Source organism: Streptomyces sp. BK239 (assembly GCF_004217285.1).
Taxonomy (GTDB): Bacteria; Actinomycetota; Actinomycetes; order Streptomycetales; family Streptomycetaceae; genus Streptomyces.
This window is the reverse complement of record NZ_SHKS01000009.1, coordinates 172,599-229,161: the sequence shown is the minus strand read 5'-3', so window position 1 is coordinate 229,161 and position 56,563 is coordinate 172,599. Positions and strand designations below refer to the sequence as shown.

Here is a 56,563-nt window from a genome sequence, read left to right as displayed (position 1 = left end):
ATCCGGGAGCGGTGCGCAGGGCTCGCGGTGCCGTCCGGGGCCAGTTGCGCGGCTGGGGCCTCGACAGCCTCGGCGATCTCGCCGCCCTGCTGGTCAGCGAGCTGGTGACCAACGCGCTGCGGCACGCCACCGGCCCCATCGGCGTCCGGCTGATCCGCCCGGCCGGACTGGACGGGGTCCTGCTGGTGGAGGTCTCCGACCCGCTGCCCGATCCGCCGCACGAGCGCGTCGCCGGGCTGGACGACGAGGGCGGCCGGGGGCTTCAGCTGGTCGCCTCCTCCTCGCGCCGTTGGGGCACCCGCCCCGGAGGCATCGGCAAGACGGTGTGGTTCGAACTGGCTGTACCCGGTTGAGCCGGAAGCCCACGGGAGTGGGGCCGCGTCTGGAAGGCTGGGGCTCCGGAGGTCCGCGCGCCGTGCCTGTCGCGCCGGCGCCCGCCCGTGCGTCGCGCCCCGGCCCGCGGCTCCCGGACGCCTCGCCGGCGACCCGTGCCGGAAGGTGCGGTTCGACCACGGGTCCGCTGGTTAGAAGACTGGCAGTGTTGTCACGGAACGGTCCGGAAAACAGCGGGACCGAGCTGTGATCGTGAACACCGTGCCGCGCGGCGCCGTAGTGCTGGATACTGCGGGCAGCCGCCCCCGGTGACCGGTGCCGGGCGCGGTGAGCTGGAGGGGACGGTTCGCGTGAGCGAGATACCAGCGAAGGCCACGGAGTCCGAGGACCCGTCGGACGGCGCGAGGGCGAAGGCCGCGGGTGAACTCGCCGCCGGCGTCGGTCGCGACGCCGGGCGGGACGCCGGACACGTCGACGTGACCGACGGCGACGGTGACGGCGAAGGCGAGGGCCGCGGCCGGGAACGCCGCGGCGAGAACGGCGGCCGGAGCGGAAACACCGGCACAAACGGAAACACCGGAACAAACGGAAACCCCGGCGCCGACGGAAACCCCGGCGCCGACGGAAACGCCGGCATCGACCGAAACCCCGGCCGCGACGACCACACCCACCGCGACGAACCCGCCGCTCGCACCCCGTTCGGCCACGACGGCCTCGGCGGTCTCGGCGCACTCGGCGGTGAGGCACAGCCCGGGGACGCCATGTGGCAGAGCAGCCCGCCCGGCTCGATCTACGACTACATCAAGGCCGCCTCGTTCTCGATCGGCCCCGACGGACTCGTCGACCAGTGGAGCCTGCGCGCCGAGCAGATCTTCGGCATCCCCGCCGGGCGGGCCGTCGGCATGGACCCCATCGACGCGTTCATCGACCCCGACCTGCGCGAACACGGCCAGCGCAAGATGGCCGAGATCCTCGACGGCCGCGAGTGGACCGGCGTCGTCCCCTTCCGGATGCCCGACACCGACGACGGCCGGCGCGGCGAGGAAGGACTCGCCGAGGTGTACGTCATGCCGACGCGCACCCAGGAGGGCGAGAAGGCCGCCGTCTGCATAGTCGTCGACGTCCGCACCCTGCGCAGCATCGAGACCGACCTCGCCGCCTCGCAGGCGATTTTCGGCCAATCGCCCTTCGGTTTCCTGCTGATCGACCCCGACCTGCGGGTCCGGCGCGCCAACCACCGCTTCGCCTCCCTCTTCGGCGGCACCCCCGACGACCACCGCGGCAAGGGCGTCCACGACTACCTGCCCCGCTCCGAGGCCGAGCGGGTCAGCGCGATCCTGCGCCGGGTGCTGCAGACCGGCGACTCCATCACGGACATGCACGTCACCGGGTTCGTGCCGGACTCCGAAGAGCGCCGCCACTGGTCCATCAATCTCTACCGCGTGCACAGCGGTTCGGGCCGGCCGATCGGCATCGCCTGGCTCGGCACCGACATCACCGCCCGCCGCGAGGCCGCCCGCGAGGCCGCCGCCGCCCGGCGCAATCTCGCCCTTCTCAACGACGCGGGGGCCCGCATAGGGAACTCGCTCGACCTGGAGACGACCGCGCGCGAACTCCTCGACGTGGTCGTGCCCGGCTTCTGCGACCTGGCCACCGTCGACCTCTACCAGGGCCTCCTGGTCGGCGACGAGGCCCCGCACGGCCTGGCCGACGGCAGCGCCGAACTGCGCCGCGTCGCCTTCGCGTCCGCCGTCTCCGACGCCCCGTTCGCCGCCGGCGGCACCCCCGTCGCCGTCGGCGCGGTCCACCACTACCCCTTCAACTCCCAGTGCGCGGACGCCCTGCGCACCGCACGCCCGCAGTACATCCCCGGCGAGGAGGGCGGGGCGGTGCAGTCCACGCTCGCCGTCCCGATGGTCGCGCACGACACCGTCGTGGGACTCGCGCAGTTCTCGCGGACCAAGGGCAGCGAGCCGTTCGGGGACCGCGACCGGGACCTGGCGGTGGAGCTCGCGGCCCGGGCGGCGGTGTGCATCGACAACGCGCGCCTGTACCGCCGGGAGCACGAGCGGGCGTTGATACTGCAACGGTCCCTGCTGCCGCCCGGCGACCCGGTCGCCTCCGGACTGGACATCGCCTGCCGCTACCTGCCGGGCAGCGTCTCCACCGGCCGCCCCAGCGAGGTCGGCGGCGACTGGTTCGACGTCATCGAACTGCCCGGCCACCGTACGGCGTTGGTGGTCGGCGACGTGATGGGGCGCGGGCTGCGCGCCGCGGTCGCCATGGGCGAACTCCGCACCGCCGTCCGCACGCTGGCGCTGCTCGACCTCGAACCGGCGGAAGTGCTCTCGGCGTTGGACGAGATCGCACGCGGCCTCGGCACCCCCGGCGGGGTCCAGCAGGCGACGCGCGCGGCCCGCCGGCCCCGCGAGGCCGACCTGTCCGAGGTGTACCTCGCGACCTGCGTCTACGCGGTCTACGACTCCGTCACCCGCCGGTGCACCTTCGCCAACGCGGGTCATCTCCCGCCGGTGCTGGTGGAACCCGGCGAGGCGGCGCTGATGCTCGACGTGCCGCCGGGCATGCCGCTCGGCGTCGGGGGCGAGCCCTTCGAGGAGGTGGAGGTCGACCTGCCCGAGGGCGCGCTGCTCGCGCTCTACACGGACGGCCTTGTCGAGTCCCGCGACCATCCGCTCGACGAGGGGCTCCAGGCGTTCGTCGGCGCGCTCACCGACCCGTCCAGGCCGCTGGAGGACGTCTGCGACCACGTCCTCAACACCCTCGACACCCACCACGGCGAGGACGACATCGCCCTGCTGATGGCACGTGTCCAGGGCCTGCCCGTCGACTCGGTCGGCGACTGGACCCTGCCCCGCGAGCCGCGCAGTGTGGGCCGGGCCCGCGAGCACGCGCGCACCCAACTGCTGGCATGGGGTCTCGAACAGCTCGTGGACACCACGGAGTTGCTGGTCAGCGAGCTGGTGACGAACGCGCTGCGGTACGGCGAGGGCGAGATCCGACTACGGCTGCTGCTCGACCGCACCCTCGTCTGCGAGGTCTGGGACGCCGGTCTGGTCCAGCCGCGCCGCCGTCGCGCCCGCGACACCGACGAGGGCGGCCGGGGCCTCCAGCTGGTGGGCCTGCTCTCCGCGGCCTGGGGTTCCCGGCGCACCCCGCGCGGCAAGACCGTCTGGTTCGAACTCCCCCTCCCCGACGGGGAGACGACGCTCACGGACCCCGCGGAGGCGCTGCTCAGCCTGTTCTGACCCGCGGTCCCGCGTGATCGCAACCGGAACACCCGTTCCCCTCGTCCTCTTCGGCAACGTCGGCCACACGACTCCGGCCGCACCGCCGGGCAGCACGTCGTGCGCCAGAAGGGGGACTCAAGATGGGCAACTCGCCGCAGACCGACGAGCCCGCGGCCGAGAAGCGACCGGAGGAAGAGGCACGACCGTCCGAGGAGCCGGCACAGCCCACCGAGGAAACCCGACGCGCCGAACCGGCGCCGAGCAAGCGCCGTCGCCTGCTCCGCCGCCTGGCCCTCGCCGTCCCCCTGATCCTCCTCGTCCCGCTCCTCACCGCCCTCACCGTCCTGCGCGTGAACTACATGGGCGACCCGGCCGACGGCACGTTCACCCGGGGCAAGGACGCACTCTGGCTCGGCCACGCCTGGGTCGACGGCCGTAAGAAGGACGCCGACGTCACCGCCCTCGCCGCCCGGCTGAAGCGCACCGGCATCCGCGACCTCTACGTCCACGCGGGCCCCCTGGAGCACGACGGCACACTGCCCGCGTCGGCGTACCCGAACGCCCGCTGGTTCCTGGCCGCCGTGCACCGCGAGATGCCCGGGATCAGGGTCCAGGCCTGGCTGGGCGACGTCCTCGCCAGTGAGGGGTCCGGCGGCATGCGGCTGGAGAGCGCCCCGACCCGGGCCGCCGTGGTGCGGTCGACCCGCGAGATCCTCGCCGCAGGCTTCGAGGGCGCCCACTTCGACCTGGAGCCCCTGCACTCCGACGACGCCGACTACCTCACCCTCCTCGACGCCCTGCACGCCGTCACCGCGGCCCGGGGCGTCCCGCTCTCCGTCGCCGCCCACCAGATCGACCCGCTGCCGGGCCTGCACACCGCCCGGGGCACGCTCACCGGCCACCCGAAGTGGTGGTCGCAGCGGTTCTTCGGCCAGGTCGCCCGCCGCGTGGACCAGATCGCGCTGATGTCGTACGACACCATGCAGCCGCTGGAGAGCACGTACGGCGGCTATGTCGCCCAGCAGACCTCCCTGGCCCTGGAGGTCACCCCGCAGACCACCGACCTGCTGATGGGCCTGCCCTTCTACCACCAGAAGGGGTTCGGCCACTGGGAGCACGCGGAGACCGTCGCCGGCGCCGTCCGCGGCGTACGCCTCGGCCTGTCCCGCACGGACGCGGACCGGCGCAACTTCGGCGTCGCCGCCTACGTCGACTTCGCCGCACAGGAGGAGGACTGGCAGGCCTACCAGGACGGCTGGGTGCGCTAGCTCCCCGGGGAGCGTCAGCTCCGCCGGCGGATCTTGTCGCCCAGCCACACCAGCGGGTCGTACTTGCGGTCGACGGCACGCTCCTTCAGGGGGATCAGGGCGTTGTCGGTGATCTTGATGCCTTCGGGGCAGACCTCCGTGCAGCACTTGGTGATGTTGCAGTAGCCGAGACCGTGGGCGTCCTGGGCGGTCTTCTTGCGGTCGAGGCCGCTCTCCTCGGCCGCGTCCAGCGGGTGCATGTCCAGCTCCGCGATCCGCATCAGGAAGCGGGGCCCCGCGAAGACCGGCTTGTTCTCCTCGTGGTCGCGGACCACATGGCAGGTGTCCTGGCACAGGAAGCACTCGATGCACTTGCGGAACTCCTGCGACCGGTCCACGTCCTCCTGGAACATGCGGTACTCGCCGGGAGCCACCCCCTCCGGCGGCACGAAGGACGGGATCTCCCTGGCCTTGCGGTAGTTGAAGCCGACGTCGGTGACCAGGTCGCGGACGACCGGGAAGGCACGCAGCGGTGTGACGGTGATCGTCTCGTCCCGGCCGAAGACCGACATGCGGGTCATGCACATGAGCCGGGGCCGCCCGTTGACCTCGGCCGAGCAGGAACCGCACTTGCCCGCCTTACAGTTCCAGCGCACGGCGAGGTCGGGGGCCTGGGTGGCCTGGAGGCGGTGCACGATGTCGAGGACCACCTCGCCCTCGTTGACCTCGACCTCGAAGTCCTTCAGGCCGCCGCCCTCGACGTCGCCGCGCCACACTCTGAAGTGGGCCTGGTAGCCGCTCATCGGTACAGCTCCTCTTCGGCGAAGTACTTGACCAGCTCCTCCTTCTCGAAGAGGGCGAGCAGGTCGGGGCGGACGGGGTCGGTGGTCTCCCGTGACAGGACGATCTTCCCGCGGGACGGGTCGGCGGCGCCCTCCGGTCCGGCGGCCGGTTCGGCGGGCCGGCACAGCAGATTGACGTTGCGCCAGGCGCGTTCCATCGCCGGGTGGTCCTCGCGGGTGTGGCCGCCGCGCGACTCGGTGCGTTCCAGCGCGGCCCGCGCCACGCACTCGCTCACCAGCAGCATGTTCCTGAGGTCCAGGGCGAGGTGCCAGCCCGGGTTGAACTGGCGGTGGCCCTCGACGCCGGCCCGCCGGGCCCGTACCCGCAGCTCCGCCAGTTTCTCCAGGGCCTGCTCCATCTCGCCCTGCCGGCGGATGATGCCGACCAGGTCGTTCATCGTCTGCTGGAGTTCCTGGTGGAGGGTGTACGGGTTCTCCGCGGGCGCCCCCGAGGGCTCCTCGGCGGAGAAGGGGCGCAGAGCCTCCGCGGCGGCCAGGTCGACCTGTGTGTCGTCGACCGGGGGCCGCCCGGCGGCGAGGCCCGCCGCGTACTCGGCGGCGTGCAGTCCCGCCCGGCGGCCGAACACCAGCAGGTCGGAGAGGGAGTTGCCGCCGAGCCGGTTGGAGCCGTGCATCCCGCCGGCCACCTCACCGGCCGCGTACAGCCCGGGCACCCCGCGCGCGGCGGCCGTGTCGGAGTCGACGGCGATGCCGCCCATCACGTAGTGGCAGGTCGGGCCGACCTCCATCGCCTCCGCGGTGATGTCGACGTCGGCGAGCTCCTTGAACTGGTGGTACATCGACGGGAGCCGCCGTTTGACGACCTCGGCGGGCATCCGTGTGGACACGTCGAGGAAGACGCCCCCGTGCGGGGAGCCCCGGCCCGCCTTCACCTCGGCGTTGATGGCGCGGGCGACCTCGTCGCGGGGGAGCAGTTCGGGGGGCCGCCGGTTGTGGTCGGGGTCGTCGTACCAGCGGTCGGCCTCGTCCTCGGACTGGGCGTACTTCTCCTTGAACACGTCCGGGATGTAGTCGAACATGAACCGCCGGCCCTCGGAGTTCCTGAGCACCCCGCCGTCGCCGCGCACGGACTCGGTGACGAGGATGCCCTTCACCGACGGCGGCCAGACCATGCCCGTCGGATGGAACTGCACGAATTCCATGTTCAACAGGGGCGCGCCCGCGAGCAGGGCGAGCGCGTGGCCGTCGCCGGTGTACTCCCAGGAGTTCGACGTCACCTTGAATGACTTGCCGATGCCGCCGGTCGCGATCACGACGGCAGGGGCTTCGAGGACGAGGAAACGGCCGGTCTCACGCTCGTAGGCGAAGACCCCGCTGACGCGTGAGCCGTCCTTGAGGATCCGGGTGACCGTGCACTCCTGGAAGACCTTGAGGCGCAACTCGTGGTCGCCGGTCTCCTTGAAGTCCTCCTGCTGGAGGGCGACGATCTTCTGCTGGAGGGTGCGGATCAGCTCCAGTCCGGTGCGGTCGCCGACGTGCGCCAGGCGCGGGTACTCATGGCCGCCGAAGTTGCGCTGGGAGATCCGGCCGTCCGCGGTGCGGTCGAACAGGGCGCCCCAGGTCTCCAGCTCCCACACCCGCTGCGGCGCCTCCCGCGCGTGCAGCTCGGCCATCCGCCACTGGTTGAGGAACTTGCCCCCGCGCATGGTGTCGCGGAAGTGCACCTGCCAGGTGTCGTGCTCGTTGGCGTTGGCCATGGCCGCCGCGATGCCGCCCTCGGCCATCACGGTGTGCGCCTTGCCGAACAGCGACTTGCAGATCACGGCCGTGCGCGCGCCCCGCTCACGCGCCTCGATGGCGGCGCGCAGACCGGCGCCGCCGGCCCCGACCACGACGACGTCCCACTCCTGCCGGTCGACCACGGACATCACAAAGCCCCACTCGTCTAGAAGAAGCGCGGATCGGCGAAGGCGCCCGAGGCGACCAGGTACACGTAGAAGTCGGCGAGCGCGACGCTGACCAGCGACGCCCAGGCCAGCTGCATGTGGCGGGCGTTCAGCCTCCCCGCCCACTGCCACAGCTGGTAGCGCACGGGATGCCTGGAGAAGTGCCTGAGCTTGCCGCCCACGATGTGCCGGCAGGAGTGGCAGGAGAGCGTGTACGCCCAGATCAGCACGATGTTGACCAGGAAGACGAGGGTGCCCAGGCCCATGTGGCCCCACGCGTAGTGCTCGTCGCGGAAGGCGAGCACGGTGTCGTAGGTGAGGATGCCCGCGACGGGGAGCGCCGCGTAGAAGAAGTAGCGGTGGACGTTCTGCAGGATCAGCGGGAAGCGGGTCTCGCCGGTGTACCGGCGGTGCGGTTCGGCGACCGCGCAGGCCGGCGGGGAGGCCCAGAAGCCCCGGTAGTACGCCTTGCGGTAGTAGTAGCAGGTCAGCCGGAAGCCCAGCGGGAAGATCAGGATGATGATCGCGGGCGAGACGCCCCACCAGCTTCCGAAGATCTCCCAGTTCGGGCCCGCGTGCATCGGCTCACAGCGCTCGGCCAGACAGGGCGAGTAGAACGGCGAGACGTACGGCGCCGCGTAGTAGTGGGCGTCGGAGAAGGCCCGCCAGGTCGAGTACACGATGAAGGCGAACAGCCCGGCGGCGGTGACGGCGGGGGCCAGCCACCAGCGGTCGGTGCGCAGATGGGGGGCGGTGATGGCGGCGCGCGTCGGGGTGCGCACACCGCTCGGGGGGCGGGGTTCCGTGCCTGTGGCCAACGTAAGGACGCACCTTTCGGGGATCGGTTCGTCTCCGGAGCGCGGCAGCCGGCGTCGGGCCCGGAACGGCCCCGCCGGGTCGGATCAGGGCGCGTGCCGGCGCGCGCCGAAGCCCTCGTCGTCGGTGTCCACCCACAGGCTGTCGTCGTAGGGGGTGTCGGAGATGGTGACCAGCGGGGGCCTGTCCGCCGCGGCGGGCGACGCGGCCGCCGCGCGCAGCAGGGCGACGCTCTCCCGCAGATGGTCGGCGTCGGCGCGGACGCGGCGCATCTCCAGCCCGCCGCTGCCGAGCTGCTGCTCCAGACGGCCCACCGAGCGGGACAGGTCGTCGAGGCAGCGCTGTACCGATGTCAGATCGTCGTGCACGGACATGACGTGACCTCACTTCCGCGGGCCCGCGGGCCCTGGACGGCGACGCTCATGCGCCAGCGAGTGTTGCGCGTCACACGGGTGATGTGAAGGCGTGTGCGGCGATTGGCGGATTGTGCGCCTCGCCGCACGCCCGTACGCGCTCTGTGTGCGCCGGGAGCGCGCCTTGCTCCGCACGGGTGGGCTTGCGCCCCCGCGCCGCCGTGTCGTCCCCGGCTGAGGAAGCCTTTCCTCTTCAGTGGGCCGTAGATCTGATCAACTCCAAAATACCGCCGAATGTGAACATAACGCACGCGTGTCACGGGCGGCAGCGGCTCCCGGAGGTACCGGATATGTCCTATGACGGCGTCGGCCCCCGCGCGGTCATGCGCTCGGTCGCCTTCCTCACCGCGGGCGTCCTCGCGGTCACCACGCTGACCGCCTGCGGCTCCGAGGACCCGGCCGGAAAGCCGCTCGCCGCGCAGGACATCGCCGCGGCCGCCCGCTCCAAGGTCGCCGACGGCGGCACACTGCGCTGGGCGGTCGACACCGTGCCGGAGACCTTCAACGCCTTCCAGGCGGACGCCGACGCCACCACCTCCCGGGTCGCCCAGGCCGTCCTGCCGTCGATGTTCCGGCTCGACGCCGACGGACGGCCGCGGCTGAACACCGACTACCTGGAGTCCGCCGAGGTCGTCGACACCGAGCCCAGACAGGTCGTCCTCTACCGGCTCGCCCAGCAGGCCGTGTGGAGCGACGGCCGGGAGATCGGCGCCGCCGACTTCGCCGCCCAGTGGCGCGCCCTGTCCGGGAAGGACAGCGCCTACTGGACCGCCCGCAACGCCGGCTACGACCGGATCGAGAAGGTCGAACGCGGCAAGAACGACCTGGAGGTCAGGGTCACCTTCAGCCGCGCCTACGCCGACTGGCGCTCGCTGTTCACCCCGCTCTACCCGAAGGACGTCATGGGCACCCCCGACTCCTTCAACGACGGGGCGCGCGGCAAGCTCAAGGTGACCGCCGGGCCCTTCGGCATCGAGCAGGTGGACCGCCCCGGCGGCCGCATCCTGCTGACCCGCAACCCGCGCTGGTGGGGCGAGCCCGCGAAGCTCTCCGAGATCGCGCTGACGGCCGTGCCGCGCGAGCGGCGCGCCGACGCCCTCGCCGCCGGCTCCGTCGACCTCGCCGAGATCGACCCGGCCGCCGCCCGCCGCGTCGACGAGGCCGCCCGGGGCGCGGCGGGACCGCTGACCACCACCGGCTCGGGACGCACCGCGGCGAAGGCGCCGAACCCCCCGGCACGGGGCGACGCGGCGGACGCGACGCTGGGCGAGTACGAGGTGCGCAAGTCGCTGGAGCCCGCCTACACCCAGCTCGCCCTGAACGGCGCCGACGGCCCGCTCGCCGACGAACGGGTGCGCCGAGCGGTGGCCCGGGCGCTGGACCGGGCGGATCTGGCGAAGGCGGTCCTCGACCCGCTGGGCCTGCCCGCCGTGCCCGTCGGCAGCCACCTCGCGCTGTCCGGGCAGGAGGCGTACGCCGACGGCAGCGGCGCCCTCGGCGGGCAGGACGCCAAGGAGGCGCGGGCCCTGCTCGCGGACGCCGGCTGGGTGCCGGGCGGCCCGGTGAAGGAGGAGAAGAAGGCCGAGAAGGCGGCCGGCTCCGAGGGCGGCAAGGCCGGCGCGCGCTCCTCGCAGAAGGAGTCCGCGGGCGGCGACGACGGCACGTACATCGTCGGCGAGGACGACAAGGCGGGCCGGGAACAGGGGCAGGGGCACCTGCGCGGCACCGCGGCCGGCGAGGAGGGCGGACGGCAGCTCGCCCAGGACGGCAAGCAGTACGTCAACAAGCACGGCGCGCCCGGCGCGTACGCCCCCCGGGGCACGGCCGCCCCGGCCGGTGCGGCGCACGGCGGCCTGGCCAAGGACGGCAAGGCGCTCACCCTGCGGTTCGTGCTGCCGTCCGGGCCGGGCTCGGCACCCCTGCACACCGTCGCCGGGCGGATCGTGTCCATGCTGGAGAAGGTCGGCATCAGGACCGAGGTCACCAAGGTCGCCGACGACAGCTACTTCAAGGACCACATCGCCTCCGGCCAGTACGACCTCGCCCTGTACTCCTGGCCGGCCTCGGCGTTCCCGGCCACCGACGCCCGGCCGATCTACGCCAAGCCGGTCCCGGCCGCCGACGGGTCGCTCACCGTCGAGCAGAACTACACCCGGGTCGGCACCGACCAGGTGGACCAGCTGTTCGACCAGGCGGTCTCCACCCTCGACGAGGAGGAGCGGCGGTCCCTGATCCGCAAGGCCGACTCCCGGATCTGGGCGGCCGCCGGATCGATTCCCCTCTACCAGCGCCCCCAGCTCACGGCGGTGCGCAAGAACCTCGCCAACGCCGGGGCGTTCGGTTTCCAGACCCCCGTCTACGAGGACATGGGCTTCCTGAAGAAGGGCGCCGCGGGTCCGGCGAACCCGTCGGCGAAGTGACCCCCGTGGCCCTGCGGAGAACGCCCCCCGCCGGGCCACGTACCATGGGGTGAGGCCGTGGCATGTCAAGCCCGGCAGGGCCCGCGTAACACAGACGTACGTGCAGGCCTTCCTCACACTCCGGGAGAACGCCGCTTTATGGCCGTGTCCGCAACACGTCACGACATCCGCAACGTAGCCATCGTCGCCCACGTCGACCACGGCAAGACGACCATCGTCGACGGCATGCTGAAGCAGGCCGGGGCCTTCGCCGCCCACCAGCTCGACTCCGTCGACGACCGCATGATGGACTCGAACGACCTGGAGCGTGAGAAGGGCATCACGATCCTCGCCAAGAACACGGCGGTGAAGTACCACCCCAAGGCCGGCGGGGACCCGATCACGATCAACATCATCGACACCCCCGGCCACGCCGACTTCGGCGGCGAGGTCGAGCGCGGCCTGTCGATGGTCGACGGCGTCGTCCTCCTCGTCGACGCCTCCGAGGGTCCGCTGCCGCAGACCCGCTTCGTGCTGCGCAAGGCGCTGCAGGCCCGGCTGCCGATCATCCTGTGCATCAACAAGACGGACCGTCCGGACGCCCGGATCGACGAGGTCGTCAACGAGACGTACGACCTCTTCCTCGACCTGGACGCGGACGAGGAGCAGATCGAGTTCCCGATCGTCTACGCCTGCGGCCGTGACGGCATCGCCTCGCTGACCAAGCCCGCCGACGGCACCGTCCCGGAGGACTCCACCAGCCTGGAGCCGTTCTTCTCGACGATCCTCCAGCACATCCCCGCCCCCACCTACGAGGAGGGGGCCCCGCTCCAGGCGCACGTCACCAACCTGGACGCCGACAACTTCCTCGGCCGTATCGCGCTGCTGCGCGTCCACCAGGGCGAGCTGAAGAAGGGGCAGACCGTCGCCTGGATGAAGCGCGACGGCTCCGTCACCAACGTGCGCATCTCCGAGCTGATGATGACCGAGGCGCTCACCCGCAAGCCGGCCGAGAAGGCGGGCCCCGGTGACATCTGCGCCGTGGCCGGCATCCCCGACATCATGATCGGCGAGACGCTGGCGGACCCGGAGAACCCGATTCCGCTGCCCCTGATCACGGTGGACGAGCCCGCGATCTCCATGGTCATCGGCACCAACACCTCCCCGCTGGTCGGCCGTGGCGGCACCGGCAAGGGCGCGGACGCCAAGGCGGCCGTCAAGGACCGCAAGGTCACCGCCCGCCAGGTCAAGGACCGCCTCGACCGTGAGCTGATCGGCAACGTCAGCCTCCGCGTCCTGGACACCGAGCGCCCGGACGCCTGGGAGGTGCAGGGCCGCGGTGAGCTGGCGCTGGCCATCCTGGTCGAGCAGATGCGCCGCGAGGGCTTCGAGCTGACCATCGGCAAGCCGCAGGTCGTCACCAAGGACGTCGACGGCAAGGTCTACGAGCCGGTCGAGCGCATGACGGTCGACGTGCCCGAGGAGCACATGGGTGCCGTCACGCAGCTCATGGGCGTCCGCAAGGGCCGGATGGACAACATGTCCAACCACGGCTCGGGCTGGGTCCGCATGGAGTTCGTCGTGCCGTCCCGCGGCCTGATCGGCTTCCGCACCGAGTTCCTCACCCAGACCCGCGGCACCGGCATCGGCCACTCCATCCACGAGGGCCACGAGCCCTGGTTCGGCACGCTTCAGACCCGTAACAACGGCTCCCTGGTCGCCGACCGCTCCGGCGCCGTCACCGCCTTCGCGATGACGAACCTCCAGGAGCGCGGCGTGCTGTTCGTGGAGCCCGGCACCGAGGTGTACGAGGGCATGATCGTCGGCGAGAACTCCCGCGCCGACGACATGGACGTCAACATCACCAAGGAGAAGAAGCTCACCAACATGCGGTCCTCGACGGCCGACGTGGCGGAGTCGATCGTCCCGCCGCGCAAGCTGTCGCTGGAGCAGTCGCTGGAGTTCTGCCGCGACGACGAGTGCGTCGAGGTGACCCCCGAGGCGGTTCGCATCCGCAAGGTCAACCTGGACGCCCGCGAGCGCGCCCGCGCCGCGAGCCGCGCCAAGCACGGCTGACGCCTGACGGCGCCCCGGCGGGCGCCCTCTGCGCATCCCTCGTCGCCCGGCCCGCCCTGTCCGGCGGGCCGGGCCTCAGGCATGCCGCCGGGCAGCCGGCCGACGGGTCGTCCCAAGGGGTGGGCCACGGCGTGTCCGGGTGACGGACCGTCACCCGGTCGGCGCAGTCCGGATACCGGTGAATCAGCGATCGCGTTTCGGACATGTAAACCGAAACCTGTCAGTTAATGTCCGTTTTGACGGTTGTTCATCCTGGCTGTCAAGCGCGCTCAGGTGTCGGTCTGCGCAATTTTTCCTCAAAATATCGGCGGTAGGGAGATCCCTATGTCTTCCGCCCTTGACGCGCGTTGAACACTTTGGCGAAAGTTCCCCCAAACCACAGAACCTGCCGGTATCTGTGCTGCGCTCAACTCTCAACCCCCCGGGGGAAGTACCTCATGACCAGTCCAACCAAGGCCGAGGGCTCCGGTTCCACGGTCGCCTTGGACCCCGAGCTGGTGTCGACCGTCGAGTCCGACAAGCCGCAGGAGCTTGTGGGGCGTTCCCCCGGCCAGCTGATGTGGATCCGCTTCAAGCGGGATCGTGCGGGCGTGCTCTCGGCCTGCATCGTGGCCTTCTTCTTTCTGGTCGGGCTCCTCGCGCCGGTCATCTCCAAGCTGTACGGCAAGGACCCGTACACGGTCTTCGCCGACGAGCGGCCCGAACTCTTCGACAGTGCGGGCGTTCCGCTGCAGCCCAACGGCGGCATCAGTGGCGAGTTCTGGTTCGGACTGGAGCCGGGCAACGGCTACGACGTCTTCACCAAGCTGCTCTACGGCATCCGCAACTCGCTGGGCATCTCCCTGGCGGTGACGATCGCCACCGTGCTCACCGGTATCGTCCTCGGTGTCGCGGCCGGCTACCTCGGCGGTAAGACGGACCAGCTCGTCAGTCGCACGATCGACTTCCTGCTGGCCTTCCCGTCGCAGTTGTTCTTCATCGCGAGCATGCCCGTCGTGGTCTCGCTCTTCGTCGACCCCAGGGACGAGACGCCTGTCTACGTCCGCGTGGTCGCGCTCATCGCGGTCCAGTGGTTCCTGGGGTGGATGAGTCTCGCGCGCATTCTGCGCGGCTCGACTCTGTCCCTGGCGGGTCGTGAGTTCATCGAGGCGGCCAAGGTGAGCGGCGCGCCCCCCTGGCGGATCATCCGCAAGGAGATCCTCCCCAACGTGGTCACGCCGATTCTGGTGCAGTCCACATACATGCTCCCCGCCTTCGTGACGGCCGAAGCCGGCCTGTCGTTCCTCGGCGTGGGCATCGTGGAACCGACGCCCGACTGGGGACAGATGTTCTCCAAGGCGTCGACCGAGCTCGTGATGCAGAACGACATCACATACATGTTCTTCCCGGGTATCTCCATGATCATCTTCATCGTGGCGTTCAACCTGCTCGGGGATTCGGTCCGTGACGCCTTCGACCCCAAGACGGCACGCTGACCGAACGATTGTGGGCATCCTCGCCCTCACCAGCCGGTCGGCATCAGGGCCGACCGGATGGCACTTCTTTCATCGCACATGTGACACAGATGGGTGGGAAACCGAGTGATGGGTAAGGGTGGACGCCACGCGTACGCCGCCATCTCCTTGTTCGCGGCCGGAGCTCTCGTGCTCACCGGCTGCAGCGAGGGCGGCAGCAAGAACGAGGCCGGCGACAAGCAGGGCAAGAAGGACGCCCAGCGGCAGCAGGCGAGCATCGAATTCGGCGACGCCAAGGCCTCGACCGGCCCGGCCGCCGAGGTTCCCGGTGCCAAGCCCGGCGGTACGGTGACGGTCCTTCAGCGGGACAGCTACGCGCACCTCGACCCCGCCCAGATCTACGTGTCCGACGAGGGATCTCTCTCCTCGCTGCTTCACCGCGGTCTGACCGGCTACAAGGCCACGAGCGACGACGGCTCCAAGCACGAGGTCGTGGGCGACCTCGCCACCGACAGCGGTACGACCACCGACGGCGGCAAGACCTGGAAGTTCACGCTGAAGGACGGCGTCAAGTGGGCCGACGGCACCGCCATCACGTCGGCTGACGTCCGCCACACCTTCGAGCGTCAGTTCGCGGCGTTCGTCAGCAACGGCCCGACCTACATCCAGCAGTGGCTCGCCAACACTCCGGGCACGGCGTACCGCAAGCTCCTTCCGGACGGCCCGTACAAGGGCAAGCACCTGCCGGACACCATCCTGCAGACGCCGGACGCGAAGACGGTCGTCTTCAAGTTCAAGGAGCCCAAGCCGGACCTGCCGTACGCGCTGGCCATGGCCGGCTACTCCATCGTGTCGGAGAAGAAGGACACGAAGGAGAAGTACGACAAGGCCCCGATGACGGCCGGTCCGTACAAGATCCAGGACTTCAAGTCCGGCAAGTCGATGACGCTGGTCAAGAACACGAACTGGACGGCGGCCACCGACCCGATCCGTCACCAGTACGTCAACCAGTTCAACTTCGTCTTCAACAAGCAGTACGAGGACTCCACCAAGGCGCTTCTCGACGACGCCGGTGTCAACGCGACCTCGGTCAGCTTCAACAACCAGGTCGACGCCGGCAACCTGTCGAAGGTCCTGCGCGACCCCGCGCTCAAGGGCCGCACCGCCTCCGGCTATCAGCCGTACGTCGGCCAGATGAACATCAACCTCTCGCAGCCCGAGATGCAGGACAAGAAGGTCCGCGAGGCCATCGCCTACGCGCTCCCGATCACGCCGTTCGTGCGGGCCTACGGTGGCAACGACGCCATGGAGGTCGCCGGCGGCCTGATCAGCCCGACCGTCTCCGGCTACAACCCCAGCTTCGACCCGTTCGGCAAGAAGAAGAAGCCGGCCGGTGACCCGGAGAAGGCCAAGGCGCTCCTCAAGGAAGCCGGCAAGGAGGGCCTCAAGCTCACCTTCGGTTACATCAACAGCCCTGAGGGCCAGCAGTACTCGACCGCCATGGCGGCGGGCCTGCAGAAGGCCGGCTTCAACGTCCAGCGCCAGGAGATCCCGGCCGAGACGTACTACGACCAGGTCAGCAAGGTCAAGAACAACTTCGACATCTTCCACACCGCGTGGGGTGCCGACTGGCCGAGCGCCTCGACCGTGATCCCGCCGCTGTACGACGGCCGCGGCATCCAGGACGGCGCCTCCAACTACTCGCACATCAACGACCCCAAGGTCAACGCCGACATCGACCGGATCAACAAGATCACGGACCCGGTGAAGGCCGCCGAGGAGTGGAACAAGGTCAACGAGTACATCGTCAAGGACGTCGTCTCCAACGTCCCGACGGCGTACTACAAGCAGACCCAGATCGCAGGGTCCAAGATCGGCGGTTTCGTGTACGACGACGTTCTCGGCGGCGTCGACCCGCGCCGGCTCTTCGTGAAGTAACACTCCCACCACTCAGGTGCTCGAGGGTGCCCCGTCACATGTGACGGGGCACCCCTGGCCCGCCCTGCCTTCCCACGCCCGAAAGCTGCCTCTTCATGCTGCGCTTCATCCTCCGCCGGTCCCTCGGCGCCGCCGTGATTCTGGTCCTGCTGACCGTGGTCGCGTTCCTGCTCTTCTTCGGCATGCCCCGTGACCCGGCGCTACTGATGTGCGGCAAGACCTGCACCCCGGACGCGCTGGCCAACATCCACGCGACGCTCGGCATCGACAAGTCGATCCCCGAACAGTTCTGGATCTTCCTGCAGGGCCTCGTCATGGGCCGCGACGACTACGCCCAGGGCCCCTGCCCGGCCCCCTGCTTCGGCTACTCGTACCACACGAACGAAGCCGTCTGGTCGACCCTTCTCGACCGTCTGCCGACCACCATCTCGCTCGCCATCGGCGGTGCGATCCTCTTCCTCACCGTGGGTCTCGGCACGGGCATGCTGGCCGCCTGGAAGCGCGGCACGGTCGTCGACAAGGTGTTCACCGCCGGCTCGATGGTCCTCAGCTCCATGCAGATCTACTTCCTCGGCCCGCTCGCGCTCGCGCTCCTCGTCTACCAGATGCACGTGTTCGACGAGCCCAAGTACACGGACTTCAGCGCGAATCCCGCCGCCTGGTTCACCGGGCTGATCATCCCCTGGGCAGTGCTGTCGACCATTTTCGCCGCGCAGTACACTCGTATGGCACGCTCGTCGATGATCGAGCAGCTCCAGGAAGAACACGTACGGACGGCCCGCGCCAAGGGCATGTCCCGCCGCTACGTCTTCTTCCGCTACGCCTGGCGTGGTTCCCTGATCCCGATCGTGACGATCTTCGGCATCGACCTGGGCGCGCTGCTGGGCGGCGCGATCATCACCGAGTACACCTTCGGGCTGCCGGGGCTCGGCATGTTGGCGGTGGAGTCGGTGAGGTTCAGCGACCTGCCCCTGCTGCTCGGCGTGATGCTGTTCTCGGCCGCCATGATCCTTCTCTTCAACATCATCGTCGATGCCTGCTACGCCTTCATCGACCCGCGCGTACGGCTGTCCTAGGAGCCTTCTGTGACCACTCTGACCAAGGAATCGGGAGCTCCCACCTCGGCTGACACCGACGCCTTCCTGTCGGTGCGCGATCTGCGCGTCCAGTTCAAGACGGAAGACGGCATCGTCAAGGCTGTCGACGGGCTCACATTCGACCTGGAGCGGGGGAAGACGCTCGGTATCGTCGGCGAGTCGGGCTCCGGCAAGTCGGTCACCAACCTGACCATCCTCGGCTTGCACAACCCGCAGTTCTCGACGATCGACGGCGAGATCCTTCTTGACGGCAAGGAGCTGATCACCGCCCGCGAGAGCGAGCTGGAGAAGCTCCGCGGCAACAAGATGGCGATGATCTTCCAGGACCCGCTGACCGCCCTGTCGCCGTACTACACGGTGGGCCGGCAGCTGTCCGAGCCGTACATCAAGCACACCGGCGCCTCCAAGAAGGAGGCGAAGGACCGGGCCGTCCAGATGCTGGAGAAGGTCGGCATCCCGCAGCCCAAGGCGCGCTTCGACGACTACCCGCACCAGTTCTCCGGCGGTATGCGCCAGCGCGCGATGATCGCCATGGCGCTGATGTGCGACCCCGACCTGCTGATCGCCGACGAGCCGACCACCGCACTGGACGTGACCGTGCAGGCCCAGATCCTGGACCTGCTCAAGGACCTCCAGCAGGAGTTCGGCACCGCGATCATCTTCATCACGCACGACCTCGGCGTCATCTCCAACATGGCCGACGACCTGCTGGTGATGTACGCCGGCCGGGCTGTGGAACGCGGCTCCGTCAAGGAGGTGCTGCACACCCCGAAGCACCCCTACACCTGGGGACTGCTCAGCTCGATGCCGCGCCTCGACAGCGACATCCACCAGGCGCTCACCCCGATCCCCGGCTCCCCGCCGTCGCTTCTCACCCCGCCCTCCGGTTGCCCGTTCCACCCGCGCTGCGCCTTCAAGAGCGAGGTGCCCGGGACCGCCTGCACCGACGAGCGGCCGCCGCTCGCCGAAGGCCGGGCCGCCGCATGCCATCTGACGGCCGAGCAGCGGCAGACCATCTTCATCGATCAGATCCAGCCCCGGCTGCGCTAGGGAGAACCGAGACATGAGCGACAGCGTCACCCTCCCCGCAAAGCAGGGCACTACCGCCACCGCCGCGGAGCCCCTCCTGGAAGTGCAGGGGCTCACCAAGCACTTCCCGATCCTCGGCGGCTTCCCGATCAAACGGAAGATCGGTGCCGTCCAGGCCGTGGACGGCGTCGACCTGAGCGTCGGCGTAGGCGAGAGCGTCGGCCTCGTCGGCGAGTCGGGCTGCGGCAAGTCGACCACCGGGCGGCTCATCACCCGCCTCCTGGAACCGACCAGCGGGAAGATCACCTACAAGGGCCAGGACATCACCCACGCCTCGCGCAAGCAGCTGGCGCCGGTGCGGTCCGAGATCCAGATGATCTTCCAGGACCCTTACTCCTCGCTGAACCCGCGGCAGACCGTCGGCACCATCATCAAGTCGCCGATGGAGGTCAACGGGATCGACCCAGTGGGGGGCCGCGAGAACAAGGTCCGGGAGCTGCTGGAGCTGGTCGGCCTCAACCCCGAGCACTACAACCGCTTCCCGCACGAGTTCTCCGGCGGTCAGCGCCAGCGCATCGGCGTGGCCCGCGCGCTCGCCCTGAACCCCAAGCTGATCGTGGCGGACGAGCCCGTCTCCGCGCTGGACGTGTCGATCCAGGCCCAGGTCGTCAACCTTCTGCAGAAGGTGCAGGACGAACTGGGTATCGCCTTCCTCTTCATCGCTCACGACCTCGCCATCGTGCGGCACTTCTCGCAGCGCGTCGCAGTGATGTACCTGGGCAAGGTGGTCGAGGTCGGCGACCGGGACTCGATCTACGGACGACCCCGTCATCCGTACACCCACGCCCTGCTGTCGGCGGTCCCCGAAGTCGAGATCCACGACGAGGCCGGGGCCAAGGAACGGATCCGGTTGTCCGGTGACGTCCCGTCGCCCATCTCGCCGCCGTCCGGCTGCCGGTTCCGCACCCGGTGCTGGAAGGCGCAGGAAAAGTGCGCGACCGAGGAGCCGCCGCTGGTCCAGCTCTCCGGCAACCGTGAGGGCCATCTGACGGCCTGCCACTTCCCGGAGGAGCCGACCACCGAGGCCCGCGCCGAGGACATAGTGCTGGACCCGGCGCTGTCGGCGCTGGAGGATGCCACGGAGGGGTAGTCCCCGAGGCACCTCGGCGCACGTGCCGCTGCGGCCACGGCCGTAGTCCGCACCGTGATCACACGGAATCAGCCAGGTTGTACATCCCCTCATGGGTGTGCAACCGGGCTGCGCGCTGTGCGGCACCGACCTTGGCGCTCACGCGCGGATGCCTCAACGGCCCGCAGCGCCGTAGGGCGTGTCGCGAAAGTCCGCCTGCCGCCGGCCGACGGACGGCACCGGGGCGTCGTCCGGACCGCGCACCGCCTCGGCAGTCTCACGGCCGGGATGCCGGCGACGTCGGCTCGGGCTCGTCAACTGCCGCATCCGGGCGGTGGTGTCAGGCCTCTGCGGGCCTCCCGCGGTGTTCAGGCGCTTCCCCTGAGCCACCCCGACGGCACCCTGTCCGCCCCAGCCGTCGCACAGCCTGCGCAGTGCTCTTAAGGACGCGGTGGTCCGCGCACTCACCGGTGTGCGGGCCGAAGGGGTCGGCCGCCTCCCGGGCGCAGCGCGGTGTGTTTGCACTGCAACTGCGTTAACAAGCAGGCAACTTGGCTGACGTCGTCCCGATATACGGACGCGTCAGGCTGAACGGCGTACGGCCGTGCGGGTGCCGTAAGCGGGCCGGGGAGCGTCATGCGCCCCGGCCCGCCGCCGTGCTCCAGGACAGCCCCAGCGAGCGCTTGAGGAAGTCCACCTGGAGCAGGAGCAGGTTCTCGGCGACCTGCTCCTGCGGGGTCATGTGGGTGACACCCGACAGCGGGAGCACCTCGTGCGGGCGGCCGGCGGCCAGCAGGGCCGAGGACAGCCGCAGGGCGTGCGCGACGACCACGTTGTCGTCGGCGAGGCCGTGCACGATCATCAGCGGGCGGTGCGGCTCGGCGGGCGAGGAGAGCCCCTCGTCGGTCACGAGGGAGCTCTCGGCGTACGTCCGCGCCGCCGTGGCCGGGTCGCCGAGGTAGCGCTCGGTGTAGTGGGTGTCGTACAGCCGCCAGTCGGTGACCGGCGCGCCCGCGATGCCCGCGTGGAAGACGTCGGGGCGGCGCAGCACCGCCAGGCCGGCCAGCCAGCCGCCGAAGGACCAGCCGCGGATCGCCACCCGGGACAGGTCCAGCGGGTACCGCTTCGCGAGGTCCTGGAGCGCCTCGATCTGGTCGTCGAGGGCGACGGTGAAGTCCTGGTGGATCGCCTTCTCCCAGCCCGGGGAGCGGCCGGGCGTGCCGCGTCCGTCCGCGACGACCACCGCGAAGCCCTGGTCGGCGAACCACTGCGAGGTCAGGTGCGCGTTGTGCGCGGCGAGCACCCGGGGACCGTGCGGGCCGCCGTAGGGGTCCAGGAGGACGGGGAGCGGGGGAGCGGAGGCGGGCGAGACGTCACCGGGGTAGTCCGTCGGCATAACCACGGCGCACGGGATGCGCCGTGCGCCCCCCTCGGTGAGGAACACGCGGGGGGACAGGCCGGGATCCTCCGCGAACGACCGGATAGTGACGCCCGAACCCGCACCCGCGGCCGTCTGCGCCCCCCTGTCCCTCCGGCCGCCCTCGCGCAGCACCCGCGCCTGACTCCCCGGCCGGTCGGGCGTCGCCGACACCAGTACGGTCACGCCCCCGGCGCGCACCGCCGAGTGCACACCCGGTTCCCCCGAAAGCCGCTCGACGCCCAGTTCGTTGACGCGATAGACGTGCACCTCGCCGGTCTCCGGGTGTTCCGCGGCCTCCCCGGCCGACGCCGCCACCAGGACGTCCTCGGCCGTCACGTCCAGCACCGCTCGCACATGCAACTGCGCCCCCGTCAGCGGCCGCCCGCCCACCGAGAGCACCCGCGCGCCGCCCTCGTCGGCGATCCGCACCAGATGCCCGGAGGGGCTCCAGCACGGCACCCCGGGGAAAAGATCCAGCCAAATCGGATCTTCGTCGGCATGCACCATACGTGTGGCCCCGGAGTCGGTGTCCACCGCCAGGAACAGCTGACTGCGCTGGTCGCGCGCCTGTACGAGCAGCAGCGGCGCTCCCGCCGCTGACCAGTGCACTCGCGCCAGGTACGGATAGCGCGCCCGGTCCCAGCGGACCTCCGTGCGCACCCCGTCGAGGCCGAGGACGAACAGGCGTACCTCCGCGTTGGCCGTCCCGGCAGCCGGATACGGCACGTGGTGTGGGTCACGTTTCGGCTGCGCCGGATCCGAGATCCACCACCGCTCCACCGGCGCGTCGTCGACCCTCGCCACCAGCAGCCGGTCCGACTCGGGAGCCCACCAGAAACCCCGCGAACGCCCCATCTCCTCGGCCGCGATGAACTCGGCCAATCCATAGGAAACCGACTCCGACTCCGGCTCGGCCAGCGCCCGGTCGTCCTCGCCCTCGGCGCCCACCACCCGCAGCGAGCCACCCGCGACATACGCCACGAGCCGGCCGTCCGGCGAGGGGCGGGGGTCGATCACCGGCCCCGCGACCGGCAGTTCACGCGCCGTGCCGGCCCGCAGCTCAGCCGTGAACAGCCGCCCTGACAAGGCGAAAGACGCCAACTCCACGGCGTCGTCGGTGGCATAGGCGACGATGCCCGCCCCGCCCTCGCGGCTGCGCTCACGCCGCGCCCGCTCCTGCGGGGAGAGATCCTCCGAGGCCCCTCCCAGCAGGGCGCGCGGATCCGCCGCCACGCGCTCCCCGGCGTCGACGGGGTCGAGCACCCACAGCGCGTTCGCCCGGTCCGTGCCGGAGGCCGAGCGGAGGAACACGACACGGGAGCCGTCGGGGGCCACCGTGAAAGACCGCGGCGCGCCGAGCGTGAACCGCTGGGTGCGGGCGTGCCGTCGGGGAAAGGAGTCGGACTCGGTCGTCATGCCCCGACCATATTGGCCATGCGCCCCCTTGTGCGGCTGTGCGCCGAGAGATGCGCGCGCACCCGAAGTTATGATCACTGGCGCTACGTGGGTATGAACCTGCTGGCAGTTGTATGGATTTACAAGTTCCCTAGCCCTGTTCCCCCACGTACCCGGGTTCTTGGAGGTGAGCCGCCGTGGCACTCTCGATTTCGGCGGTGGTGCTGCTGGCGATCATCGTCTTCTTGTTGATCAAGAAGTCAGGCCTGAAGGGCGGTCACGCGGTTGTCTGCATCCTGCTCGGCTTCTACCTCGCCTCCTCGACGATGGCGGGGACGATCAACGACCTGACGACGAGCGTGGCCAGCATGATCGGCAGCATCAAGTTCTGACACGCGCGTCGATTCCCGGGCTCCGTCGGACGCGTGACCGGAGCCCGGCCCGGCGTCCACGGTGTGCGCCTTCCCCGGATCCGGATCCGTAAGCCGGACGGATCCGGAGCAGGCGGGCCCCGGCGAGTCATGCGCATTGTCGACAGGACGCGCCAAGGTGCTTGCGGTGCGTCGCGGCCACCCCGACATCGTGTGGGGCGTCGCCTGGTCACCGTGCGGGACCCTGCTCGCCACCCGCTCCAGCGACGGGACCGGCACGGTGTGGGACCTGCGTGTCGTCGGCCCGTGTGCTCGACGACGAGCGGTGACGGCGGGGCGGGCGGGTGACCGACGGGCGGGCGTCGCCTCGTAGGGTTGGCTCCATGACCGAACTGCCCGCGCGGCGTCTGCTGCTCGTCCACGCGCATCCCGACGACGAGTCGATCAACAACGGGGCCACCATGGCCCGGTACGCGGCCGAGGGCGCGCAAGTGACCCTGGTCACCTGCACCCTCGGTGAGCGCGGTGAGGTCATCCCGCCCGGGCTGCGGCATCTCGCGGGCGCCGCCCTGGGCGCGCACCGGCGGCGTGAGCTCGCCGACGCCGCTGCCGCCCTCGGCGTCACCGACGTCCGGCTGCTCGGCGGCACCGGCCGCTACGCCGACTCCGGGATGATGGGCCTGGCCGACAACGACGACCCCGCCTGCTTCTGGCAGGCCGACGTCGACGCCGCCGCCGCGGCCCTCGCCGAGGTCGTCCTCGACGTGCGCCCCCAGGTCGTCGTCAGCTACGACGACGAGGGCGGCTACGGCCACCCCGACCACATCCAGGCCCACCGCGTCGCCATGCGGGCCGTCGAGCTGGCCCGGGACGCCGGCTGGAGCGTCCCCAAGGTCTACTGGAACCGCGTCCCGCGTTCCGTCGCCGAGGCCGCCTTCGAGCGCCTCCGCGAGCGGCTGCCCGGCCTGCCCTTCGCCAAGAGCGCCGCCGTCTCCGACGTGCCCGGCGTGGTCGACGACTCGCTGGTCACCACCGAGATCGACGGCACCGCCCACGCCGCCGCCAAGGCCGCCGCGATGCGTGCGCACGCCACCCAGATCGAGGTCGCCCCCGACGACAGCTCCTTCGTCCTCTCCAACGAACTCGCACAACCCCTCTTCACCACCGAGTACTACCAACTCGTGCGCGGGGAACGGGCGCAGGGCGCCGGCCGGGAGGACGACCTGTTCGCCGGCGTCGAGGCGGAGGCGTGATGACGTACCACGGCTCCCCGCTCGCCCAGCCGCTCAAGCGCCCCTCCGCCGGACGCGTGGCCGCCTGCCTGGGCCTCTTCCTGCTCGGCGCGGTCACCGGCCTGGCCGGGGCCCTCGTCCAGGCCGGCTGGTTCCCCGGCGGGCTGCTGCTGGCGCTAGTCGGCGCGGCCGGCCTCTTCGTCGGCGGGGCCCGCGCCCTCGGCGGCCGCGCCGGGGCCGTCGCGCCCGCCGCGGGCTGGATGATCTCCGTCGTGCTGCTCACATCGGGCCGGCCCGAGGGGGACTTCCTCTTCGCCGCGGGAAGCGGCTCCTATCTCTTCCTGCTCGGCGGCATGGCCCTCGCTGTGATCTGCGCCACCCTTGTCTCGGGGCGGCAACCGGTCGGCGACGACGCCCGACTTGGCAAGTGACGTACCACTTCTCCCCGGCGTGACGGTGGGAGTCCCGTGGGGGTTTCCCCGGCGGTCGTGGGATACAGGCCAGAAGTGGCCAGTATGGTGGTGCGCGCCGCCGAGCCGCCCGTGAGGTTGTGGCGGGCGGCGGAGCCAACCTGGAGAACCTGCCTTGAGTCGTGAAACTGACAGTCCGTCCTCCGGGCCCAACGGGCGCGGCGGAGCCGCATACCCCTCGGGCACCCCGCCGTACGGCACCCCCATGGTGTCCGACGGCGGTGCGGACGCGGGCCGTTCGGCCGCGCAGCCGGAGGAACGCAAGACCGAGACCACGCTGACGACGCGGATCCGCATCAACATCCCCGGATCCCGGCCCATTCCGCCGGTCGTCGTGCGCAAGCCCGTCGCGGACGCGGAGGGCAAGAGCGGCGGCAGCGGCGCCGACGCGCAGGCCGCCCGCCCCACCAGGGGCGGCTCGGGCGCCGCTTCCACGCCGACCGGTGCGCCCGGCGGCGGGAGTTCGGCCGGGGCCACCGCCTCCGCCGGCGCCGTCGAGGCGTCCGCCGAGCAGCCGCCCGGCGCGGAGGAGAAGCAGAGCGACTGGTTCGCGCCGCGCAAGTCCGGCGGCGGCAAGGGCGGTCCGGGTTCGGGCTCCAGCAACGGGGCGGGCCTGCCGGGTGGTTCGGCGGCGGGCGTGGGTCCCGGTCCCGCCGGACCGGCCGACGGCGGTGCGCGCCCGGGCGGTTCTGGCGCGGGTGCGTCCGGCGGCCGCCCCGGTGCGGGTGCGGGACGCCCCGGCGGTGTGGTCGGCTCCATGAGCGTGCCGGGCGGCGCGCGTCCGGGCGGCACGAACGGCGCCGGCCTGCCCGGCGCCCGCTCCGGTGGGACCAACGGCGCCGGACTCCCCGGCGCCACCGGCGGTCCCGTCGCTCCGGGGCACGGCGGCGGCACCGGCTCCTTCGACGTCACCGAGGCGCTCGCCGCGGGCCCGCTGGGCGGCGGCGCGCGACCCGCGCAGGGCGGCGGCCCCGAGACGCGCCGCGACGACCTGCCGTACTTCTCCGACAACGACGGCGCGCACGGCGGCCAGGGCGTTCCTGAGGGCCCCGGCGGCGGTCCCGCCGGCCTCGGCGGTCCCGGCGACCCCCACGACTTCAACGGGCCGGACAGCCCCCGCGGCCTCGGCGGCCCGCAGCACCCGTCAGGGCCGACCGGCGGTCCGGTCACCGGCGACGGCCCCGTCGTGCCGCCGGTGCACGGCGGAGCGCCCGGCGCGCACGCCGGCTCCCTAGGCGCGCCGCAGGCGCCTCACGCGCCCGGTGCGCCCGCAGGTCAGGGCCGCCCCCGCGGCGGTCAGGGCAACCCCGCGGGCCCGGGCGGCCCCGGCCGTCCCGCGGGCCCCGGAGCCCCTGCCGGTCCCGGCCGCCCCGGTGCGCCCGCGGGCGGCGGCGCCCCCGCCGGCCGGTACCCCGGCGGCGGGCTCAGCGACGACACCGCGATCCTCACCCCGCAGAAGCCGGCCCCCGAGCCGGGCGCGGGCGGCGGCTACCCCCGTCACGACAACGTCTCCTCGGACACCGTCACCAGCGGTATCCCGGTCGTGCCCTCCGCCGGGCGGAAGCCGGGCCCCGGCGGCCGGTCGGCGCCGGCCGGACCCGGCGACGGGCCGCTGCCGAGCACCCCGCCGAAGGGGTCCGAGCCGGCCGGCCAGAACGCGTCGGCGGGCGGCTCCAAGAAGAACCAGAAGGCCGCCAAGCCCAAGAAGAAGGGCCGCAGCAAGCTGGTCCTGGTCGGCGGTCTGCTCGTCGTCGGCGCGGCCGGCGCCTACGGCGCGGGTCTGCTGATGAACCACTCCGACGTGCCCAAGGGCACCACCGTGCTCGGCGTGGAGATCGGCGGCGGCACCCGTGACGACGCCGTCAAGAAGCTCGGCAAGGCCTTCGACGGCCGGGTGAACAAGGCGCTGACGCTGTCCGTGGACGGCTCCGATGTCACCCTCAAGCCGGAACAGGCGGGCCTGCAGTTCGACATGCAGGCCACGGTCGACGCGGCCGCCGGAAGCGACTACAACCCGGTCTCCGTGATCGGCTCGCTGTTCGGTCAGCACCGCGTCGTCGACCCCGTCATGCCGGTCGACGAGGAGAAGCTCCAGGCCGCCCTGAAGACCGCCGCGGGCGGCTCCGGATCGTCCAGCGACGGCACCATCAAGTTCGAGTCGGGCAAGGCCGTCGCCGTCTACGGCAAGGCGGGCAAGGGCATCGACGCGGCGAAGGCCGGCACCGCCGTCGCCGACGCCTACCGCGCCCAGGTGGAGAGCGGCACCGCGACCCCGGTGAAGGTCCCCACGACCACCCGCCGGCCGACGGTGCCCGACACCGAGGTCGACCGGATGATGAAGGAGTTCGCGACACCGGCGATGTCGGGCAAGGTCACCGTCCAGACCGACGCGGCGCACTCCGTACCGCTGAGCCCGAAGAACTCGCTGTGGAAGTTCCTCGGCGTCAAGGCGGTCAACGGCAAGCTCGTCGAGTACTACGACAAGGCCGCCCTCAAGGAGCTGTACGGCAGCGCCTTCGACGGTGTCCTGATCACCCGCGGCACCGGCCAGAAGACGCCCGTCACCGTCGAGGACGTCATCAACGCGCTGCGCCCGGCCCTCAAGAGCGAGACGAACCGGGTCGGAGTCATCGACACCGACCCGAGCTGACCCGCGCTTTCCCACAGGGGCGCCCGGCACCACCACCGGGCGCCCCTGCGCATGTCCCGGCGCCTCAGCGCACGCCCCGGCACGGGGCCGGCCGACGGCCGGTCTCCGCCCCGCCCGGCGGTCCGGCCGGTCTCCGCCCCGCCCGGCGGTCCGGCCGGTCTCCGTCCCGCCCGGCGCCCCACACCCCGCGCGACTCTCCCGTAGTGCCCATGACATCTGTCATGCGGCAGTCCGGACGCCCGACACTGCCGCCGGAGACGGCCCGCGGGCCACCATCGACGCATGACGACGACGACACCGGTGGTCGAGTTCGACCAGGTGCACAAGGGGTTCGGGGACGTGCGGGCGGTGGACGGGCTCAGTCTCGCCCTGCACCCGGGGGAGACCGTGGCGCTGCTGGGGCCCAACGGCGCGGGCAAGTCGACCACGCTCGACCTCCTCCTCGGCCTCAAGAACGCAGACAGCGGCACGGTCCGCGTGTTCGGCGCGAGCCCGCGGGAGGCGATCGTCGCCGGGCGGGTGGGCGCGATGCTGCAGAGCGGCGGGCTGATGGACGAGGTCACCGTCGCCGAACTGGTGACGCTCGCCTGCCGGCTGCACCCCAAGCCCTACCGTCCCGACGAGGTGATGGCCCGCGCGGGCGTCACCAAGATCGCCGCCCAGAAGGTCGACAAGCTCTCCGGCGGCCAGGCCCAGCGCGTCCGCTTCGCCCTGGCCACCGCAGGCGACAGCGACCTGATCGTCCTGGACGAGCCCACCACCGGCATGGACGTCACCGCCCGCCGGGCGTTCTGGGCCACCATGCGCGAACAGGCCGACCAGGGCCGCACGGTCCTCTTCGCCACCCACTACCTGGAAGAGGCCGACGCGACAGCCGACCGCGTCCTGGTCCTGCGCAGCGGCCGCCTCCTCGCCGACGGCACCGCCGCCGAGATCAAGGCCAAGGCCGGAGCCCGGCGGATCGCCTTCGACCTCACGGACGAAGCGATCGGCGAGGCCACCGAGAGCGCCCTGCGCGGCCTGCCCTTCCTCACCACGCTGGACGTCTCCGGCCACACCGTCCGCATCCAGTCCGCCGACGCCGACGCCACGGTCCACGCCCTCTACGCCCTCGGCCTCTACCCCCGCAACCTCGAAGTCGCCGGCCTCGGCCTGGAGCAGGCCTTCGTCGCCCTCACCGCCGCCGAGGAGGCGCACACGTCATGAACGGCCTCATCAAGCTCGAACTCACCCGCGCCCTGCGCAACCGCAAGTTCCTGTTCTTCTCGGTGATCTACCCCTCGGTCCTCTTCCTGCTCATCGCCGGCAGCGCCGACAGCACGACGAAGATCGACGGCACCGGGCTGACCCTCCCGACCTACATGATGGTCTCCATGGCCTCCTTCGGCGCCCTCACCGCCGTCCTGATGGGCAACAGCGAGCGCATCGCCAAGGAACGGGAGAACGGCTGGGTGCGGCAGCTGCGGCTGACCTCGCTGCCCGGCCGGGGCTTCGTCCTCGCCAAGACCGCGAGCGCCGCCGTCGTCAGCCTGCCGTCCATCGTCGTCGTCTTCGTCGCCGCCGCGGCCGTGAAGCACGTACGCCTGGACGCCTGGCAGTGGCTGGTCCTGACCGCCGCGATCTGGGCCGGAAGCCTCGTCTTCGCCGCGCTCGGCGTCGCTCTCGGGTACCTGGCGAGCGGGGACGCGGTCCGCCCGATCACGATGATCACCTACTTCGGCCTGTCCATCCTCGGCGGTCTGTGGATGCCCACGGCCACCTTCCCGGAGTGGCTCCAGCAGATCTCGAAGTGGGTCCCCACGCACGCGTACGCTGCCCTCGGACAGGCCATCGAACAGAACCAGGCACCGCACGCCGAGGACATCGCCGTCCTGGCCGTCTACTTCGCCCTGTTCACCGGCGGCGCGGCCTGGCTGTACCGGAAGGACACGCTGAAGGCGTGAGCGGCATACGCATCGGGCAGCGCCCGCAGAACAACCGGCAGAGATACGTCAAGCTGCTCTGGACCAGCATCTGGCTGGCGTATCTCGGCGCACCCGTCAGCGACCTGCTGCACGGCGGGCACGGCACCGTCGCCCGCGCCCTCGGCTGGATCGGGCTGGTCGCCTTCGTCGCCTGGTACCTGGCCCTGGTCTTCCGCACCGGGCGGGGTGAGCGCAACGGCGTGGTGCTCGCCTCGCTCGCGGTCCTGGCGACCGAGTCGACCGTCCTCGCCTTCTCCCTGGGCCGTGAATGGCTCGTGCTCTTCGTGTACGTGGGGATCTCCTCCGGCGCCGCCCTGCCGCTGCGCCTGTCCCGCTGGACCGTCCCGGCCGTGTCCGCCCTGCTGACCGGGGTCGCCTTCGTCGTCCCCGGCGGCAGCGACTATCTGACGGGACTGCTCTTCCCGGCCCTCCTCGGCGGCTTCTCGATGACCGGCGTACGCGAACTCATCCGTACAACCGTGGAGTTGCGCGAGGCACGCGCCACCGTCGCCCAACTCGCCGCCAACGAGGAGAGGTTGCGGCTCGCCCGCGACCTGCACGACCTGCTCGGGCACTCCCTGTCGCTGATCACGCTCAAGAGCGAACTCGCGGGCCGTATGCTCCCCGATCACCCCGACCGGGCGGCCCAGCAGGTCGCGGACATCGAACAGGTCAGCCGGCAGGCCCTCGTCGACGTCCGCGAGGCCGTCACCGGATACCGGCGGCGCCGGCTGCCCGCCGAACTCGCCGGGGCCAAGGTCGCGTTGGCCGCCGCCGGAGTCACCGCCGACCTCCCCGACGAACCCGACCTGTCCGGCGTGCCCGAGGAGAGCGAGGCGGCCCTCGCCTGGGCCCTGCGCGAGGCCGTCACCAACGTCGTACGGCACAGCGGGGCCCGGCGCTGCACGGTCGACCTCGCCCGGCGGCAGACCCTGGACGGCGCGGTCATCGAGCTCAGCGTCGAGGACGACGGCTCGGGCGGCCCGGGGGGAAGCCCCGGCAACGGTCTGACCGGCCTCTCCGAACGCCTGGAGAAGGCCGGCGGCTCCCTGGAGGCGGGCGGCGCCCGGCACGGCTTCCGCCTGGTCGCCCGCGCCCCGGCGGGCGCCCCGACGGCCGACGTAGGATCCCGCGCATGACGACCCGAACGATCAAGGTCCTGCTCGCCGAGGACCAGTCCATGGTCCGCGAGGCCCTCGCAGCCCTGCTCGGCCTGGAGCACGACATCGAGGTGGTCGCCCAGGTCGCCCGCGGCGACGAGGTGCTGGCGGCCGCCCGGGAGCACGGCGTCGACGTGGCCCTCCTCGACATCGAGATGCCCGGTGCGACCGGCATCGAGGCGGCGGCCGAGCTGCACGCGGCCCTGCCGGGCGTGAAGCTGGTCGTCCTCACCACCTTCGGCCGCCCCGGCTATCTGCGCAGCGCGATGGAGGCCGGCGCCGACGCCTTCCTGGTCAAGGACGCCCCCGCCGCCCAGCTCGCCGAGGCGATCCGCAAGGTCCTCTCGGGGGACCGGGTCATCGACCCCACGCTCGCCGCGGCGGCCCTCGCCGACGGCGCCAACCCGCTGACCGACCGCGAACGCGAGGTGCTGCGCGCGGCGGCCGACGGCTCCACCAACGCGGAACTCGCGGCGGCCCTCCACCTGTCCCAGGGCACGGTCCGCAACTACCTCTCCACCGCCATCCAGAAACTGACGGCCCGCAACCGGGCCGAAGCGGTGCGCATAGCGAGGGAGAAGGGCTGGCTGTGACCCCGCCCGCGGGCAGCCGGGGCGGCGACCGCCTTCCGGCGCCTCGGCAGGCGACGTTACCCCCGTCGCGCGAACGATGCCTGCCTCGGCACTGGGGCGCGTTTCGAAACGACGCTCCTTTCGAAACACGCCCTAGTTCAGCATCGACCGGGCCGCGTGGGCCTCCCGTCGCACCCGGTCGGCGGTGCCCTCGTCCACCACCTCCACCAGCCCCGCGTACTCCTCCATCTCCACCGCCCCGGCGACGAACTCACCGCGCTGCACCAGCAGTTGCCCCCGCTCGTAGCGCAACCGCGCCGGATGCGAGGGCAGCAGCAGCGCCAGCTCCACCGCCCACAGCGCCACATCCGAGCGCTCCGGCCGCGCGGACGCCCACGCCCGCACGTTGTTGAGGATCCGCGCGACCACGTCCACCGGCTCCGCCGGCCGCAGCATCTCCGGGTCCGGCGGAGCCCCCGTCGCCCCCGTCACCAGCAGCTCCGCGTCCCGCCCGGACAGCAGCCGGCCCCCGTCGAACGGGTCGACGAGCACCTGCCGTCCCGGATCGTCCCGCGGCCCGAACCCCACCACGAAGTGCCCCGGCAGAGCGACCCCGTACACCGGCGCGCCCGCCCGCCGGGCCACCTCGATCCACACCACCGACAGCAGGATCGGCAGCCCCCTGCGCCGCTGCAGCACCCGGTGCAGCAGGGACGACTCCAGCCGCTGGTAGTCCGCCGCCGAGCCGCGGAACCCCTGCCGCTCTCCCAGCAGCTCCCGCACCGCCACCGCCCACGACCGGGGACCGCCCGGCCGGAACGGCACCTGGCCCGCCAGCCGGTCCAGCTCGACCTGCGCGACGTCCATCCCGGCCTCGTCCAGCGTCCCGTCCGCCTCCGCGCCCACCAGCAGGCACAGCAGCGACAGATCGGGCCGCTCGGACCGCGCCTCCTCGGCGAACCGCCGCCGCACCTCGCTGAACTCCGGCCCCGTCACGGCGCACCCGCCGCCGGCTGCCGGTAGTGGTGGTAGGCGTGGTGCGCCCCGAAGCCCAGCCCGGCGTACAGCGACCGCGCGCCCGCGTTGTCGTCCTCGACCTGCAGCCAGGCAGCCGAGGCGCCCTCCTCCAGCGCCCGCCCGGCCAGCGCGGCCATCACCCGCGTCCCGAGCCCCTGCCGACGGCGCGCGGGATCGACCTCCACCGCAGCGAACCCGGCCCACCGCCCGTCCACGACCAACCGGCCGACGGCGGCGGGGACGCCCGCCTCGCCGGGCACGGACGCGAACCACACCGACGGCCCCGAGCCCAGCACCTTCAACGCCACCTCGCTCACCCCCTTGCGCTGGTACCGCGCGAGCCACGCCTCGTCGGCCTCCCGGGCGAGCACCACACCCTCAGCGTCCGCCCGGTCCGCGACCGGCGCCAGCGCTCCGATCCACAGCTCGGCGCTCACCTCGCGCACCCACCCGCGCCGCTCCAGCTCCGCGCACAGCAGCTCCTGCGTGCCCTCGGCCCCGGTCGCGGTCTGCACATAGGCGGGCAGCCCCCGGGTGCCGTACCAGCGCAGTACGGCGTCCAGCGCTTCGTCGAGGGGGAGCCCCGGGTCGCCGAGAGGCAGCACGGAGTTGGCGCGACGGGTGAACCCGGCGGCCGCCCGCAGCTCCCAGCCGCCCAGCCGCTCGCTCTCCAGCGGCCGCCACGCCCGGGACGCGGCACGGGCCAGCTCCTCGTAGGAGGCGGCCGGCCCCCGGCGGCGGGCGGGGGCGGCAGGCACGACCTTCCCCGCGACCAGCGAGGACACGGGGATGCGGACGCTCTCACCGCTCTTGCGTGTGATCACCAGCACATCGTCGTCCCATGATGTGAGAACACCCACCGTGTCGGTGAATCTCCCCTGTGTCACCCCGGGTTCGCCGAGGCGTCGCACGGAGACGCGTTTGCCCACGTCAGCGGCGGTGATTCGGACCTCGAGGCGTCCGGCGGCCGAGATTTCCACGGGTCGACTCCCCCCTCCTGTTCGGATCATTGCCAGGAACGGAGATACTAGGGGCGGGCATCGACGACGCCGCGCTCCCGCGCGCCAGGCGGCGGAGCCTGAGAGAGGCCCGCCAGCGCCCTATCGAGGAGGAACGACAGCGTGACCTACGTCATCGCGCAGCCTTGTGTCGACGTGAAGGACAAGGCGTGCATCGAGGAGTGCCCGGTCGACTGCATCTACGAGGGCCAGCGGTCCTTGTACATCCACCCGGACGAATGCGTCGACTGTGGCGCCTGTGAACCGGTCTGCCCGGTCGAGGCCATCTTCTACGAGGACGACACTCCCGAGGAGTGGAAGGACTACTACAAGGCGAACGTCGAGTTCTTCGACGAGCTCGGCTCGCCGGGCGGCGCCAGCAAGCTGGGGCTGATCGAGCGCGACCACCCCTTCATCGCCGCGCTGCCGCCGCAGGCCGGGTAAGGGGTCCCCGGACCCTGAGCGCACGAGCGGCCCCGTACCGCTCCGTGCCGCCTCGGCCCCGTACGGCCTGATCACGGCCGTGCGGGGCCGATCCGTCCGCCGTACGGGGCCGTCGCGCCCGACGAAAGTGAGCCAGTGACCGTGTCCGCAGTCCCCGATCCCCCACCCGTCACCCGCCACCGCCCTTCCACGGAGTCGCTGCGCGACCGCCTCCCCGACTTTCCGTGGGACAAGCTGGAGCCGTACAAGAAGACGGCCGCCGCCCACCCCGACGGCATCGTCGACCTGTCCGTCGGCACGCCGGTGGACCCGGTCCCCGACCTGATCCAGAAGGCCCTGGTCGACGCGGCGGACTCCCCGGGCTACCCCACCGTCTGGGGCACCCCGGCGCTGCGGGACGCGATCACGGGCTGGGTGCAGCGCAGGCTCGGCGCCCGCGAGGTCACCCACCGGCATGTGCTGCCGATCGTCGGATCCAAGGAACTCGTCGCCTGGCTCCCCACCCAGCTGGGCCTCGGCCCCGGCGACCGGGTCGCCTTCCCCCGCCTGGCCTACCCGACCTACGAGGTCGGCGCCCGTCTGGCCCGCGCCGGACACGAGGTCTACGACGACCCGACCGAGCTGGACCCGGAAGGGCTGAAGCTCCTCTGGCTGAACTCGCCGTCGAACCCCACCGGCAAGGTCCTCGGCAAGGCCGAGCTGACCCGGATCGTCGCCTGGGCCCGCGAGCACGGCGTCCTGGTCTTCTCCGACGAGTGCTACCTCGAACTGGGCTGGGAGGCCGACCCCGTCTCCGTCCTCCACCCGGACGTCAACGGCGGTTCCTACGACGGGATCGTCGCGGTCCACTCCCTGTCGAAGCGGTCGAACCTCGCGGGCTACCGCGCCGCCTTCCTGGCCGGCGACCCGGAGGTCCTCGCGCCGCTGCTGGAGATCCGCAAGCACGGCGGCATGATGACGTCGGCGCCCACACAGGCGGCGGTCGTGGCCGCCCTCTCCGACGACGTCCACGTCCACGAGCAGCGCGAGCGCTACGCCGCCCGCCGTACCGCCCTGCGCGCCGCTCTGCTCGACCACGGCTTCCGCATCGAGCACAGCGAGGCCAGCCTCTACCTGTGGGCCACCCGCGACGAGTCCTGCTGGGCCACCGTCGCCCACCTGGCCGACCTGGGCATCCTGGTGGCCCCCGGCGACTTCTACGGCACGGCGGGCGCCCACCACGTACGGGTGGCCCTGACGGCCTCGGACGAGCGGGTGACGGCGGCGGTGGCCCGCCTCACCCGGCGCTGACGCCGGCCGCACCCGCGCTCGGCGGAAACGGAGAAGGGGCCCGGCGTGATCGCCGGGCCCCTTCGCGCGTCGCGGGCGTCAGCCCAGCGGCAGCCCCTTCGTCGGCAGCCCCTTCGTGGGCAGCGTGCCCGTCCCCGGCAGGCCGCCCTTGGTCGCCGAGGAGGCCGTGTCCCCGAGGATCCCGCCGGCCGACCCGGCGGCCTCGCCGGCCGCCTTCTGCGCCACCGGCGTGGCCTTCTTCACGGCCTTGCCCCCGGCCTTGCCCGCCGCCGGAACCGCCTGCTTGACCGCCTTGCCGCCGGTGTCGGCCGCGGCCCCGGTGACGCCGCGCGCCGCGCCGTCGAGCGTGTTGCCGACGTTCGCCCCGTCCAGGGCGGTCAGCCCGCCGACGTTCGGGGCGGCGGGCAGCGCGGGGGCGGCGCCGGCGGAGCCGGCCGCACCGACCCCGGCGGCCGCTCCCGCAGCGACGAGCAGCGCGGCACGGGCGATCCTGCGGGTCAGGGGGAGGGTCATGATGCTCCTTACACGGATTACGGGAATTCACGGTCACGCGGAGGGGAACGCCGGACGATCGTCAGGAAGCCGATCGTCCGCCTCGGTCGCAGTGACTACCGCTCGAGATCCACGAAGGTTGCGGACCGCCGGCGTAAAGAGTTGGCAATGCGTCGCATAATCGCCTGCGGATAAAAGGGGCGAAAAGGTCCCGGTGTGAAAGTCCGTCGGCCCCTCGGAGCCCAGTCCTCCCACGGGCCCGCCCGACACCGGGAGCGGTGGCGCGAGCGAGCGACCGCCCCCGGCCCCGCACCGGCTCCCCGTGACCCGCCCGGGTGACCGCCCGTACTACCGAGCGGTGACGATCCGTACGGCGTTCGCGCCGGAACCCGCGCTCGAACCCGTGCCCGCGGCTCCCGCGGCCTCCGTCCCACTCTCCTCGGCCGGACGCCACTTGCTGTCGGTGTGCCCGGCGGTCCACTCCCGCCCGGCGTACGTGACGCGCTCGATGTGCAGCGCCGAGGCGTTGGCCACCGCCCAGTGCGCGAGCTGCCAGCCGCGCTCGCCGACGGCCCGCCCGCCCGCGGATCCGCCTTCGGACAGGGGGAGCGTCACGGTCCGCCCACTGGTCTCCGCGGCCGGCACGTCCGCCCCGGTGGTCGACGACTTCGACGCCCCGGCCTTGGAGTCGTCGGTCTCGGAGGCGTTCCCGGCCTTCGAGTCCTGCGCCTGCGCCCCCTCCGCGCGGGCCCGCTGCGCCGCCTCCCGGCCGAAGTCGCGCGCGAGCGCGGCGCGCACCGCCTCAGGCCCCGTGGCCGTCGCGCTCGCCGGCACGCCCTCGCAGGTCAGCGTGGCCGCCGAGGTGCCCGTGAGCGCGGCGGCCAGCAGCGTGGCGTCCGGCTCGTGCTTGGCGTACGCCTCGGGGTAGCCGCTGCGCTGCACGCGCTGCGCGGCCACCGTCAGCGGCAGTTCGGTGTAGTCGCGCACCTTCGCCAGATGCGCGTAGAAGACGTCCGCCGCGTACGTCGGGTTCGTGACCTGCCGCTCGGTGCCCCAGCCCTGGGAGGGCCGCTGCTGGAACAGGCCGAGCGAGTCCCGGTCGCCGTGGTCGAGGTTGCGCAGCGCCGACTCCTGAAGGGCGGTCGCCAGCGCGATCGTCACCGCCCGCTGCGGCATGCCCCGGTCGGTGCCGACGGCGGCGATCGTCGCCGCGTTCACCGCCTGCTCGGGCGTGAACTCGTACTCCGGGCCGCCGCCTTGGGCGGAGACGACCCTGCACCCCGGGTCATCGGCGCCGCCGGTGACGTACTGCACCGCGACATAGCCCGCGACGGCGGACAGGACCACGCAGGCCGCCCCGGAACGGAGGAGGCGGCCGCGACGCTTGCGGGAAGGGGACGGCTCTGGCACGCGTACAAGGTACTGGAGAGTACGGAAACCGGGGAGAGGCGAAGGGAAGGGAGGGAACGGCGGGAGCCGCAGTCGGCGCGTTAGGGTCGACGGCATGGCCGAGACCCCGCTTGACCTCACGCTGGACGCCGCTGCGCTCACCGCCCGGCTCGTCGACTTCCCGTCGGAGAGCGGCGCCGAGAAGCCCCTCGCGGACGCGATCGAGACCGCCCTGCGCGCGCTGCCGCACCTGACGGTCGACCGGTACGGCAACAACGTGATCGCCCGCACCCGGCTGGGCCGCCCGGAGCGGGTGATCCTCGCCGGCCACATCGACACCGTCCCCATCGCCGGCAACGTCCCCTCCACGCTGGACGAGGACGGCGTGCTGTGGGGCTGCGGCACCTGCGACATGAAGTCCGGCGTCGCGGTCCAGCTGCGCATCGCGGCGACCGTCCCCGAACCGAACCGGGACCTGACCTTCGTCTTCTACGACAACGAGGAGGTCGCCGCCGACCTCAACGGCCTCAAGCACGTCGCCGAGGCCCGCCCCGAGTGGCTGGAGGGCGACTTCGCGATCCTGTTGGAGCCGTCCGACGGCCAGGTCGAGGGCGGCTGTCAGGGCACCCTGAGGGTGCTGCTGAAGACCCGGGGCGAGCGGGCCCACTCCGCGCGCGGCTGGATGGGCTCCAACGCGATCCACGCGGCCGCCCCGATCCTGGCCCGCCTCGCCGCCTACGAGCCGCGGTACCCCGTCATCGACGGCCTGGAGTACCGCGAGGGCCTCAACGCGGTCGGCATCAGCGGCGGCGTCGCCGGCAACGTCATTCCCGACGAGTGCGTGGTCACCGTCAACTTCCGCTACGCGCCGGACCGTTCGCCCGAGGAGGCGATCGCCCACGTGCGTGAGGTCTTCGCGGGGTGCGGTGTCGAGGAGTTCGTCGTGGACGACCACAGCGCCGGCGCGCTGCCCGGCCTCTCCCACCCGGCCGCCGCCGCGTTCATCGAGGCGGTGGGCGGCGTCCCGATGCCCAAGTACGGCTGGACGGACGTCTCCCGCTTCTCGGCGCTCGGCGTCCCCGCCGTCAACTACGGCCCCGGGAACCCCCACTTGGCGCACAAGCGGGACGAACGCGTCGACACGGCGAAGATCCTCGCGGGCGAGGAGCGCCTGCGTGCCTGGCTCACCGGCTGAACCGTCACGGGACCGGACACGCCGACGTCCCCCCTCCGTAACCCGCGTGGATCTACGCTGAGGTACGAACGACGCGCAAGCGGAGGGAGCTCACATGGCTACAGGCAACCCCGAGGGCAAGAAGCAGCCACCGGAGGAACAGCGCCTGGGACCGGTCCTCCGGAGGCGGGACCAGGTGCAGGCGAGCACCACGGACCAGCGGCTGCTGGACGAACGGGCCCCGTCCGACTGGGTCCACACCGACCCCTGGCGGGTGCTGCGCATCCAGTCGGAGTTCATCGAGGGGTTCGGCACCCTCGCCGAACTCCCGCCCGCCATCAGCGTGTTCGGCTCCGCCCGGACGCCCGCGAACTCCCCTGAGTACGAATCGGGCGTGCGGCTCGGCCGGGCGCTGGTCGAGGCCGGCTGGGCCGTCATCACGGGCGGCGGCCCCGGCGCGATGGAGGCGGCCAACAAGGGCGCGAGCGAGGCGGGCGGCGTCTCGGTGGGGCTGGGCATCGAACTCCCCTTTGAGCAGGGCCTGAACCCGTACGTCGACATCGGCCTCAACTTCCGGTACTTCTTCGTCCGCAAGATGATGTTCGTCAAGTACGCCCAGGGGTTCGTGGTGTTGCCCGGCGGGCTCGGCACCCTCGACGAACTCTTCGAGGCCCTCACCCTCGTCCAGACCCAGAAGGTCACCCGTTTCCCGATCGTCCTCTTCGGCACGGAGTACTGGGCCGGCCTGATCGACTGGCTCCGGAACACCCTCATCGCCCAGGGCAAGGCCGCCGAGAAGGACCTCCTCCTCTTCCACGTCACGGACGACGTGGAGGAGGCGGTGGCACTGGTGTCGAAGGAGGCGGGCCGCTAGGGCGCCTGTCCACCGACCGGGTCAGGTGGTGGGCGGGCGCAGGGCGGGGACCAGGGGGCGAAGCCCCCTGGTGCGGCCCGCCGGACGACCGCCCACCCGCCACCGCCGGCGGCCTACGCGAGCCCCCGCCGCGCCACCGCCGGCGGCCGGTGCCCCGCGATGGACGCCACCATGTCCAGCACCTGCCGCGTCTCCGCCACCTCGTGCACCCGGTACACCTGAGCCCCCAGCCACGCCGACACGGCGGTCGTCGCCAGCGTCCCCACCACCCGCTCCTTCACCGGCCGGTCCAGCGTCTCGCCCACGAAGTCCTTGTTGGACAGCGACACCAGCACCGGCCACCCCGTCTCCACCATCTCCGGCAGCCGCCGCGTCGCCTCCAGGCTGTGCCGCGTGTTCTTGCCGAAGTCGTGCCCGGGATCGATCAGGATCGACTCGCGCGGCACCCCCAGCCCCGCCGCCCGCTCCGCGAGCCCCACGGTCACCCGCAGGATGTCGGCCATGACGTCGTCGTACGTCACCCGGTGCGGCCGCGTCCGGGGCTCCGCGCCGCCCGCGTGGGTGCACACCAGCCCCACCCCGTACCGCGCGGCGACCTCCGCCAGCCGGGGATCGACGCCGCCCCACGCGTCGTTCAGCAGATCCGCGCCGGCCTCGCACACGGCCTCGCCGACCTCCGCCCGCCAGGTGTCCACGCTGATCACGACGTCGGGGAAGCGCCGCCGCACCTCGGCGACGAAACCGACCGTGCGCCGCGCCTCCTCCTCGGCGGACACCTCCTCGCCCGGCCCGGCCTTGACCCCGCCCACGTCGATGATCGCGGCGCCCTCCGCCACCGCCCGCTCCACGCGCGCGAGGGCCGGCTCGTCGAGGAAGGTGGCCCCCTGGTCGTAGAAGGAGTCGGGGGTGCGGTTCACGATCGCCATGATCACCGGCTCGTGGGTGCCGAATTCACGCCTGCCGAGCCTGAGCATCCGCTGTGACCTCTCCTGGTACGTCCTGCACATCCACCGCCTGCGACCCTAACCGCCGCGCCCGCATGGCACGATCGGACCCTGACACATCCGATACGAGCACAGCGAGCGTGGTGGCCCACCGATGGTTATGTTCTTCTTCCTGGTCGTCGCGCTCGCCGTCGTGGTCGCCGCGGTGACGCTCGCCGTGGTGGGCGGCGGCGAGGGCGACGGCCCGCTGCCGGACGCCGTCGCCCAGCGGCTGCGCGATCCCCTGCCGCCGGACCGCCCCGTCCAGCGGGCCGACGTCGACCGCCTCCGCTTCCCCCTCGCCGCCCGCGGCTACCGCATGGCGGAGGTCGACGACGTGCTCAACCGCCTCGGCGCGGAACTCGCCGAACGCGACGACCGCATCGCCGAACTGGAATCCGCCCTGACCGCCGCCCGGACGCCCGAGCACCAGGTCTCCATGGACAAGCCCGCCCCCGAGGACCAGCGATGAGCGACGGCGCGGCCCTCGCGGGCCCGGACGGCGCGCTGCGCTGCCCGTGGGCCCTGTCCACCGCGGACTACGTGACGTACCACGACGAGGAGTGGGGCCGCCCGGTCCACGGCGACGACGCCCTCTTCGAACGCCTCAGCCTGGAGGCCTTCCAGTCCGGCCTGTCCTGGATCACGATCCTGCGCCGCCGCCCCGGCTTCCGCAAGGCGTTCGCGGACTTCTCGATCAGCTCCGTCGCCGCCTTCACCGACGAGGACCGCGAGCGCCTCCTCGCCGACCCCGGCATCATCCGCAACCGCGCGAAGGTCGACGCGACCCTTGCCAACGCGCGCGTGCTCGCCGACTGGGCCCCGGGGGACCTGGACGACCTGATCTGGTCCCACGCCCCCGACCCGGAGGGCCGCCCGGTCCCCAGGACCCTCGCCGACGTCCCGGCGGTCACCCCCGAGTCGACGGCGCTGTCCAAGGCGCTGAAGAAACGGGGGCTGCGCTTCGTCGGCCCGACGACGGCGTACGCCCTGATGCAGGCGTGCGGCCTGGTCAACGACCACCTGGAGACCTGCGTGAGCCGCTGACGCCGTCCTGCGGGAAAGCCCCTACCGGCCCAGGTACTTCGGCTTCTCCTTCTGCACGAAGGCCTGCACGGCGATCGTGTGGTCCTCGGACCGTCCCGCCCGCGTCTGCAGCTCGTCCTCCTTCTGGAGCGTCTCGGCCAGAGAGTGGGAGAACCCGTACGCCACGGCCTCCTTCAGCGCCGCGTAGGCGACCGTCGGCCCCTCGGCCAGCGCCCGCGCGACGCTCTCCGCCTCGGCGCGCAGCTCCGCCGAGGGCACGACGCGGTTGGCGATGCCCAGGTCGTACGCCTCCTGCGCCTTGACGGTGCGCGGGAAGAGCAGCAGGTCGGTGGCCCGGCCGGGGCCCACCACACGCGGCAGGGTCCACGAGACGCCGGAGTCGGCGGTCAGCGCCACGCCCGCGAACGAGGTGTTGAAGGCGGCCGTGTCCGCGACGATCCGGTAGTCCGCCGCGAGGGCGAAACCGAAGCCGGCTCCGGCCGCGACGCCGTTCACCGCGGCGACCACCGGCTTCGGCGCCTCGGTGATCGCGCGCACGATCGGGTTGTAGTGCTCCCTGACCGTGCTCATCGTCTGCCCCGACCCGGTCTCCTTGTCGGCGGCGAGCAGCCCGATGTGCTCCTTGAGGTCCTGGCCGACGCAGAACGCCCGGTCCCCGGCGGCGGTCAGCAGCACCGCCCGGACCGCGTCGTCCTCCGCCGCCGAGCGCACCGCGTCGCGCAGGGCGACCTTGGTCGCGATGTTCAGAGCGTTCATCGCCTCGGGGCGGTTCAAGGTGATCGTGGCGAGCCCGTCGCTCACCTCGTAGAGCACGGTGTCGGCCATGGGGTGTCCCCTCCGTCGTCGGTCACGGTCCGTGGTTGCGGACGACGGCGTACCGACCGGTACGCCGTCGCCCAGGACAGCATGAAGGACGCGGCGGCGGTGGTCGTGTGACCTGCGTCTAACAATCTGCGGTGATTTCCGGCGGCCCTGAGCGCGTGCGGACGCGAAGTATGGCATCCACATCGCCGAAATGAGTGGTTTTGCTCGCGTGCGTTGCCCAAGCGATGCCTACTGATGTTGGTCATCGGGTCCTGAGATGCGGGATAATGGCCTGGAAGCAATGTGTTCGATGCCGGTGTCGCGCGTCCCCTGACGGAGTGCGCGTGCCCTTCACGGGCCGTCGGCCTTGACGATGAGCTGGTTTCAGGAAGGGGAACGAGCATGGCGGCCATGAAGCCGCGGACGGGCGATGGCCCGCTCGAGGTGACCAAGGAGGGGCGGGGCATCGTCATGCGCGTTCCCCTCGAAGGCGGCGGTCGGCTCGTCGTCGAGCTGACCCCTGACGAGGCCGACGCGCTGGGCGACGCCCTCAAGAAGGTCGTCGGCTGACCGCGAGCGAGCTGTGAGGCGCAGGTCGCGAAAGCGTGCTTGCCGCCCGAGCGGGGGTGGGCCTGTCGTCGGCTGACGCGCAAGCGACCATACCCTTTCAGTCGCCCCGGCATCCTCACGGGTGCCGGGGCGGCTGTATCTCCACAGGACCGCGGGACGCGTCGCCCTGGCAAGCGGGTGCGCCGCCCGTCAGCGCTTGACCGCGCACAGCAGGCCGTCGCCCACCGGCAGCAGCGAGGGCACCCACTCCTGGCTCTCCCGCACCTCCCGCAACAGCTCACGCACTCTTATGACCTCCGTGGGCTGCGGGCCGGAGTCGATCGTGCGGCCGTTGGCGAACACGCCCTCGAACACCACCAGGCCCCCCGGCCGCAGCAGACGGAACGACTCGGCGAGGTAGTCCATGACCTCCAGCCGGTCCCCGTCGCAGAAGACGAGGTCGTATCCGGAGTCCGCGAGCCGGGGCAGGACGTCGAGCGCGCGGCCCGGGATGAAACGGGCCCGGTTGCTGGCGAAGCCGCAGGCGCGGAAGGCCTGCCGGGCGAACTGCTGGTGCTCCGGCTCCGGGTCGACGGTCGTCAGCACGCCGTCGGGGCGCATGCCGTGCAGGAGGTGTATCCCGGAGACGCCGGTGCCGGTGCCGATCTCCGCGACCGCTTTGGCGTCCACGGTGGCGGCCAGCAGGCGCAAGGCGGCGCCCGTGCTGGGCGACACCGAGCGCAGCCCTGCCTCGCGGGCCCGCTCCCGGGCCCAGCGCAGCGCTTCGTCCTCGGCGACATAGGCGTCGGCGAACGCCCAGCTCGTCTGCCGGTTGCCGGTGATGTCCCTCTCCTGTCCCCGTGGTTGCCTCGGCGTGACTGTATCCGTTGGTGTCGGGAACCCGCAGATGGGACCGCGCGTTTGAAGAGGTGGGACAGACGACGGGGGACACAGTTGGATCACGACGAGGGACGAGACGTCGAGCAAGTGCTGACGCAGCCGGATGAGCCGCGCCAGCGCACATCAAATTCTCGTAAAACCGCTTATCCGGAGCTAACGGGCGAGGTGGCTATGGTAGGGGCTCCACTGGACACCACCAGAGCCGACAGGGGAGGTGCGGCTGCACCTGTGGATCGGGGAGGAGTGCTGCGGCGCTTCCTCGGATCGGCGGGCAGGCCGAAATCCGTGAACGACACCGCTGCCGACCACAGCCAGGCCGCCGGTCCCACCGCCGGCCACGCCCCGACCGCGACCTTCTCCACCGACGCGGACGGGCAGGCGTGGACTCCGCCCACGTGGGAGGAGATCGTCAGCATGCACAGCGGCCGGGTCTACCGGCTCGCCTACCGCCTCACCGGCAACCAGCACGACGCGGAGGACCTCACCCAGGAGGTCTTCGTCCGTGTCTTCCGCTCCCTGTCGACGTACACGCCGGGCACCTTCGAGGGCTGGCTGCACCGCATCACCACCAACCTCTTCCTGGACATGGTCCGCCGCAAGCAGCGCATCCGCTTCGACGCGCTCGGCGAGGACGCGGCCGAGCGGCTGGCCAGCAGGGAGCCCAACCCGCAGCAGATCTTCAACGACGCCCACTTCGACGCGGACGTCCAGCAGGCCCTGGACACCCTCGCGCCCGAGTTCCGCGCCGCGGTCGTCCTCTGCGACATCGAAGGACTGTCGTACGAGGAGATCGCCGCGACCCTCGGCGTCAAGCTCGGCACGGTCCGCTCGCGCATCCACCGCGGCCGCTCGCAGCTGCGCAAGGCGCTGGCCCACCGTTCGCCCGAGGCGCGCGCGGAGCGGCGCTCCTTCATGGCCCGGGTGCCCGCTCTGGGGGGAGGGGGCGCGACGGCGTGAGTGGATCCCGTCCTACCCCCGCGGAACAGCACCTCGGAGACCGACTCTCCGCCCTCGTGGACGGCGAGCTCGGTCATGACGCGCGCGAGCGGGTGCTCGCGCATCTGGCGACCTGTGCCAAGTGCAAGACGGAGGTCGACGCGCAGCGCCGGCTGAAGAACGTCTTCGCCGAAGTGGCCCCGCCGGCCCCCTCCGAAAGCTTCCTGGCCCGGCTCCAGGGGCTCCCCGGGGGAGGTGATCCGGGCGGCGGCGGCATGCCGCCGCTCGGGGGAGCGTTCGGGGACCGGTTCACAGCCGCCCGCCCCGGAGCCTCCTCCGTCTTCGGGGTGAGACGCGACGAGCCGTTCGAGTTCGGCTACGTCCCCGCCCGTGAGCACGGCTCGGTGCTCCCGCCCTCCCCGGACCGCGGTTTCCGGATCCACCCGGTGGGCCGGGGGGACGCCGAGCGCTCCCGTGGGCTGCGGCTCGCGTTCGTCGCGGCCGGCGCGGTGTCGCTGGCCGCGATCGCCCTCGGCGGCATGAACACCGGCGTCCCGGCCGACGCGGAGGCCCGCGGCGGCGCGGGCGCCGGAAGCAATGTGACCCCGGCCCGCACACCGGGCGGCTCCGGTTCGACGGCGGTCCCGGAGAACCAGCGTCGGCGTGCCGCGGGACCCCTCCTGTCCCAGGGCACGGGGGCGACCCTCGGCGACGCCCCGGTGGCCCCGACCCAGGTGTCCGCGCCGCTGCTGCCCGGGATTCCGGCCCCGGCCGGCACTCCGGTGGAGCCGCAGGTGCTGCACCGGCTCACCACGCCCATGGTGGCCGGGGCGGCGGCGATGTCCCCGCTGATACGCCCGCTGGCCACGCCCCCGCCGATCGCGCTCACCGCCTGGGACGCCGCGCCCTCGACCGGTGCGCCCAACCTGCTCGCCGCCCCCGCTTCCGTCCCCGAGGTCGCGCCCGCCCCCAGCCGCTCTCCCTTCTCTCCGCAGATCGCCCGCTGACCGAACCCTGCCGCCGGGCCGCCGTGACCTGGTTGAATCCAGGGAGGATCGCGCCCGTGCGAGGAACCGGGCGCGACGGGGGCCGAGCGGGGAGAGCATGGACGAGGGCAAGCCGACCAAGGCGAAGTGGTGGAACCGCCCACGCCCCGAGCCCAGAGAGACCCCCGACGGCGACTTCCGACTCGCCGACCCGAACCCTCTGCCGGAGCCTCCGGCGGCCACGCAAACGGACCAGACGGAGGCGCCCGCCGGGGGTGCGGCGAGCCAGCCGACGGCGCCCGCCGGAGTTGCAGCGGGCCGACCGGGGGCACCCATCGGGGTTCCGCTGGACCAGCCGACGGCGTCCGTCGGGGTTCCGCTGGACCAGCCGTGGTCGTCGGGGGACACGGCGGATCAGCCGGGGCCGCGCGAGGGGGTTCCGGTGGACCGGGCGGAGGCGCTTGCGGGTGCGTCGGCTCAGGCCGGGGCACCCACGGGGGTTCCGGCGGACCAGCCCCAGTCGCTCGCCGGGTCTCCCGTAGACCAAGCGGGGGCGCTCGACGGGGTTCCGGGGGCGCGTTCTGCCGACGTGTCCGAGGGGGGTGCCGTGGGGCAGGTCGACTCGGCCGCTCCCGTCGGGGAACCCCTCGGCCCGCTCCCCACCCCTCCTCCCGGCGACGTCCGTCCCAAGCCGCTGCACGATCCCGACGCCTACAGCACCCCGCCCTACGGCGAGCCCGGCCCCTGGGCCCCCGCACCGCCCGTACAGCACCCGGCGGCCGCGCACGCCCAGGACACGCCACCGGCCGCGCCCCTCCCCCCGCCCGAACCGGGCGCCCCCGCTCCCGAGGTCGACGCGTCTCCCGAAGCCGCTGACCCCTGGTACCGGTACGACCCCTGGGCCGCCCCCGGTGGCGCATCGGCGTCCGCCGGGCCGTTGCAGCAGACCGGGGCCGCCGTGCTCAGCCGGGATCAGCGCCGTAGGCGGGCGCGGAAGGCGCTCGTCGGGGGAGCCCTCGGCATCGCGCTCGTGTCCGGGCTGCTCGGCGGGTTCGTCGGCGCCCAACTGGAGCGCAACGGCGGGCTCGACACCGTGAAGCTGCCGCAGGCCTCCGCCGCGCCCGCGGGCCGGGACGCCGACAGCATCGCCGGGATCGCCGCCCGCGCCCTGCCCAGCGTCGTCACCCTGCACGTCAGCGGAAGCGCGGAGTCCGGCACCGGCACCGGCTTCGTGCTGGACACCCGGGGCCACATCCTCACCAACGAACACGTCGTCGCGCCCGCCGGATCCGACGGCGAGATAAGCGTCGTCTTCAACGGCGGCCAGACCGCCCGCGCCGAGATCGTCGGCAAGGACAGCGGGTACGACCTCGCCGTGGTCAAGGTGAGCGGGGTGCGGGGGCTGACCCCGCTGCCCCTCGGCAACTCCGACAACGTCCGGGTCGGCGACCCGGTCGTCGCCATCGGCGCCCCCTTCGACCTGGAGGGCACCGTCACCTCCGGCATCATCAGCGCCAGGGAGCGGCCCATCACCGCCGGCGGCGAGCGCGGCGACGGCAGCGACGTCTCGTACGTGGACGCGCTGCAGACCGACGCGCCCATCAACCCGGGCAACTCAGGCGGCCCCCTCCTCGACGCGCACGGCCAGGTCGTCGGCATCAACTCCGCCATCCGCTCGGCCGTCGACGGCTCCGACGCCGACGGCGGCCAGGCCGGCTCGATCGGCCTGGGCTTCGCCATCCCGGTCAACCAGGGCAGGCGGGTCGCCGAGGAACTGATCAACACCGGCCGGGCGACCCATCCGGTCATCGGCGTCACCCTCGACATGGACTACACGGGCGACGGCGCCCGGGTCCGCGCCGAGGGCGGCGACGGCGGCCTCCCGGTCACCCCGGGCGGCCCCGGCGACCGCGCCGGCATCCGCGCCGGCGACGTCATCACGGCGATCGACGGCCGGCGCGTCCACTCCGGTGAGGAACTGATCGTCAAGACACGGGCCCACCGCCCCGGAGACCGCATGAAGCTCACCGTCCGGCGTGACGGCGAGGACCGCACGCTCACCCTGGTCCTCGGCTCCTCCGGGGGCAGTGAGTGACAGCGACTCACGGACGGCCGCCGGCCCGCGGCGCGCCAAGGCGAACAAGGCTCAAAACCGGCCGCCGACCGGCGCGCGTCCGCCGTGGGGCGGTACCGGTCGGACAGGTGCGACAGGTACCGTGGACCCGGCCCGGACCACGGAAGACCGGAACTGACCACCGAGGGCCGAGGACCGCGGACATCGCAAGGAGCTTCAGGTGTTCAATGACATAGGCCCGCTCGAGCTGGTGACGCTCGCCGTCCTCGCCGTGCTCGTCTTCGGTCCGGACAAGCTCCCCAAGGTCATCCAGGACGTGACGCGCACGATCCGGAAGATCCGTGAGTTCTCCGACAGCGCCAAGCAGGACATCCGCGCCGAACTCGGCCCGGAGTTCAAGGACTTCGAGTTCGAGGACCTCAACCCCAAGACGTTCATCCGCAAGCAGCTGGACAACGAGGACCTGGGGCTGAAGGAGATCCGCAACGGCTTCGACCTGAAGAAGGAGATGGCCGAGGTCACCGACGCCGTCCACGGCCACGAGCCGGACTCCACCGCCTCGTCGTCGTCCTCGTCCGGCGGCCGTCTGGACATGACCAAGAAGCCCGAGGAGCCGGGCAAGGACGACCGTCCGCCGTTCGACGCGGACGCCACCTGAGCGTCACGCGCCCCGCGTCGCCCCCTTGGATGTGAGGGGGCGCACGTCGTGCGCACCGGGTGGTTTCCCCGCGGTCGGCGGCGGGGTGGCTATGCTGCCTGGTTGTTGTGCGGGCCGTACCAGTGAGGCGACGCCACCCGAAGGGCGGCGGGCCGGGGCGGTCCGGCGAGAGCGAGGAGGCGTCGGGCACATGGAGACGACGAGTCGGGCAGTCGAAGAGGCGCCGGCCGCGGAGGGTGGACAACAGGTCACCTCCCCCCGGCGCGCGGTCGACCGCTACCTGGAGGCGCCCTTCCCGTGGTACGGCCTCGACGAGGCCTTCACCGGGCCGCGCTGGCTGATGCAGGTGGGCACGGCGGCCGACGGGGCCGTCGAGCACGGTGCGATCGGGCACGGCGAGGAGCCGTCGGTGCGGCACGAGACCTCGGGCGAGGACCGCGGGAAGTTCGCGGTCGTCGTGACCGTCGCCGCGAACCCGGTGCGGCGCAGCGCGGACGGCACCGGGCTGCTGGAGGCCACGTCGGTCTCCTCGGCGGCTTGGCTCGCGGGGCTGGGGCTGCTGTCGCACACCTGGCCGGGCCAGCTGGACCACAGCCTGCGCGACGACTGGCTGGACCAGCAGACCGAGACGGCGTGGGCCCTCGCGGACGACCTCGCCGGCTCCGCCTGGTCGACGCTGTCCCTGCCGGTCGACGGCGTGTCCGCGCCGTTCCACTACCGGGAGTCCGAGTTCGGCTGGGTCCTCGCGGGCTCGACGGGGCAAGGGGTGCACGTCGGGGCGTACGGCAGGGGGATGAGCGCGTACGGCCTCGGCTTCGCCGTGATCAAGGACATCGCCGCGTACGCGTGAGGCCGATCGCCGCGCAGGCATGACAGAAGGGGCGCCGCGGGCGGCGCCCCCCTTGTCGCAAGGCTCAGCGCTCAGCGCTCGGGAAGAGCGCCGGCGGCATCCCGTGGGATCAGAACTTGTTCCTCGGCGTGATCCCCAGGGCCAGTCCCGAAAGGCCCCTCTGGCGTCCCCCCAGCTTTCCGGCGATGGCCCGCAGGGCGGAGCCCGCCGGGCTGTCCGGGTCGGTCAGGACGACCGGCTTGCCCTCGTCGCCGCCCTCGCGCAGGCGGACGTCGATGGGAATGCTGCCGAGGACGGGCACGGACGCGCCCGTGGTGCGGGTCAGACCGTCGGCGACCTTCTGGCCGCCGCCCGTGCCGAAGACGTCGACCATCTCGCCGCAGTGCGGGCAGGGCAGGCCCGACATGTTCTCGACCACGCCGACGATCTTCTGGTGGGTCTGCACGGCGATGGAGCCGGCCCGCTCGGCGACCTCGGCGGCCGCCTGCTGAGGCGTCGTCACGACGAGGATCTCCGCGTTCGGGACCAGCTGCGCCACCGAGATCGCGATGTCGCCGGTGCCCGGCGGCAGGTCGAGCAGCAGCACGTCCAGGTCGCCCCAGTACACGTCCGCCAGGAACTGCTGGAGCGCGCGGTGCAGCATCGGGCCGCGCCACACCACGGGGGCGTTGCCCGGGGTGAACATGCCGATCGAGATGACCTTCACGCCGTTCGCCGACGGCGGCATGATCATGTTCTCGACCTGGGTGGGGCGCCCGTCGGCGCCCAGCATGCGCGGCACGCTGTGACCGTAGATGTCGGCGTCGACGACACCGACCTTCAGGCCGTCGGCCGCCATCGCCGCCGCCAGGTTGACCGTCACGGAGGACTTGCCGACGCCGCCCTTGCCGGACGCCACGGCGTACACGCGCGTGAGGGAGCCGGGCTTGGCGAAGGGCACCTCACGCTCGGTCTGGCCGCCGCGCAGGGCGCCCGCCAGCTCCTTGCGCTGCTCGTCGCTCATCACGTCGAGCGTGACGTCGACGCGGGTGACGCCCTCGACCCCGGAGACCGCGTCGGTCACGCGCTGCGTGATCGTCTCGCGCATCGGGCAGCCGGAGACCGTCAGGTACACCGCGACCGCGACCGCTCCGTCCGCGCCGATCTCCACCGACTTGACCATGCCGAGCTCGGTGAGGGGCCGGTTGATCTCGGGGTCGTTCACCGTCGCCAGCGCTTCGCGCACCGCGTCTTCCGTAACCATAAGGACGATGGTACGGCGCTCGGCCGGGGCCCCGGGATGCCGGTCACCGGTCGTCTACGTCACGTCCACGCGACCGTTCTGCCGGGAATACGACGTGCTCGTGGTGTCCGTCGCGCCGTCCCTCCAGTTCCTTGACCATGTCCTGCAGTTCGGAGCGGATCCAGTCGCGGGTGGCGACCTCGCCCAGCCCGATGCGCAAAGCGGCGATCTCACGCGTGAGGTACTCGGTGTCCGCGATCGACCGCTCGTTCTGCTTGCGGTCCTGCTCCAGGTTGACCCGGTCCCGGTCGTCCTGCCGGTTCTGCGCGAGCAGGATCAGCGGGGCGGCGTAGGAGGCCTGGAGGGACAGCATCAGCGTCAGGAAGATGAACGGGTACTCGTCGAAGCGCAGCCCGGTCGGCGCGAAGATGTTCCACACCACCCACAGGATGATGACGACGGTCATCCAGACGATGAACCGGCCGGTCCCCAGGAAGCGCGCGATGCGCTCGGAGAGCCGTCCGAAGGCCTCCGGGTCCCACTCGGGCACGATCCGGCGGCGGGGCGGACGCGGCTGGTCCAGGCGGACGCGGGTCCGGGCGGCGGTGGCGCCGGACGGCGTGCGCTCGGCCCGCCCGCCCTCACGCTCGGGCGTCACCTCGGACCACCCCCCGTCGAGGTCTCGTCGAGGTGGAACTCCGTCTCCCGCCAGTCCTCGGGCAGCATGTGGTCCAGGACGTCGTCCACGGTCACCGCGCCCAGCAGCGACCCCGAGTCGTCGACGACGGGCGCCGCGACCATGTCGTACGCCGCGAAGAACCCGGCGACGACGGGCAGCGCCGCGTCCGGCTCCAGGGGCTGCAGGTCGGCGTCGAGGATGGAGCCGACGAGGGTGTACGGGGGGTCGCGCAGCAGGCGCTGGAAGTGGACGGTGCCGAGGTACTTGCCCGTGGGGGTGTCGTCGGGCGGCCGGCAGACGTAGATCTGGGCGGCGAGGGCCGGGGAGAGGTCCGGGTTGCGGATCCGCGCGAGGGCGTCGGCGACGGTGGCGTCGGGGCGCAGCACGATCGGCTCGGTCGTCATCAGACCGCCCGCGGTGTGCTCCTCGTACGCCATCAGGCGCCGCATGTCGGCCGCGTCGTCGGGCTGCATCAGGCTCAGCAGCCGTTCCTTGTCCGCCTCGGGCAGCTCGCCGAGCAGGTCGGCCGCGTCGTCGGGGTCCATGGCCTCCAGGACGTCCGCCGCGCGTTCCTCCTTCAGCTTGCCGAGGATCTCGATCTGGTCGTCCTCCGGCAGCTCCTCGAGGACGTCGGCGAGGCGGTCGTCGTCGAGGGCGGCGGCGACCTCGGCGCGGCGCTTGGAGGAGAGGTGGTGCAGCACGTTGGCGAGGTCGGCGGGGCGCAGCTGCTCGAACGTGGCGAGCAGGTTCTCCGCGCCCTGCCCGTGCTCCTCCAGGGAGAAGCCGGTGACGGCGGACCACTCCACCATCAGCGTCTCGCCCTTGCCGCGCCGGAAGGCGCCTCCCTTGCGGCCCTTGCGCACGAAGACCCGGTCGATCTCCCAGTCCCGGCGGGCGGGCAGCTGCTGCACGGACACGTCGAGGGCGGTGACCTCCTCGCCGGTCTCCACGAGCGTGACCCGCCGGTCCAGGAGCTCGCCGACGACGAGACGTTCGGTGGGCCGCTGCTCGAAGCGCCGGACGTTGAGCACGCCGGTGGTGATGACCTGTCCGGACTCGATGCTGGTGACCCGGGTCATGGGCAGGAAGATGCGGCGGCGGGTGGCCAGTTCGACGACCAGCCCGAGCAGCCTGGGCGGCTTGCGCCCGACGCGCAGCATGACGACGAGGTCGCGCACGCGTCCCACCTGGTCGCCGTTGGGGTCGAAGACGGCGACACCGGAGAGGTGCGAGACGAAGATCCGGGGGACGCCCGCGGCCATGGCCGCACCTCCTTCTCGTACGCGCGCGTACGGGCCGGTGAACTGATTGGTCGGTGAGGTGTTTCCGGTGGGGTTCTTTCCCCGATTGCCCGTTCGCGCGGGCTTCAGGCTAGCCCGTCCCGATCGGCGCCGCCCTGGTGAGCGGTCCGGACGGACTGCCTCCGCCGGGCCGGCGCGCCCCCGGTACGCTGCGGTACGCCGTTCAGGACACCCCCGCAGAAAGGCAGCCCCCTCTGTGACCGCGATTCCCCAGGGCCGTACCCGACGCCGGACCGTGCTGGCGGGCGCCGTGTGCGCGCTGGTCGTGACGAGCACGGGACTGACGGGGTGCGGCGGCGAGGATCCGGACGCCGGCACCAACGGGGTGGGCAAGCTGGCCGCGGACGAGATCCAGGCCAAGGCGAAGGCGGCGGCCGGCGCGGCCGGCGCGGTGCGGCTGGCGGGGACCGTGGTCGCCGGCGGCCGGTCGTACAAGCTCGACATGCGGCTGAAGGCGAACGGGGGCTCCGGGACGGTCACCGCGCAGGGAGCGTCCTTCCAGCTGCTGCGGATCGGCGAGGAGCTGTATCTGAAGGCGGACGCGGGGTTCTGGAAGCACGAGGACTCCAAGGACTCCGAGGGCGGCGGCGGGAAGGACACGGACGCCGCGGACAAGCTCGACGGCAAGTACGTGAAGGTGCCGACGGGCGACCCCTCGTACAAGAAGTTCAGCGGCTTCACCGACAAAGCCCTCCTCCTCGACTCTCTGCTGACGCTGCACGGTTCGCTGGGCAAGGACGGGCACCAGGAGGACCCCGCCTCCGGGGCGCGCACCATCCGGATCTCGGGCGGCGGCGGTTCCGGCGGCACGCTGGACGTGGCCCTGGAAGGGCAGCCGTATCCGCTGCGTCTGGTGCGCGCGGGCGACGCCGGGACGCTGAGCTTCTCGGCGTGGGGCGAGGACTTCGCCCTGGCCGAGCCGGCGAAGGACGACACGGTGGACTACGGCAAGGAACTGCCGACGTCCTGACCCGGCCGGGGCGGCATGCGCCCCGGGGTGTCAGCGTCCGGCCCGTTTGCGCTTTCTGAGCAGCAGACGGGGGAGCCCGGCGGGGACCGGTTCGCGGGTCGTCGCCGGGGACGGCAGCGGGGCCTCGGCCAGGGAGCCGTCGGGCAGCGGTGCGATGCCGCCCGCCGGCTCCAGCCGCAGCACCCGGCACTCGGCCGCCCACCGCCCGGTCATCGCCTCGCCGTCGGGCGCGTTCAGCCGCTTGCCCTTGAGTTCGGCGACGGTCGCCTCCCACGCCTCGGTGCCGGGGGCGAGCTGGACGACCCTCGCGGTCCAGGAGACCAGCCGGCCTCCCTTGTCCTTGCTGCGCACGGTCACCTCGGCCGAGTCGCCGTCGGTCAGGTGCGGCAGCGGCTGCTCGCCGCTCCCGTCGCCGACCAGGCAGGCCGCGCCGTCGTGCCACACGTGCCACAGCGCCCGTGCGGCGGGGGCCCCGGCGCCCCGGACCCAGATCAGGCCGGACTTCTTCGTGGCCTCCTCGACGAGCGCCCGCTCGGCGAGGGACCGGTCCTGCGGCTCGCGTGTCATGGCCTCACCCTATCGAGGGCCGCTCACAGCCAGCCGTTGCGCTTGAGCATGCGGTGGATGCCGAGGCAGGTCAGCACGGTGACGCCGAGCACCATCGGGTACCCGAACCGCCACCGCAGCTCCGGCATGTAGTCGAAGTTCATGCCGTACACCCCGCACACCATCGTCGGTACGGCGATGATGGCCGCCCAGGACGTGATCTTGCGCATGTCCTCGTTCTGCGCGACGGACGCCTGCGCGAGGTTGGCCTGGAGGATGGAGTTGAGCAGCTCGTCGAAGCCGACGACCTGCTCCTGGACGCGGGCGAGGTGGTCGGCGACGTCCCGGAAGTACTTCTGGATGTCGGGGTCGACCAGCCGCATCGGCCGCTCGCTCAGCAGCTGCATCGGCCGCAGCAGCGGCGACACCGCCCGCTTGAACTCCAGTACCTCGCGCTTGAGTTGGTAGATCCGGCCGGCATCGGTGCCGCGCGGGGCGCCCTTGCGGCCGGGGGAGAAGACCTCGGTCTCCACCTCGTCGATGTCGTCCTGGACGGCGTCGGCGACCGCGATGTAGCCGTCGACGACATGGTCGGCGATGGCGTGCAGCACGGCCGAGGGGCCCTTGGCGAGCAGCTCGGGGTCGTCCTGGAGGCGGTGGCGCAGCGCGCGCAGCGAGCCCTGACCGCCGTGCCGCACGGTGATGAAGAAGTCCTTGCCGGTGAAGCACATCACCTCGCCGGACTCGACGACCTCGCTGTTGGCGGTGAGCCGGTCGTGCTCGACGTAGTGGATGGTCTTGAAGACGGTGAACAGGGAGTCGTCGTAGCGCTCCAGCTTGGGCCGCTGGTGGGCCTGCACGGCGTCCTCCACGGCGAGCGGGTGCAGCCCGAACTCCCTTGCGATGCCCGCGAATTCGCTCTCCGTCGGCTCGTGCAGCCCGATCCACACGAAGCCCCCGTCGCGCCGTACCTGCCGCATCGCCTCGTGGGGGGTGAGCGGCGTCGCGTAGTGCACCCGGGCCCCGTCCCGGTAGACGGCGCAGTCGACGACGGCCGAGGGGGTCGCCGGGTCGCGCGTGGTGTCGTACGAGCCGCTGTCGCTCCGCAGGGAGGGACGGGACGGGCGGACCACGGCACGCAGGTCGCGGATCATCGACATGGCAGGCTCCTTCGCTACGGGCGACGGAAGGCCGGCGACGGGTGGAACTGCCCGGAATGGGGACGTCCTGAGTGCGGATGTTTGGCACGTCCACAAAGCGGGGAGCACCGCACCGTCGCGGTGGCGTTCTCGTTGCTGGTACAGCTACTGCTTCTGATCGGATGGATCGGTCGGACCGCGGGCCGAGGAGTCGGCCGGGTCGGACGGATCAGGCAAAGCGAAACGCAGCGCTCTTCCGCGCGGTGTGGAGATGCGAGAGGTGGCGGTCAGCCGGAGCCGGGTCAGCTACGTCAGCGGCGGGAAGAGCGAGTGGTACTGCACGGTCGACTTCGATCCATGACAGCCCCACCTCCTCCGGCCGGTCCCCCGTGGGGGATGCTCATCGGCGTCGGGGCTTGATCGCGACGCTCTGCGTGCTGCCCCGAACCACCGGGCAAGAGTATCAGCCGGCCACAGTGTCAAGGCGCTGCTTTGCCCGGTGCTGACGAGTTCTATGCTCGCGGCATGGCAGATGTTCTTCCCCTGGTCGAGGCCCGGTTGCGTACCGCGCTCGGCGAGCCCGACGCCCGCGCCGCCGTCACCTTCCTCGGCACGGACCGCATCGAGGTCCTGCGTTTCCAGGAGGGCGACATCGTCCGCTACGCCACGCTCGGCATGTCCGCGCAGCCGATGAGCGACCCCACCGCGATGCTCGCCGACGCGGTGCGGGGTCCGCGCGCCGAGCTGGTCCTCTCGGTGCGCTCCGGCCTGGCCGACACCGGCAAGGTGTTGCGCCCGCTCGCCGTGCTCGCCGCGTCCCCGCAGGTCGAAGGGGTGGTCGTGGCGCCGGGCGCGTCCCTGGACGTCGGCGAGCCGCTGTGGCCGGGCGCGCCGTTCACCTCGGTGCTGGTCGCAGAGCCGGGCGGTCTGGTGGAGGACCTGGAGCTCGACGAGCCGCTCGACCCGGTCCGCTTCCTGCCGCTGCTGCCGATGACGCCGAACGAGGCCGCCTGGAAGCGTGTGCACGGCGCGCAGGCGCTCCAGGAACGCTGGCTGACGCACGGTACGGACCTGCGGGATCCCTCCCGCAGGTCCGTACCGCTGGACTGACGACGCGTGACCAAGGTCACCAACTGGCCTCCGGGACAGGGGGATTGACCCGACAACGGATGGCGTCCGCTTGCCCCTGACGGTCAGTCGGCGAAGACGGCGACCCCGTCCTCGGCGGCGTGCGCCGGCGCCGACTCCTCGGCCTCGTGCGTGAGTGCCGCGCGGCGTAGGACGACGACCAGCGCGCCCGCGGCCGCGGTGACCGCCGCCACCACGAACGGGATGTGGGCGTCGGTCCACTCCTCGATCTTCGGCGCGAAGAAGGGGGCGGCGGCCGCCGCGAACCAGCGCACGAAGTTGTAGCCCGCGCTCGCGACCGGACGCGGGGCGTCCGAGACCCCGAGCGCGAGCTCGGTGTAGACGGTGTTGTTCACGCCGATGAACGCGCCCGACAGGACCGTGCAGACGACGGCCGTGACGTGGTCGCCGTAGCCGAGGACCAGCACGTCGGCGGCGAGCAGCACCAGGGAGCCGCCGAGCACCTTCAGCGAGCCGAACCGCTCCTGGAGGCGCGGCGCCACGACGACCGAGAAGACGGCGAGCAGCACACCCCAGGCGAAGAACACCGCGCCCGACTTGTACGGCGTCATGTCCAGCACGAACGGCGTGAAGGCAAGCACGGTGAAGAACGTGTAGTTGTAGAAGAACGCAGAGACCGCCGCCGAGGCGAGACCGCCGTGGCCGAGCGCCCGGATCGGGTCCAGCAGCGAGGTCTTGCGGGCGGGCCGCGGCTGCTCCTTCAGGAACGCCGTGATGCACAGGAATCCCACCGCCATCAGGGCCGCGGTGCCGAAGAACGGGTAGCGCCAGCTGGCGTCGCCGAGCAGCGCGCCCAGCAGCGGTCCGCAGGCCATGCCGAGGCCGAGGGCGGACTCGTACAGCAGGATCGCGGCGGCGCTGCCGCCCGCCGCCGCGCCGACGATGACCGCGAGGGCGGTCGAGACGAACAGCGCGTTGCCCAGGCCCCAG

General features: G+C 72.0%; 51 protein-coding genes (2 of these 51 only partly in view). 33 read left to right on the top strand and 18 right to left on the bottom strand.

The features are described 5' to 3' along the window. From EV567_RS25105 to EV567_RS25095, 3 genes are all read left to right on the top strand, one after another. On the top strand, nt 1-353 hold the 3' portion of the coding sequence (locus EV567_RS25105; RefSeq protein WP_130443877.1) for an ATP-binding protein. It extends 55 nt beyond the left edge of the window; the window shows 353 of its 408 coding nt (coding positions 56-408); its start codon lies beyond the left edge, outside the window; its stop codon occupies nt 351-353. Between the two features lie 330 nt (nt 354-683). After that, complete coding sequence (locus EV567_RS25100; RefSeq protein ID WP_242620995.1) at nt 684-3,599, top strand: SpoIIE family protein phosphatase; 2,916 nt, start codon at nt 684-686, stop codon at nt 3,597-3,599. 122 nt (nt 3,600-3,721) lie between these two features. Beyond that, nucleotides 3,722-4,849, top strand: coding sequence for a hypothetical protein (locus EV567_RS25095; protein WP_130443873.1), 1,128 nt, complete (start codon nt 3,722-3,724; stop codon nt 4,847-4,849). Nucleotides 4,850-4,863: 14 nt separating this feature from the next. Here EV567_RS25095 and EV567_RS25090 read toward each other — a convergent pair whose 3' ends face one another. The 4 genes from EV567_RS25090 to EV567_RS25075 all read right to left on the bottom strand — a co-directional run bounded on the left by EV567_RS25090 (nt 4,864) and on the right by EV567_RS25075 (nt 8,767). Next, nucleotides 4,864-5,631 carry a succinate dehydrogenase/fumarate reductase iron-sulfur subunit gene (locus tag EV567_RS25090; protein WP_130443871.1) on the bottom strand — a complete coding sequence of 256 codons (768 nt, stop codon included), beginning with the start codon at nt 5,629-5,631 and terminating at the stop codon, nt 4,864-4,866. Continuing rightward, nucleotides 5,628-7,559 (bottom strand): fumarate reductase/succinate dehydrogenase flavoprotein subunit, encoded by a 1,932-nt coding sequence (locus EV567_RS25085; protein WP_130443869.1) that lies wholly within the window; start codon nt 7,557-7,559, stop codon nt 5,628-5,630. The genes EV567_RS25090 and EV567_RS25085 overlap by 4 nt, the downstream gene beginning before the upstream one ends. 17 nt (nt 7,560-7,576) lie before the next feature. Beyond that, nucleotides 7,577-8,395: a hypothetical protein gene (locus EV567_RS25080; protein WP_130443867.1), complete on the bottom strand. Its 819-nt coding sequence runs from the start codon at nt 8,393-8,395 to the stop codon at nt 7,577-7,579. A gap of 84 nt (nt 8,396-8,479) precedes the next feature. Then, entirely contained in the window at nt 8,480-8,767 is a 288-nt protein-coding gene (locus EV567_RS25075; protein WP_130443865.1) for a hypothetical protein, read from the bottom strand. Nucleotides 8,768-9,096: 329 nt separating this feature from the next. Between EV567_RS25075 and EV567_RS25070 the strand changes: the two genes are divergently transcribed. The 7 genes from EV567_RS25070 (at nt 9,097) to EV567_RS25040 (ending at nt 19,949) form a co-directional block, all read left to right on the top strand. After that, nucleotides 9,097-11,226: an ABC transporter family substrate-binding protein gene (locus EV567_RS25070; RefSeq protein ID WP_130443863.1), complete on the top strand. Its 2,130-nt coding sequence runs from the start codon at nt 9,097-9,099 to the stop codon at nt 11,224-11,226. A gap of 138 nt (nt 11,227-11,364) precedes the next feature. Continuing rightward, complete coding sequence (gene typA, locus EV567_RS25065; RefSeq protein WP_130443861.1) at nt 11,365-13,281, top strand: translational GTPase TypA; 1,917 nt, start codon at nt 11,365-11,367, stop codon at nt 13,279-13,281. 437 nt (nt 13,282-13,718) lie between these two features. Further along, entirely contained in the window at nt 13,719-14,756 is a 1,038-nt protein-coding gene (locus EV567_RS25060) for an ABC transporter permease (protein WP_130443859.1), read from the top strand. A 108-nt stretch (nt 14,757-14,864) separates the two neighbouring features. After that, the gene (locus EV567_RS25055; RefSeq protein WP_130443857.1) at nt 14,865-16,673 is read left to right on the top strand and encodes an ABC transporter substrate-binding protein; all 1,809 of its coding nucleotides are present in this window, start codon (nt 14,865-14,867) and stop codon (nt 16,671-16,673) included. A gap of 95 nt (nt 16,674-16,768) precedes the next feature. Next, nucleotides 16,769-17,749, top strand: a complete 981-nt coding sequence (locus EV567_RS25050; protein WP_130443855.1) for an ABC transporter permease — start codon at nt 16,769-16,771, stop codon at nt 17,747-17,749. A gap of 9 nt (nt 17,750-17,758) precedes the next feature. Continuing rightward, nucleotides 17,759-18,820: an ABC transporter ATP-binding protein gene (locus EV567_RS25045; RefSeq protein WP_130443853.1), complete on the top strand. Its 1,062-nt coding sequence runs from the start codon at nt 17,759-17,761 to the stop codon at nt 18,818-18,820. A 13-nt stretch (nt 18,821-18,833) separates the two neighbouring features. Beyond that, entirely contained in the window at nt 18,834-19,949 is a 1,116-nt protein-coding gene (locus tag EV567_RS25040) for an ABC transporter ATP-binding protein (RefSeq protein ID WP_130443852.1), read from the top strand. A 613-nt stretch (nt 19,950-20,562) separates the two neighbouring features. Here EV567_RS25040 and EV567_RS25035 read toward each other — a convergent pair. After that, entirely contained in the window at nt 20,563-22,764 is a 2,202-nt protein-coding gene (locus EV567_RS25035; protein WP_130443851.1) for a prolyl oligopeptidase family serine peptidase, read from the bottom strand. Between the two features lie 176 nt (nt 22,765-22,940). Between EV567_RS25035 and EV567_RS25030 the strand changes: the two genes are divergently transcribed. From EV567_RS25030 to EV567_RS24990, 9 genes are all read left to right on the top strand, one after another. After that, a complete protein-coding gene (locus tag EV567_RS25030; protein WP_030783885.1) occupies nt 22,941-23,135 on the top strand; it encodes a hypothetical protein in 195 nt (64 codons plus the stop codon). Between the two features lie 61 nt (nt 23,136-23,196). Next, a complete protein-coding gene (locus EV567_RS28635) occupies nt 23,197-23,487 on the top strand; it encodes a WD40 repeat domain-containing protein (RefSeq protein ID WP_407071620.1) in 291 nt (96 codons plus the stop codon). Between the two features lie 10 nt (nt 23,488-23,497). Then, nucleotides 23,498-24,367, top strand: coding sequence for an N-acetyl-1-D-myo-inositol-2-amino-2-deoxy-alpha-D-glucopyranoside deacetylase (gene mshB, locus EV567_RS25020; RefSeq protein WP_130443849.1), 870 nt, complete (start codon nt 23,498-23,500; stop codon nt 24,365-24,367). Continuing rightward, a complete protein-coding gene (locus EV567_RS25015; RefSeq protein ID WP_130443848.1) occupies nt 24,367-24,777 on the top strand; it encodes a DUF6113 family protein in 411 nt (136 codons plus the stop codon). Before mshB ends, EV567_RS25015 begins: the two co-directional genes overlap by 1 nt. Before the next feature lie 154 nt (nt 24,778-24,931). Continuing rightward, the gene (locus tag EV567_RS25010) at nt 24,932-27,466 is read left to right on the top strand and encodes a hypothetical protein (RefSeq protein WP_130443846.1); all 2,535 of its coding nucleotides are present in this window, start codon (nt 24,932-24,934) and stop codon (nt 27,464-27,466) included. Nucleotides 27,467-27,748: 282 nt separating this feature from the next. Next, the gene (locus EV567_RS25005) at nt 27,749-28,672 is read left to right on the top strand and encodes an ABC transporter ATP-binding protein (protein ID WP_130443844.1); all 924 of its coding nucleotides are present in this window, start codon (nt 27,749-27,751) and stop codon (nt 28,670-28,672) included. Continuing rightward, nucleotides 28,669-29,409: an ABC transporter permease gene (locus EV567_RS25000; protein WP_130443842.1), complete on the top strand. Its 741-nt coding sequence runs from the start codon at nt 28,669-28,671 to the stop codon at nt 29,407-29,409. Before EV567_RS25005 ends, EV567_RS25000 begins: the two co-directional genes overlap by 4 nt. Then, nucleotides 29,406-30,569: a sensor histidine kinase gene (locus EV567_RS24995; protein WP_130443840.1), complete on the top strand. Its 1,164-nt coding sequence runs from the start codon at nt 29,406-29,408 to the stop codon at nt 30,567-30,569. Before EV567_RS25000 ends, EV567_RS24995 begins: the two co-directional genes overlap by 4 nt. Continuing rightward, nucleotides 30,566-31,183 carry a response regulator gene (locus EV567_RS24990; RefSeq protein WP_130443838.1) on the top strand — a complete coding sequence of 206 codons (618 nt, stop codon included), beginning with the start codon at nt 30,566-30,568 and terminating at the stop codon, nt 31,181-31,183. The genes EV567_RS24995 and EV567_RS24990 overlap by 4 nt, the downstream gene beginning before the upstream one ends. 132 nt (nt 31,184-31,315) lie before the next feature. Here the strand turns inward: EV567_RS24990 and EV567_RS24985 are convergent, their stop codons facing one another. Next, nucleotides 31,316-32,158 carry a transglutaminase-like domain-containing protein gene (locus EV567_RS24985; protein WP_130443836.1) on the bottom strand — a complete coding sequence of 281 codons (843 nt, stop codon included), beginning with the start codon at nt 32,156-32,158 and terminating at the stop codon, nt 31,316-31,318. Continuing rightward, the gene (locus EV567_RS24980) at nt 32,155-33,159 is read right to left on the bottom strand and encodes a GNAT family N-acetyltransferase (protein WP_130443834.1); all 1,005 of its coding nucleotides are present in this window, start codon (nt 33,157-33,159) and stop codon (nt 32,155-32,157) included. The genes EV567_RS24985 and EV567_RS24980 overlap by 4 nt, the downstream gene beginning before the upstream one ends. A 141-nt stretch (nt 33,160-33,300) precedes the next feature. Between EV567_RS24980 and fdxA the strand changes: the two genes are divergently transcribed. Beyond that, a complete protein-coding gene (fdxA, locus tag EV567_RS24975; protein WP_130443832.1) occupies nt 33,301-33,621 on the top strand; it encodes a ferredoxin in 321 nt (106 codons plus the stop codon). A gap of 141 nt (nt 33,622-33,762) precedes the next feature. Then, entirely contained in the window at nt 33,763-34,911 is a 1,149-nt protein-coding gene (locus tag EV567_RS24970; protein WP_130443950.1) for a bifunctional succinyldiaminopimelate transaminase/glutamate-prephenate aminotransferase, read from the top strand. A gap of 78 nt (nt 34,912-34,989) precedes the next feature. On the opposite strand, the gene EV567_RS24965 is transcribed toward EV567_RS24970, so the two are convergent. Both EV567_RS24965 and EV567_RS24960 read right to left on the bottom strand, forming a co-directional pair. Beyond that, nucleotides 34,990-35,424, bottom strand: a complete 435-nt coding sequence (locus EV567_RS24965; protein ID WP_130443830.1) for an ATP-binding protein — start codon at nt 35,422-35,424, stop codon at nt 34,990-34,992. A gap of 327 nt (nt 35,425-35,751) precedes the next feature. Then, nucleotides 35,752-36,813 (bottom strand): heavy metal transporter, encoded by a 1,062-nt coding sequence (locus tag EV567_RS24960; RefSeq protein ID WP_130443828.1) that lies wholly within the window; start codon nt 36,811-36,813, stop codon nt 35,752-35,754. 94 nt (nt 36,814-36,907) lie between these two features. Here EV567_RS24960 and dapE point away from each other — a divergent pair, with 94 nt between their 5' ends. Then, nucleotides 36,908-37,987, top strand: coding sequence for a succinyl-diaminopimelate desuccinylase (gene dapE / locus EV567_RS24955; protein WP_130443826.1), 1,080 nt, complete (start codon nt 36,908-36,910; stop codon nt 37,985-37,987). 94 nt (nt 37,988-38,081) lie between these two features. Continuing rightward, nucleotides 38,082-38,840, top strand: a complete 759-nt coding sequence (locus tag EV567_RS24950; protein ID WP_130443824.1) for a TIGR00730 family Rossman fold protein — start codon at nt 38,082-38,084, stop codon at nt 38,838-38,840. A gap of 113 nt (nt 38,841-38,953) precedes the next feature. Here EV567_RS24950 and folP read toward each other — a convergent pair whose 3' ends face one another. Further along, nucleotides 38,954-39,814 (bottom strand): dihydropteroate synthase, encoded by an 861-nt coding sequence (folP, locus tag EV567_RS24945; protein ID WP_130443948.1) that lies wholly within the window; start codon nt 39,812-39,814, stop codon nt 38,954-38,956. A 124-nt stretch (nt 39,815-39,938) separates the two neighbouring features. Here folP and EV567_RS24940 point away from each other — a divergent pair, with 124 nt between their 5' ends. Next, nucleotides 39,939-40,295, top strand: a complete 357-nt coding sequence (locus tag EV567_RS24940) for a DivIVA domain-containing protein (protein WP_130443822.1) — start codon at nt 39,939-39,941, stop codon at nt 40,293-40,295. Further along, nucleotides 40,292-40,870 carry a DNA-3-methyladenine glycosylase I gene (locus EV567_RS24935; RefSeq protein WP_130443820.1) on the top strand — a complete coding sequence of 193 codons (579 nt, stop codon included), beginning with the start codon at nt 40,292-40,294 and terminating at the stop codon, nt 40,868-40,870. The genes EV567_RS24940 and EV567_RS24935 overlap by 4 nt, the downstream gene beginning before the upstream one ends. 21 nt (nt 40,871-40,891) lie before the next feature. Here the strand turns inward: EV567_RS24935 and EV567_RS24930 are convergent, their stop codons facing one another. After that, nucleotides 40,892-41,695: an enoyl-CoA hydratase/isomerase family protein gene (locus EV567_RS24930; protein ID WP_130443818.1), complete on the bottom strand. Its 804-nt coding sequence runs from the start codon at nt 41,693-41,695 to the stop codon at nt 40,892-40,894. 381 nt (nt 41,696-42,076) lie between these two features. Between EV567_RS24930 and EV567_RS24925 the strand changes: the two genes are divergently transcribed. Next, nucleotides 42,077-42,244: a DUF3117 domain-containing protein gene (locus EV567_RS24925; RefSeq protein WP_003966491.1), complete on the top strand. Its 168-nt coding sequence runs from the start codon at nt 42,077-42,079 to the stop codon at nt 42,242-42,244. 189 nt (nt 42,245-42,433) lie between these two features. Here the strand turns inward: EV567_RS24925 and EV567_RS24920 are convergent, their stop codons facing one another. Then, entirely contained in the window at nt 42,434-43,132 is a 699-nt protein-coding gene (locus tag EV567_RS24920; protein ID WP_130443946.1) for an O-methyltransferase, read from the bottom strand. Between the two features lie 162 nt (nt 43,133-43,294). Between EV567_RS24920 and sigE the strand changes: the two genes are divergently transcribed. The 5 genes from sigE to EV567_RS24895 all read left to right on the top strand — a co-directional run bounded on the left by sigE (nt 43,295) and on the right by EV567_RS24895 (nt 48,627). Then, nucleotides 43,295-44,080, top strand: coding sequence for an RNA polymerase sigma factor SigE (gene sigE, locus EV567_RS24915; RefSeq protein WP_242620994.1), 786 nt, complete (start codon nt 43,295-43,297; stop codon nt 44,078-44,080). Continuing rightward, nucleotides 44,077-45,066 carry an anti-sigma factor gene (locus EV567_RS24910; protein WP_130443816.1) on the top strand — a complete coding sequence of 330 codons (990 nt, stop codon included), beginning with the start codon at nt 44,077-44,079 and terminating at the stop codon, nt 45,064-45,066. The genes sigE and EV567_RS24910 overlap by 4 nt, the downstream gene beginning before the upstream one ends. Before the next feature lie 97 nt (nt 45,067-45,163). Next, nucleotides 45,164-47,140: a trypsin-like peptidase domain-containing protein gene (locus tag EV567_RS24905; protein ID WP_130443814.1), complete on the top strand. Its 1,977-nt coding sequence runs from the start codon at nt 45,164-45,166 to the stop codon at nt 47,138-47,140. A gap of 199 nt (nt 47,141-47,339) precedes the next feature. Further along, nucleotides 47,340-47,777, top strand: a complete 438-nt coding sequence (locus EV567_RS24900) for a sec-independent translocase (protein ID WP_130443812.1) — start codon at nt 47,340-47,342, stop codon at nt 47,775-47,777. Between the two features lie 190 nt (nt 47,778-47,967). Beyond that, the gene (locus EV567_RS24895; protein WP_130443810.1) at nt 47,968-48,627 is read left to right on the top strand and encodes a hypothetical protein; all 660 of its coding nucleotides are present in this window, start codon (nt 47,968-47,970) and stop codon (nt 48,625-48,627) included. A 109-nt stretch (nt 48,628-48,736) separates the two neighbouring features. Here EV567_RS24895 and EV567_RS24890 read toward each other — a convergent pair whose 3' ends face one another. Genes EV567_RS24890 through EV567_RS24880 form a run of 3 tightly spaced genes read right to left on the bottom strand, consistent with a single transcriptional unit; the run spans nt 48,737 to nt 51,790 of the window. Continuing rightward, on the bottom strand, nt 48,737-49,870 hold the full coding sequence (locus tag EV567_RS24890) for an Mrp/NBP35 family ATP-binding protein (RefSeq protein WP_130443808.1): 1,134 nt from the start codon (nt 49,868-49,870) through the stop codon (nt 48,737-48,739). 43 nt (nt 49,871-49,913) lie between these two features. Further along, nucleotides 49,914-50,507, bottom strand: coding sequence for a DUF1003 domain-containing protein (locus EV567_RS24885; RefSeq protein WP_130443806.1), 594 nt, complete (start codon nt 50,505-50,507; stop codon nt 49,914-49,916). Beyond that, nucleotides 50,504-51,790, bottom strand: a complete 1,287-nt coding sequence (locus EV567_RS24880) for a magnesium transporter MgtE N-terminal domain-containing protein (protein WP_130443804.1) — start codon at nt 51,788-51,790, stop codon at nt 50,504-50,506. Before EV567_RS24880 ends, EV567_RS24885 begins: the two co-directional genes overlap by 4 nt. A 235-nt stretch (nt 51,791-52,025) precedes the next feature. Between EV567_RS24880 and EV567_RS24875 the strand changes: the two genes are divergently transcribed. Beyond that, complete coding sequence (locus tag EV567_RS24875) at nt 52,026-52,799, top strand: hypothetical protein (protein WP_130443802.1); 774 nt, start codon at nt 52,026-52,028, stop codon at nt 52,797-52,799. 30 nt (nt 52,800-52,829) lie between these two features. On the opposite strand, the gene EV567_RS24870 is transcribed toward EV567_RS24875, so the two are convergent. Together EV567_RS24870 and EV567_RS24865 are read right to left on the bottom strand one after the other, a co-directional pair. Continuing rightward, nucleotides 52,830-53,366 carry a hypothetical protein gene (locus tag EV567_RS24870; protein ID WP_130443800.1) on the bottom strand — a complete coding sequence of 179 codons (537 nt, stop codon included), beginning with the start codon at nt 53,364-53,366 and terminating at the stop codon, nt 52,830-52,832. Between the two features lie 23 nt (nt 53,367-53,389). After that, the gene (locus tag EV567_RS24865) at nt 53,390-54,505 is read right to left on the bottom strand and encodes a magnesium and cobalt transport protein CorA (RefSeq protein WP_130443798.1); all 1,116 of its coding nucleotides are present in this window, start codon (nt 54,503-54,505) and stop codon (nt 53,390-53,392) included. Between the two features lie 504 nt (nt 54,506-55,009). Between EV567_RS24865 and EV567_RS24860 the strand changes: the two genes are divergently transcribed. Continuing rightward, nucleotides 55,010-55,594, top strand: a complete 585-nt coding sequence (locus tag EV567_RS24860) for a suppressor of fused domain protein (RefSeq protein ID WP_130443796.1) — start codon at nt 55,010-55,012, stop codon at nt 55,592-55,594. Between the two features lie 83 nt (nt 55,595-55,677). On the opposite strand, the gene EV567_RS24855 is transcribed toward EV567_RS24860, so the two are convergent. Beyond that, nucleotides 55,678-56,563: the 3' portion of an MFS transporter gene (locus EV567_RS24855; RefSeq protein ID WP_130443794.1), read on the bottom strand. The gene runs 359 nt beyond the window's last position; only the last 886 of its 1,245 coding nucleotides appear in the window; the start codon falls outside the window, past its right edge; its stop codon occupies nt 55,678-55,680.

What these genes read in the sequence shown, in the direction of transcription:
- EV567_RS24880 (WP_130443804.1), bottom strand. Translation starts at nt 51,790, where the DNA reads ATGGCCGCGGGCGTCCCCCGGATCTTCGTCTCGCACCTCTCCGGTGTC.
- EV567_RS25040 (WP_130443852.1), top strand. Translation starts at nt 18,834, where the DNA reads ATGAGCGACAGCGTCACCCTCCCCGCAAAGCAGGGCACTACCGCCACC.
- EV567_RS24950 (WP_130443824.1), top strand. Translation starts at nt 38,082, where the DNA reads ATGGCTACAGGCAACCCCGAGGGCAAGAAGCAGCCACCGGAGGAACAG.
- EV567_RS24890 (WP_130443808.1), bottom strand. Translation starts at nt 49,870, where the DNA reads ATGGTTACGGAAGACGCGGTGCGCGAAGCGCTGGCGACGGTGAACGAC.
- EV567_RS24870 (WP_130443800.1), bottom strand. Translation starts at nt 53,366, where the DNA reads ATGACACGCGAGCCGCAGGACCGGTCCCTCGCCGAGCGGGCGCTCGTC.
- sigE (WP_242620994.1), top strand. Translation starts at nt 43,295, where the DNA reads ATGGTAGGGGCTCCACTGGACACCACCAGAGCCGACAGGGGAGGTGCG.
- folP (WP_130443948.1), bottom strand. Translation starts at nt 39,814, where the DNA reads ATGCTCAGGCTCGGCAGGCGTGAATTCGGCACCCACGAGCCGGTGATC.
- EV567_RS25075 (WP_130443865.1), bottom strand. Translation starts at nt 8,767, where the DNA reads ATGTCCGTGCACGACGATCTGACATCGGTACAGCGCTGCCTCGACGAC.
- EV567_RS24930 (WP_130443818.1), bottom strand. Translation starts at nt 41,695, where the DNA reads ATGGCCGACACCGTGCTCTACGAGGTGAGCGACGGGCTCGCCACGATC.
- EV567_RS24895 (WP_130443810.1), top strand. Translation starts at nt 47,968, where the DNA reads ATGGAGACGACGAGTCGGGCAGTCGAAGAGGCGCCGGCCGCGGAGGGT.
- EV567_RS25000 (WP_130443842.1), top strand. Translation starts at nt 28,669, where the DNA reads ATGAACGGCCTCATCAAGCTCGAACTCACCCGCGCCCTGCGCAACCGC.
- mshB (WP_130443849.1), top strand. Translation starts at nt 23,498, where the DNA reads ATGACCGAACTGCCCGCGCGGCGTCTGCTGCTCGTCCACGCGCATCCC.
- EV567_RS24965 (WP_130443830.1), bottom strand. Translation starts at nt 35,424, where the DNA reads ATGACCCTCCCCCTGACCCGCAGGATCGCCCGTGCCGCGCTGCTCGTC.
- EV567_RS24925 (WP_003966491.1), top strand. Translation starts at nt 42,077, where the DNA reads ATGGCGGCCATGAAGCCGCGGACGGGCGATGGCCCGCTCGAGGTGACC.
- EV567_RS24940 (WP_130443822.1), top strand. Translation starts at nt 39,939, where the DNA reads ATGGTTATGTTCTTCTTCCTGGTCGTCGCGCTCGCCGTCGTGGTCGCC.
- EV567_RS25090 (WP_130443871.1), bottom strand. Translation starts at nt 5,631, where the DNA reads ATGAGCGGCTACCAGGCCCACTTCAGAGTGTGGCGCGGCGACGTCGAG.
- EV567_RS25095 (WP_130443873.1), top strand. Translation starts at nt 3,722, where the DNA reads ATGGGCAACTCGCCGCAGACCGACGAGCCCGCGGCCGAGAAGCGACCG.
- EV567_RS24905 (WP_130443814.1), top strand. Translation starts at nt 45,164, where the DNA reads ATGGACGAGGGCAAGCCGACCAAGGCGAAGTGGTGGAACCGCCCACGC.
- typA (WP_130443861.1), top strand. Translation starts at nt 11,365, where the DNA reads ATGGCCGTGTCCGCAACACGTCACGACATCCGCAACGTAGCCATCGTC.
- EV567_RS24860 (WP_130443796.1), top strand. Translation starts at nt 55,010, where the DNA reads ATGGCAGATGTTCTTCCCCTGGTCGAGGCCCGGTTGCGTACCGCGCTC.
- EV567_RS24990 (WP_130443838.1), top strand. Translation starts at nt 30,566, where the DNA reads ATGACGACCCGAACGATCAAGGTCCTGCTCGCCGAGGACCAGTCCATG.
- EV567_RS25085 (WP_130443869.1), bottom strand. Translation starts at nt 7,559, where the DNA reads ATGTCCGTGGTCGACCGGCAGGAGTGGGACGTCGTCGTGGTCGGGGCC.
- dapE (WP_130443826.1), top strand. Translation starts at nt 36,908, where the DNA reads ATGGCCGAGACCCCGCTTGACCTCACGCTGGACGCCGCTGCGCTCACC.
- EV567_RS25015 (WP_130443848.1), top strand. Translation starts at nt 24,367, where the DNA reads ATGACGTACCACGGCTCCCCGCTCGCCCAGCCGCTCAAGCGCCCCTCC.
- EV567_RS24935 (WP_130443820.1), top strand. Translation starts at nt 40,292, where the DNA reads ATGAGCGACGGCGCGGCCCTCGCGGGCCCGGACGGCGCGCTGCGCTGC.
- EV567_RS25070 (WP_130443863.1), top strand. Translation starts at nt 9,097, where the DNA reads ATGTCCTATGACGGCGTCGGCCCCCGCGCGGTCATGCGCTCGGTCGCC.
- EV567_RS25050 (WP_130443855.1), top strand. Translation starts at nt 16,769, where the DNA reads ATGCTGCGCTTCATCCTCCGCCGGTCCCTCGGCGCCGCCGTGATTCTG.
- EV567_RS25035 (WP_130443851.1), bottom strand. Translation starts at nt 22,764, where the DNA reads ATGACGACCGAGTCCGACTCCTTTCCCCGACGGCACGCCCGCACCCAG.
- EV567_RS25005 (WP_130443844.1), top strand. Translation starts at nt 27,749, where the DNA reads ATGACGACGACGACACCGGTGGTCGAGTTCGACCAGGTGCACAAGGGG.
- EV567_RS25060 (WP_130443859.1), top strand. Translation starts at nt 13,719, where the DNA reads ATGACCAGTCCAACCAAGGCCGAGGGCTCCGGTTCCACGGTCGCCTTG.
- EV567_RS25055 (WP_130443857.1), top strand. Translation starts at nt 14,865, where the DNA reads ATGGGTAAGGGTGGACGCCACGCGTACGCCGCCATCTCCTTGTTCGCG.
- EV567_RS24865 (WP_130443798.1), bottom strand. Translation starts at nt 54,505, where the DNA reads ATGTCGATGATCCGCGACCTGCGTGCCGTGGTCCGCCCGTCCCGTCCC.